We start from the raw sequence: 57671 nt of genomic DNA, 5'->3' as shown, positions 1-57671 counted from the left end.
AGTGGCGCAACAAAAATCAGAAGAAAAAAGGTATTGGTAACCCCGACGAGGTGAACTCGGATGTGCAGCGCACCTCGGAAGAAACCCGCACCCTGGCCGCCGTGAGCGGTGGGGTAAGCTTCCAGGAAATGCACACCATTGAAGCCAGCGGTTTTTATATTACCGATATTGAAGATCGCGCCGCTATCTCGCGCGGCTTTGATGCCAACAACCGTGAGTCCGATGGCTCGCAAGTGTTGGATTATCAAACACGCTATGAAGAGCGTCGCCTGACTATTGGTCAGATTACCGGTGATCACAGCTTTGAATTTGATCTTACCGACGCCATCGACGAGTTAGGCGTGGATTGGTATTACTCCGATTCGCGCGCCGAGACCGCAATTCCGAATGAAGTTAACATCAAGGCCTCGAACTTGATTGATACTGACACGGGCGAGGTGACCAACACTCGTTTGCAGTCGACCACTAACATGGCAAGCTTTGGTTTTTTGCAGCTGGAAGATAACGTCACCAGTTACGGCTACGATGTAGAACTGCCCATTAACTTTGGCGATACATTGCTGACCTTGACTGGTGGTTACGACTACAGCGATAAAACCCGCGCCTACTATGGTTATACCGCCGCCATTAATGCGCCGGGCGTCAGCAACGATGCTTTGGAGGGCACTCCCGGTCATGTACTGGGCGATGAAAACCTGAGTAATCTCGACTACAACTTCGATCTGACCATGGATCCGGGGTTGGGTAAAGAAAGCTACATCGCCGCCCAGAAAACTGACGCCGCCTATGGTATGTTCGATTTAAACATCGACTACACCTGGCGCTTAACCGGTGGTGTACGCTACGAAGATTTTCGTCAGGCGGTATTGCCAGTGGACTTGCTGGATTACACCGGTCAATCCATTGTCGAGCTGAACGATGATTTGACCGAAAACCCGGAAAACTACGTGGTGAAGGATGACGGCTGGTACCCCTCGCTGGCACTGACTTTTATGAATCAGGGCTTTATGGGTGCCGACGACTTCCAGGTGCGCGCCTCGCTGGCGCAAACCGTGGTACGCCCGGATTTGCGTGAAGTGTCCGATGTTCAGTATCTGGACCCGGAATTGGATGTGCGGGTGGTAGGTAACCCCAATCTAAACTTCTCGGAGCTGGATCACTTTGATCTGCGCACCGAATGGTTCTACCCCGGGGGCGACAACTTTACCGTGTCTTTCTTTTACAAAGACATTGTTAATCCCATCGAGCAGGCGCGTCAGCCGGGCTCGGATGACGATATTTTGCTGACTTACTACAACGCCGAATCCGGTGAGATTTACGGCTTGGAGTTTGAAGGTTTAAAAGATATCGGCGCGGGCTTTTTCGTGTCGGGTAACTTGACCTTGAGTGATTCGGAAATCGTATCGCCCGAAGGTCAGGGTTTTACCAATACCGTGCGTCGTATGACCGGTCAGTCTGAGTATGTCATGAACGCTCAGCTGGGCTTTGACTCGGACGATGGTATGCACACCGCTTCGCTGTTGTATAACGTCTTCGGCGACCGGGTGTATTACGCGGCGGTGCTGGATGGCCACGACGACGCCTTTGAGCAGCCCTACCACTCGGTAGACTTTGTTTACACTTTCTATCCCACCGAGACCCTGAGCATGAAGTTTAAGCTCAGCAACCTTTTGGATCAGGATCGCGAGTTTGAACAGGTCAATTCCGACGGCGAGGCCGTGACAATTTTAACTCAGGAGCAGGGCACGGGCATCGGGCTGGACTTTAAATACTCCTTCTAAGACCCGAGAAGTGCCGGAAGGCAAGACAATAACGCGATGGATTGTGACAAAGCCGCTGCCAGACAGCGGCTTTTTTATGTCTGAGTGCTTGGAAAGCTACCCCTGTTTTTAGATTATTTGGTTATAGAATATGCTTTATTGGCTGTAAAGTGACCGTTTCGAGTGGTGTTTTAACGCTGATTCGTGAAAAAAATCCATTTTTCCGTAAAAAATTTAGAAAAAAGACAATTCTGTAATAATAAATTAACAATTGTATGGTTAGGCCGGTGATATTCTAATATCAACAGCGCACATTGAGCTCCCTACTCGGATGATCAGGCGCGCTACTTGATACCGGGGCAAAGCCCCACCCTGAAAAGAGGATTAGAGCATGAAATCACTTCTAACCAATAAAGTGCTCGGTTCACTGGCGATTTTGGCAGTTGTACTGCCTTTTTCTAGCAGTGCCAGCTCCATGTATCAGCCCGCCAAATTTGGTGATGTTGTCGATCAGGTAACACAAAAAGTGGTTATTCCTGAGTCTATGTCTACTGATAATAGAACCATTGCGGTCTATTGTCAGGCGGATATTGCCACTACCGGTGTGGCCAATAATGTCAGCTGCTTCGATAAAGCCGCCTACGATGACCTGCAAGGGCAAACCCAGCGCGCGCTTGAAGGCCTGAGCTTTACCCCCGCGATGGTTGATGGCGAAGCGGTGCCTGTGCGTATGGCCTTCCGTGTGGTCTATTCGCGCAACGATGCCCAGCCCAATATTGTTATGTTGCCAAACCTGGGTACCTTGCAGCGCGAATACGGTGTGGACTATGTCGCCCCGCAAGAGCGCCTGGACCAGGGTGACTGGTACTCGGCTTATAACGCTGATGGCAAAGCACAGGGCAAGCCGTTTTTTGACGATGCCCGCCTGGCCCGTGTGGTGGCGGATGTTAACGCCGACGGCGATGTGCAATCGGTACGTACGGTTGAAGCCTCGGGCCGCGCCCGTCGCGATGCTAAAGTCATCGAAACCGCGCTGAAACAGTCGCACTTTATCCCCGGGTTTGTGGGCGATAAAGCCGTAGACATGCACAGCATTGCGGTCATCAACTACCCCGAGAGCAAATAACCCCTGTCAGAGTTTGGCTCCGGATCAAGGCCGCCCCATTGGGGCGGCCTTTTTTGTATCAGAGAAGTGCCGAGCGGGCGTTAGCGCCCGGGGTTGGTTGTCGGTGGCCCATTTATACGACTGAGTTATAAACCTAGCAGAAATTACTATTTTTCCCCGCTCCTTCCTTCGGGTATGCTCGCGACCTTTATTATCAATAATTGGGTCTGAATTAGATGGAATGGCAGGGGTTACTCTCACTGGGGCTGGCGATTGGCGCTTTGTTAGTGCTGATTTTTACCCGTATTGCTGCTCACCTGGTGATGATGGGAGTGCTGGTAATTCTCAGTGTCACCGGGGTGATCACCAGTGGTGAAGCCTTTGCCGGATTCAGTAACCCCGGAGTACTCACTGTGGCCGCCATGTTCGTGGTGGCGGCGGGTATTCACGCCTCGGGTGGGGTGGATTTGCTCGTGAACCATGTGCTGGGTACGCCTAAATCGGTGCGTTCGGCGCAAATGCGTATCGGCTTTCCGGTCGCTTTGTTAAGTGCTTTTTTAAACAACACCCCGGTGGTGGCTACCATGATTCCGGCGGTGCGCACCTGGGCCAAGCGTATTGATGTGCCCGCCTCGAAGCTGATGATCCCGCTCAGTTACTCCGCTATTTTAGGGGGTACCCTCACGCTTATCGGTACCAGTACCAACCTGGTGGTGAATGGTCAGTATCAGGAGTTGACCGGCCATGCGGGCTTTTCGCTGTTCTCGATTACCCTGGTGGCGCTGCCGGTGGTGGTGGTGGGCATGTTGTTTATGTACTTCGTGTTCCCCAAAAGTCTGCCCGATCGGCGCGAGAAGGGTCTGTTTGGCAATGTGCGCGAGTTTACCCTGGAGGTTGCTGTCGCCTCGGATGGTCCGCTGGTAGGGCGTACGGTAGAAGAGGCGGGGCTGCGTAATTTAAAGCGCATTTATCTGGTAGAGATTGAACGCCAGGGGGCGATTGTTCCCGCCGTAAGCTCCGAGGAGGCCCTGCAGGCCGGCGACCGCCTGGTGTTTGCGGGCAATACTGAGGCCATCTCTGATTTGCTGCGCATTAAGGGTATTGTGCCGTCCACCGATGGCGAGCCAACCCTTGCCAGCGAGCGCCGCGAGCGCCGTTTGGTGGAGGCGGTTATCTCGCCCCACAGCCACTGCATTAATTTAACCGTGCGCGACTCCAACTTTCGCGAGCGCTACGGTGCGGCGGTACTGGCGGTGGCGCGCAATGGCGAGCGGGTGCAGGGCAACCTGAGCACCATTAAACTTAAACCCGGCGATACTCTGTTGCTGGAGGCGCGTCCGGCGTTTGTCAGCCGGCAAAAATACAACAAAGACTTTTTGTTGGTCAGTGACCTGGGGACCGAGCCGCCGCGCCACCAGCGGGCGTTACTATCCTGGGGGATTTTGCTGGCGATAGTGCTCAGCGCGGCCTTTGGGGTTTTGTCGATGCTTAACGCCGCTCTGGTGGGCGCCGCTGCGATGATGGTTACCGGCTGCTGCTCGCCTCAGCAGGCGCAAAAAAGCCTGGACCCCACGGTATTGTTAACCATTGCCGCCTCTTTTGCGCTGGGCAATGCCATGTACAAAACCGGCGTGGCTCAGTGGCTGGCCGAGGGTTTGCTCACCATTGGTATGGGCCATCCGCTGCTTATTTTATTTTTGACCTATGTGGCCGTGTGGATGCTCACCGAATCCATCACCAACAACGCGGCGGCAATCTTAATGGTACCGGTGGTACTGGAAATGACTCAAAAAGCCAGTTTAAATCCCGAACCGTTTATACTGGTGGTGATGATGGCGGCTTCGGCCAGCTTTAGCACGCCCTTGGGGTACCAGACCAACCTGATGGTATACGGCCCCGGTGGTTATCGCTTTACCGACTTTATAAAGGCCGGTTTACCTATGAGCATGTTAGTGGGGGCGACCACCGTTATTGTTCTGGCACTGGGCTGGCCGCTGACACTGTAACGCGGCGCTTGCGGCCATGCCGGGGGCGCGACTGACCCACGGTCAAGGAGCCAGACCATGCCTCAGGCAAAGCGCGATTTATTTCTCCACGGATCTATTCCCCGGGCACTGCTGACCCTGTCAGTGCCTATTATTCTCGCCAATATTCTGCAGGCGGGTTATCAGCTGACCGATACCTATTGGGTGGGGCGCCTGGGCGCCGATGCTGTGGCCGCCGTGTCGGTCAGCACCCCGGTGACCTTTCTGGTGGTGGCACTGGGGTCCGGCCTGGGGATGGCAGGCACCACGCTCACCGCTCAGTATATCGGGGCCGGGCGGGCTGATAAGGTAAATCAGGTGGCGGCGCAGACGCTGTTATTGGTAGTCGTCATCTCGGCGTTTTTGGGCGCGCTGGGTTTTATTTTCGCTCCTCAATTTCTCGCTCTGATCGGTGTCAGTGCTGAAGTTTATACCGGCGCTTTGGCCTATATGCGTACCTCCTTTGTCGGGGTGGCATTTGTCTTTGCCTTTTTTATGATGCAGTCGCTGATGCGCGGCGTGGGGCAGACCCGAATTCCCCTGATTATCATCGCGGTGACGGTGGTGCTCAATATGGGGTTAGACCCCTTGCTGATTTTTGGCGTGGGGCCTTTGCCCGGTTTGGGCGTCATGGGGGCGGCGCTGGCTACCTTGATGACGCAGGGGTTGGCGGCGGCGCTGGGGCTTTGGGTTTTCTGGCGCGGCCAGCACGGTATTCATCTGCACCGGGCGCTGTTTAAGCCCGACTTCTCTTACATAAAAAAGGCCTGCGCCTTGGGGCTGCCCGGCTCGATCGAACTTTCCACTCGCAGCTTGGGGGTAATGATTATGTCGTTCCTGGCGGCGAGCTTTGGCACCCTGGCGATCGCCTCCTATGGCATTGGCGCGAATATCCTGCAGGTGATTACCATTCCCGCCCTGGGGCTTTCCATGTCGGTATCTACCCTGGTGGGGCAAAACATGGGGGCGGGTTTTACTCAGCGAGCCGAACATATTGCCCGGTTGGGTGCGATTTATGGTTTTGTGGCGTTGACGTTAATCGGCGCCCTCACTTTTTGGCAGGCGTCCGCATTGGTCGCTTTCTTTGTGCCCGACGATGCCGCAGTGATTGCCGAGGGCGCCACGTTTATCCGCATTATGGCACTCGCCTGGGGCGGTATTGGGGTGCAGTTGTGCGTGGTAGCCGCGTTTCGCGCCTCGGGTAATATGCTAAACGCTATGGTGTTGGCGCTGGTGTCTCAGTGGCTGGTGCAGTTTCCGATCGCCTATGTGTTGTCTAAGCACACGGACTTGGGCATTGCCGGGGTGTGGTGGTCGTTTCCGGTGACCAATGTGCTGGTGGCGCTGGTAGCGTTTGCCTGGTTTAGTCACGGCGGCTGGAAACGCACGCGGATTACCGATGAGGATGTTCAGGTGCAGACCGTGGTGGACAATGCTCTTAAAGATGAAGGGGGGCTGCCCCGGTACTGAGGCGCCCTGAAGTCGTTAAAGGTCTGTTACACCGCGATGGAATCGTATACCACGACCTTCTCCCACAAATGACTGCAGTCATCGACAAACTTCTTATGAATGTCGTGCACCTGATAGGCGTCTTGGCCTTCCACATCGTCAAACATCAGCAGCTCGGATACCTGAAAGGAGTTATCGACGACCTCGCGCTTTTCGGTTGAGGCGGGCACCCCGATGCTGATGGCCTTGACGCTGGGAATATCGGCCAGGGTTTTTAGGCCCGCGATCAGGGCGTCGCGGTCCTCGCGTGAATCCGGGTTTTTAAGCCAGAAGTAAACATTGTGCTTAAGGGCGGGCATAGCGCTGGTTTCGCTGTGGGCAATGGCCGATCCGGCGGCCGCTGTGGCGCCCAGGGCGGCGGCGCCACCGAGCACTTGGCGACGAGTGATTTTAGACATGGGGCTCTCCTTGGTTTTGACTGTTGCTTCGCGAGCCCAGTTTACTATTAATTTGCGCCCGGTGTGATAGCGCAATCATCTTTTAACGCTTCTTGATAGTCGCCGTTTAAGGCGAATTTTGCTGTGCTTTAACGCGACAGGATTGTGGTATATTCAAACCAATTACCTCCTTCAAGGACGTTCGTTATGGTATTGCTGCGGGTTATTTTATTGGCGCTGTGCCTGTTGAGTGTGCACGCTTTAGCGCAAGCGGAGAAAGAGGAAACTGCCAGCTCTGATAAGAGTGTTTCAGAGGGCGGTGCGCTGGCCAATAACGAAACCGCCGTGGTCGATGTTTGGGGTAGCCACCTGCTAACGGTGCGCGGCCACTATCGTCACTTCACCCCTAAGATACGCGCTCAGAACATCCGCGACAAAGTGCTCGCCATAGATGTTAGCAAAAACTATGACATTGCCTATGCCGCTGTAACCGAAGACGATTACACCGGCGCCTGGATTTTGGTGAACGACGAACGGGTCATCGGTTTGCTTGAGGAAGACGCTCCCGCCAATTTAACTCTACAGCAATACGGGGAGACGATCATCGAGCGGCTGCGAGTGTGGTTAGAGCGCCGCGACGCGCAGCAAAAGCCCCAGGTCTTTATGTTTGGGTTGCTCTACTCGGCGATTGCCAGTGTCATTTTTGGCGGGCTGATCTGGCTGGTTTTTCGGGGCCGTGAAAAGGTTTTGCATTGGCTGGAGCATGCCAACAACCCTAAAACCGGTGTCAGCCTACTGCAGTTTGGCAGCTTGTATTTAATGCCCTATCTGATGATGCTGCTGTCGGGTCTAATCCGGCTATTTATGCTTTTGCTGATTGGCTTGCTCGGTTACCTGTGGCTCGCCTATGTGATGCGCCAGTTCCCCTACACCATTGGCTACGGCCAGCGCCTGACCGATTACATTGTCGAGCTAGTCGCTAAGATCGGCTTGGGTATTTTGCATTCCATACCCGACTTGATCATGGTGGGTATTATTTTCTGGCTGGCAAAGGTGGTCAGCGATATTGTGCGCAATATTTTTATGCGCATAGAGAAAGGGCGCATACGCTCCCATCTGTTCGATGCCGAAACCGCTAAAGCCACGCGCCGGGTTATTGTGGTGCTGGTGTGGCTGTTCTCGGTGGTTATTGCCTACCCCTATATTCCGGGTTCAGAGACTGAGGCCTTCAAGGGCGTGAGTGTATTTTTGGGTCTGATTGTCTCGCTGGGCTCGGCCGGTATTGTCAGTCAGCTGTTGGGTGGCCTGATTGTGGTTTACAGTCGCGCGTTCCAGCCGGGCGAATATGTCAGAATCGGGGAATACGAGGGTACCGTAACGGCGGTGGGGGTCCTATCCACCAAAGTCAAAACCATAAAGAAAGAGGAAATTACCATTCCCAACGCGGTGCTGTTAAACGCCACCAGTACCAACTATACCCGCTTGAGCAAACCCGAAGGGGTAATTGTTTCTACCACCGTGACCATCGGCTATGACACGCCCTGGCCCCAGGTCCATCACCTGCTGCTGGGTGCGGCGGCTGCAACCGAGGGGGTGCGCGAACAGCCCGAGCCCCAGGTGCGGCAAATTGCGTTAAGTGATTGGTATGTGGAGTACCGGTTGCTGGTGCATATCGACGAGCCCGAGTTAAAGGTCGCGGTCTTGTCAGAGCTGCACCAGCATATTCAGGATGCTTTCGCCGAGGCCGATTTACAGATTATGTCGCCGCACTTTATGGCTCAGCCCGAACAGCCGTTAGTGCCCGCCCCCTGGAGTCCTCCGGCGGCCTCCAAAAAGAGCGAGAGCTAGGGTGTAAACTTGTGATAATAGTCCTCTAATAGTTGCGGAAAAGGCCGGGTTTTCTGCTAGGCTTAGCCGTGTAATTGACTTTCCTTGAGGACTGATAATGGATAATAAATTTAAAAGAGCTGCATTATTCACGGCCCTGGCTTCTCTCAGCGGTCTCACCCATGGTGCGTCCTTCCAGTTGTTAGAGCAAAGCCCCGCCCAGCTGGGCAAAGCCTTTGCCGGGACCGGGTCGGATATTGCCGATGCCAGTACCGTATTTTTTAACCCGGCGGGTATGACCAAGCTCGACCGGCTCACTTTTACCGGTGGTTTAAATGTGGTCGCCACCAATGCTGACTTCCACGACAATGGCTCCAGCTTTTCCGGCGGCGACGGTTCAACGGAAGAAAATGGCTACATCCCCAATGTGTATCTGGTGGCGCCGCTGTCCGATAGCTTTGCGGTGGGTTTCGGTGTCAATGCGCCCTTTGGCCTGGCCAGCCGCTTTGACGATCAGTGGGCGGGACGCTACTCGGCCACCGACAGCGAGCTTGAGGTGGTAAACCTTAATGTCACCGCTGCCTGGGCGGTGAGCGATATGATCTCGCTGGGTCTGGGGGTGAACTATCAAACCATCGAAGCGACCCTGGAAAACCAGTTTGACTCGACTCTGGGCGTCGCCCCAGACCCCAGCACCGACAGCAGCGCGAAAATTAAGGGCGACGACGATGACTATATTCTCGACGCCAGTGTTTTATTTACCCCCAGTGAAAGCACCAGTATTGGTTTCGTCTGGCGCGAAGGCGGCGAGTTTACTCTGGATGGCGATGCCAGCTTCGATTTGAATGCGGCCTGTAGCCCGGGCGCCGGTTACCCCTTGCCCACGGGCATTACCACCGGTACAGGATGTTATGGTTCGCTGACAGCGCTGCAGGGCGGTATTACGGCTTCGGTTAAGCTGCCCGACACCTATACTTTAAGTTTCAGTCAGGCGTTATCCCCCAGTTGGAAAATTCACGCCGATATTGCGCAAACCGAATGGAGCAGTATTAAAAATATTGCCGTGGTGACCGATAATGGCGCGCCGGTGGATGCGTTGAATTTGCAGTATGACGACACCATGCGTTACGCCCTGGGGACAACCTTGGGCCGGGATGGGCATTTGCAGTGGCGCTTTGGGGTCGCGCTGGATGAAACACCGCAGGATAACCCCGAGTATGTCAGCCCCCGCATCCCCGATGCCGACCGCACTTGGCTAGCGGCCGGGGTTCACTGGCCGTTATCCGAGCACATCTCTTTCGATTTCAGCTACGCTCACCTGTTTGTGGACGAAGCCGAGCTGGATGAATCCGGTGCGACGCCTATTGGCACACCCACCCGTTTAGCCGGTGAGTTCGATGCTTCGGTGGATATTATTGGCGCGCAGGTGAATTGGAAGTTCTGATAAGGGCAGGTGTCTGACGTCGGATGTCTGAGGTCGGAAGCGTCAGACATCCGACCTCCGTCATCCGACGCTTCCGTTCAGTGCTTAAATCTTCTTCTCCCAAAACTCCGCCCGGCCCGCTTGCGGGTCTAGCTCGTAGCCGCTGAAGCCGAATTTTTTATAGGCTGAGGCGGCTATTTTGTTTCCGCTTAGGATTTCCAAGGTTAATTTACAGCAGTCGTTTTCGCGGGCGATTTCCTCAATTTTATTCAGCAGTAGCATGCTAATGCCGCGACCTCGGTAGTCGGGCAGTACCGTTAAATCGTGAATATTAATCAGCGGCTTGCAAGCGAAGGTGGAAAAACCAGTAAAAGCGTTAAGAAGCCCCACGGCTTTTCCTCCGTTATAGGCGATGAGGGAAATACCGTTATATTGTGCAAGTTGGCTTATTAAGTGTTCGCGGGTGTAAACGCTTAGTGGTTGGCCGCCTCCCATAGGGTCGCGGGCATAAGCATCCAAAAGCGTGAGGATATCATCACCGTGTTGTCGTTTGTTGTAGTCCGCACGAATTATCGTAATCACCGTACAAATTCCGTCGGTTTTTCAATTTCTATAATCGCGTCGGTAATAGAATCCATTTTTTCATCTAAGACCGCGGCGGCATCATAGAGGCCGCGATTGTAAAAATAGGGGCCAATTTCCTCGGCAAAAAAGTCCAACAAAAACTGCGCGTCGAAACTGCCAATACTTTGATCCAGCTCGTCGCGGAAATAGCCCTGAATTTTTGTGACGATAATTTCTTTTTCCTGTTTTGAAAATTTCATCCTTGTTCTCCTTGTGAGATGTCGGGAAGGTTCTCTGCTACGCCTTGCCAGGTTTTGTGGGTGGTCAAGCATTCGGTAATGATCGGCAGGGGCTCGGCCCATATTTCCGCAAGGTCAGCTTCGCCCGGCGTGACAATGGGAAAGGCGAGCGATTCGTGTGGCGGGCAAAACTCCGCAGTAACTCCAGCCTTGTTGCCGCGTGCGTCGATTCGGTGCCAGCCAAACTCTTTCAGGTATACGGCGTTCAATCCGTGCAGGCAAAAGGGGGGTGTATTGCCAATGGTCAGGCGCTGATAGCAAAGCCCGGCCGGTATTCCGGCCGCCCGCAAAAGCGCTGCGAGTAAATGACTTTTGGCGTAGCAGTAGCCTGTTTTGTGGTGCAATACATCGGAGGCTTTGCAGGTGACTGGGTTGCGTTGATAATCCCAGCTGTGCGCAATGTCCTCGCGAACGAACGTAAAGCAAGCGCGGGCTTTGTCGGTGTCTGTCGTTAAACCGCGAGTCAGGGCTTTACTTTGTTGTTGCACGTTTTCGCTGTGCCAATCAATATACTCGCTGGATGCCAGGTAAGGCGTCAGGCTGGCGGAGTCCATTGTTTTTATCCTTTTGTTTTTTTGCGGATTGCGCACAATTATCCGTTATCCGTTATCCGTTATCCGTTATCCGTTATCCGTATTCTTCTGCCGCGCGAAATAGTCTCTGGCGGCATCCATAATTTTAGGGGCCAATAACAGTGCCGATACCATCGTAGGTATTGCCATGGCCGCATACATGCCGATAAGGAAGTTAAAGATCATATTCACCGAGCCAATGCTGCCCAGCACAATAAGCAGGCAGTAGGCCCACACATAATGATGCTGGTGTTGGGCGCCAATTAAAAAACCCAGGCATTTGCTGCCGTAGTACCAGAAAGTAGTGATGGTGCTGAGGCTGAGAAAGATCACCATCACCGTCAGTAAAATGGGGCCCCACAGGCCGTAGGTATCGGAAAAGGCATTGGCTGTCAGGGTGACACCATCGCCGTCACCGCTTTGCCAGACGCCGGTAATTAAAATCGCCAGCGCCGTGCAGGTGCAGACAATTAAGGTATCGATAACCGGACCGGTCATGGCGACCAGGCCTTCACGTACGGGTTCGTTGGTGCGCGCCGCGCCGTGCGCCATGGACTCGGTGCCTATCCCCGCCTCGTTAGAGAAAGCGCCGCGACTCACTCCCACTTGAATCACTTTGCCCAGAGCGCCACCCGCGAGCGCCTGGCCGGTAAAGGCATCGTTAAAGATCAGGGCGAAGGCGGCGGGTATCTCGCTTGCGTGCGTCAGCAAAACCCCGGCAGTCATAAGCATGTATCCCACCACCATGGCGGGCACTAGGCGAGCCGTGACCTTGCCCACGCGGGGTAGGCTGCCGCTGATCACGGAAAACACCAGCAGCGCCGCCAGTACGCCCATGCCTGCGTCAAAGAGTAAATGGTTTTGTTCGCTGGCTAGGTTTAAAGGGAAGGCCACCGAGGTGCGCAGCATGGCCACCAGCTGGTTAATTTGAAAGACCGGTTGAGTACCGCAGAGTCCGGCAATGGCAAAAAAGCCCGCTAGCCAAAGCCACTTTTTACCCAGGCCTTCGCGAATCACATACATGGGGCCGCCCTGGAGTTGCCCCAAGGAATCTTTGCCGCGAAATTGCACTGCCGCCGTAGCGGTAAAAAACTTGGTGGCAATGCCCACGATGGCGGTTAGCCACATCCAGAAAACCGCGCCGGGACCGCCAGCGGTGATCGCCAGGGCAACACCTGCGATATTGCCCAGGCCCAGCGTGCCCGAAAGAGCGGTGGCAAGTGCCTGAAAGTGACTTAAGGTGCCTTTATCGGAATCGTTATCGTAGCGGCCGGTAAGAATCGCGAAGCCGTGGCCAAAGTGTCGGTAGGGCAGAGCGCGACTGTAGAGCAGGAAAAATAAACCGCCCCCTACCAGCAGAATGATCAGCGGCAGGCCCCACATAAAGGCGACGAATTGTTCCAGTAGTTTTTCCACGGAAGTCCCCGGTCGGTTTTTGATTTTGGGGTTAGGGTAACATTTTGAACGCTGAACGGGCGTGTCGGATGACTGAGGTCTGACGTCTGACGCACAAACCTTCGGTGTGATCCAGGCTGTGAGGATTGGGCCTGATAGGTGTTATATGCGTCCGACGTCAGGCATCCGACGTCGGACGGCTCAAGGCTCTATCCCGCCTCTTCTTCTCCGGCCATATCCAGCTCTTTCAATTTGCGGGTCAGGGTATTGCGGCCCCAGCCCAGCAGGTTAGCGGCGTCGCGTTTGCGACCGGCGGTGTATTTAAGCGCGGTTTCAATCAAGGCGCGCTCGAAGGTGGGCACCGCTTCGCTGAGCAGCTGGTGATGGCCGCGTGCCAGCGCCTGGTCGGCCCAGTGGCGTAGAGCTTTTTCCCAATCGTCGGCGGGGGCGTTGCCCTCTTTGTTGTCCATCAGCTCGGGGGGTAGGTCTTCGGTGTGCACTTCGCGCCCCGAGGCCATCACCGTAATCCAGCGGCAGGTATTTTCCAGCTGACGCACATTGCCAGGCCAGGGCAGGCTGCAGAGAAAGTCTTCGGTTTCCGGCAGCAGGATTTTGGTGTCCACGTCCAGCTCGCCGGCGGCTTTTTGCAAAAAGAATTGCGACAGCTTGGGGATATCCTCGCGGCGGTTGGCCAGCTTGGGGATGTGAATGCGAATAACGTTTAAGCGGTGGAACAAGTCCTCGCGGAAACGGTTGTCGGTCACCAGGTTTTCCAGGTCTTGGTGAGTGGCGGCGATAATGCGTACATCCACCTTGACCGGGGTGTGGCCACCCACGCGGTAGAACTCGCCATCGGCCAGTACCCGCAGCAGCCGGGTTTGGGTTTCGGCGGGCATATCGCCAATTTCGTCCAAAAACAGGGTGCCGCCATTAGCCTGTTCAAAACGGCCCTGGCGCTGGGTCGCGGCGCCGGTAAAAGCGCCTTTTTCGTGCCCGAACAGCTCTGATTCCATTAGATCCTTGGGAATGGCGGCCATATTAAGAGCGATAAATGGTTCGTTGCGACGCGGGCTGTGGCGGTGTAGTGCGCGTGCCACTAACTCTTTACCGGTGCCGGACTCGCCGTTAATTAACACCGTAATGTTCGATTGCGACAGCCGCCCGATGGCGCGAAACACTTCCTGCATGGCGGGCGCCTCACCGATAATCTCGGTGTCGATTTCCACTGTATCGGTATGAGTGCGCTCGGACTTTTGCTCTTCGGCGTGGGCCAGGGCGCGCTGCACCACCGCCACCGCCTCGTCCACATCAAAAGGTTTGGGCAGGTATTCGAAGGCGCCGCCCTGGTAGGCGGCCACGGCGCTGTCCAGGTCGGAGTGAGCGGTCATGATGATAACCGGCACCTCGGGATGATTGTTGTGCAGGTTAGACAGCAGGCCCAGACCGTCCATGCCGGGCATGCGAATATCACTGACAATGGCGTCGGGTACTTCGCGGCCCAGCTGCTGCAGAGCACTGTCGGCGGTGTCGAAGGTGCGGGTTTGAATACCGGCGCTGAGCAGCGCTTTTTCTAAAACCCAGCGAATTGAGCGGTCGTCATCAATAATCCATACGTGATTAGACTTCTGCATGGCGAATTCTCACAGATTAAGTGGTAGTTGAAGGAGGATCCATGGGTAAGTACAGGCTAAAGCGTGTCTCCCCGGGTTCGCTGTGGCACTCGATCAGGCCGTTGTGCTGGTGAATCAAGTGCTGTGATATGGTCAGCCCCAGGCCCGTGCCCTCGGCGCGACCGGAAATCATGGGGTAGAAAATCTGTTTGACCATGGCCTCGGGAATGCCGGGGCCGTTGTCGATAACCTCCATATGCACCACCAGTGGATGATGGCGGCGGCCGATGGTGTACTGGCGCCGCACCCGGGTGCGGAAGGTTAGCGTCGGGTTAGGTGTCTGGTGCTCGTCCATCGCCTGCATCGCGTTGCGGGCAATATTGAGCAGTGCCTGAATCAGCTGTTCTTTATCGCCGCGTATATCGGGAATGCTGGGGTCATAGTCCCGCGCGATTCTTACCCTGCCATCGCTCTCGGCGCGAATCATGGTGGCGACGCGCTCCAGGACCTCGTGAACGTTCAGGTTGGCCACTTCCGGCAGCTGGTTGGGGCCCAGCATGCGATCCACCAAATTCCGCAGGCGGTCCGCTTCGTCAATAATAATGCTGGTGTATTCCGCCAGATCCTGATCCGGTAGCTCGCGCGCCAGCAGTTGCGCCGCCCCGCGAATGCCGCCCAGAGGGTTTTTGATTTCGTGGGCCATGCCACGAATTAGTACCCGGGTGGTTTCCTGGGAAGAGGTCAGCATTTCTTCGCGCGATATGCGCAGCAGTCGGTCGATGGGGAGGATCTCAATAACCAGCCCCTCGTTATCGGCGAAGGGGGTAACGGTATAGTCTACCGTGATCTGCTCGCCATTGAGCAGCTGCCATTCGGCGTGGCGCTTGGTGTAGTGATGCACTTGACGGGCGGCGTGCAGCAGCTCGCCAGGGGTGTCCGAGGACTCGTGGAAAAAGTGGGTAATAGCCTCGCCGCGGCAGCGATCACAGCTGATAGACAGCAGTGCCTCGGCCGCCGGGTTCATGTGGCACAGCTGCAAATGGCTGTCCAGTAGAATAATGGCGGTGCTCAGGCTGTCGAGCAGTGGCTTGTGAATATCTTGAGATGTCACACGATTACCTAAGGGTTGTACCGCGATGCGGTGTTATATAAAGGTGCACCATGCAATTAACAAACCAATTTAAAATGGTGCGTTATTAGGGCGTTTAAGGCTCTAAAAGCAGTGTAAGGGGTGAGGGTGTGCACAACAATGGTGCTGAAGGGATATTTTGGGGCGTAACCGCAGCCCTAGGCGCTGCAATTACGCGGATTGTCGGAGAGCAGGGTGCAGGAATGATCCCCTATAGCAAGGGCGTTAAAAACTAAATAGTCGGACAGGACGCTAGGGCCTGTTCACACTAATTAAATGCGCCTAGCTGGAAGCCAGTTTTGTTTCCAGCTAGGCGCCGTGAGCGAAGTTTGGTTGTTCCAAATAAGCGATCGGCAACAACGCTGGGGACAAAACTGGCTCCAGCCCTCGGCAATTGCTCCTGCATTGCTCTAATACCTTACGTCCATGTAAGTATTCGGGTTGCGGCTAAAAATCCGCCACTCTTCGTCGCCTGCATGGACGCAGGTGAGGCGCGAGAGCAGGATGCGGTAAGCTTTGCTCATCGTTCATTTGGAGTGACCAAACCACTCTCCTCGCGCCTTAATTGGCGAATTTTTAGTCGCAACAGGCTGCATCTAATTAGTGTGAACAGGCCCTAGGGTGACAGGCGAGAGGCGCGATGCACGTAAACCGTGACCGACTCGCTGCTGGAGAGGGTTTCGCCCTGGGCGTTGTGAACCTCTACCCGGATTTGGTGTTCGCCGCGAAAAATCTCGCGAATAGAGTAGTTGTTATCGGTCGTGGTGCCCAGTAGTTCACCGTCCATAAAGTAGGCGAATTTGGCGCCGCCACCCAGAGGCTGTTCGGTGGCCACCGCGATAATTAAGTCCCGCTGCCCGGGCGTGACTGTGTGTTCATTGGTGGGGCTGACAATGCGCACATTGTATTGGGGGCCCTCGTCTTCTGATTGCGAGCGCTCTTCGCGCGGGGCCTGAAGCTTTATAGGGTCGCCGGCGGGCAGCACATTGGTGGGGCGCACCTCTACTTTTTCGGCCTTGTCACCGTATTTTTCTACGCTGCTGGGGTCGTCGGTATAGGTGACATTGCCGTATTTATCGACAGACTTGTACACCTCCGCCTGGGCGGTTAGGGCCAGGGTCATAATGCTTAGGGCAGTGAGAAAGCGCATAGTCGTGGGTTCCCGTTGATATTGTTGTTAACCATAGCGCTTTGTGAGGTAAAGAAAAAGGCCCGCCTGTTGCCAGGTGGGCCTTTTTGCGACTTGGTACGCTAGGTACCGAGTGCGACTTACACGCTGTAGTAGAGTTCGAATTCTACTGGGTGTGGAGTCATTTGCAGACGCTGGATGTCGGCTTTTTTCAGCTCGATGTACGAGTCGATAAAGTCTTTGGTGAACACGCCACCGGCTTGCAGGTACTCGTTGTCCTCTTCCAGAGCGTTCAGAGCTTGCTCCAGGCTAGAGCACACGGTTGGGATCTGTGCTTCTTCTTCCGGAGGCAGATCGTACAAGTCTTTAGACGCCGCTTCACCTGGGTGAATCTTGTTCTGTACACCGTCGATACCGGCCATCAGCAGTGCCGCGAAGCACAGGTATGGGTTGGCAGTTGGGTCAGGGAAGCGAGTTTCAACACGCTTGGCTTTCGGGCTGGTCACAAACGGAATGCGGATAGACGCAGAGCGGTTGCGCGCCGAGTAAGCCAGCATAACAGGCGCTTCAAAGCCTGGAACCAGACGCTTGTACGAGTTGGTAGAAGCGTTACAGAAAGCGTTCAGAGAGCGGGCGTGCTTGATGATACCGCCGATGTAGTACAGGGCAGTTTCAGACAGGCCAGCGTAGTCGTCACCGGCAAACTGGTTTACGCCGTCTTTAGAGAAAGACTGGTGTACGTGCATGCCAGAGCCGTTATCGCCGATCAGCGGCTTAGGCATAAAGGTAGCGGTTTTGCCGTAGGCGTGAGCTACATTGTGTACGCAGTACTTCAAAATCTGTACTTCGTCGGCTTTTTTCACCAGGGTGTTGGCGCCCACACCGATTTCGCACTGACCGGCAGTGGCCACTTCGTGGTGGTGTACTTCAATTTCCAGACCCATGGCTTCCATGGCGTTACACATGGCGCCGCGCAGATCGTTCAGCGAGTCAACGGGAGGAACGGGGAAGTAGCCGCCTTTAACGGTTGGGCGGTGGCCCGCGTTACCGTCTTCGAACTCGTCGCCAGAAGACCAAGCGCCTTCTTCGGATTTGATTTTGTAGAAGGCGCCGCCCATTTCGGCAGCCCAGTGGACACTGTCAAACACGAAGAATTCGGGCTCGGGGCCGAACAGTGCGGTGTCGCCCAGGCCGGTAGACTTCAGGTATTCTTCGGCGCGCAGGCCAATAGAGCGTGGGTCGCGGTCGTAGCCTTGCATAGTGGTAGGCTCAACGATGTTACAGCGAATGATGATGGTGGAGTCTTCCGAGAAGGGATCCAGGATAGAGGTTTCATCATCGGGCATCAGAATCATGTCTGACTCGTTAATGCCTTTCCAGCCGTTGATGGAAGAGCCATCAAACATTTTACCTTCTTCAAAGAAGTCTTCTTCGATAGAAGCGGCGGGAATGGTAACGTGCTGCTCTTTACCGCGAGTGTCGGTAAAGCGCATGTCTACCCAGCGAGCTTCGTGTTCTTTGATCAGTTCCAGTGTCTTCTTGGACATCGAGTGCCTCCAATTAATAAGCCTACCGGCTACGTACGTTAAGAATTTTTTGTCTGGATGGTTGTGCCGCCCAGACAGTGCGCCCACACGCGCATCGAAGGATGCGACGGGGCGACTGAATCATCGTCCCGTGATTAGGGCAAGAACTATGCCATCAGATTCCAGGGCGGCCAAAGGCGCAACTCTGGGGCCTTGAGAATCGATAGCGCAGCACTTGTGAATTCGCCGTGACCCATATTGGTGCGCATGCACGGTGATGCGCACCAATATGGGTCGTTGCATTTTGGCCGCTTTTGTCTCAAATCCGGCCATGCATTATAATGTAGCGCTTTTACCGCGCGCTTACAGTAGGCTTTCATGCATTTCATCGTCAAGGTTTTCCCCGAAATAATTATTAAATCGCCGCCGGTGCGCAAGCGCTTTATCAAGCAGTTGCGCGATAATCTGCGTGCGCTGGTGTCGCAGGTGGGGCCCGGTATTCGGGTTGACCGCGACTGGGAAAAAATTGAGATAACCGCCGCCGATGATCAGCTGTCGGCCGAAGACTTGGCCGTTCGCGAAGCGCGGGTAGCGGAAATTCTCGCTCATACCCCGGGTATCGGCAGTTATTTAAAGGTATTGGAGTTCCCGCTGGGGGATTTACACAATATTTTCGAGACGACTTTCGCCTGTTGGCGCGACCGCCTGGCCGGTAAGACGTTCTGCGTGCGTGCCAAGCGCAGCGGCACCCACGAGTTTACCTCGCACGAGGTGGAGCGCTATGTGGGCGGAGGTTTGGCGCAGCACACCGAAAATGCCGGGGTCGAGTTGCGTAAGCCCGAAGTTACCGTACGCCTGGAGATTAAAAACGATCGCCTGTTCGTGGTCTCCAGCCAAAACCCGGGGCTGGGCGGCTATCCGCTGGGGTCGCAGGAGTCGGTATTGTCGTTGATCTCGGGTGGGTTTGATTCCACGGTCTCCACCTACCTGACCATGAAGCGCGGTATTCGAACCCATTTTTGCTTTTTTAACCTGGGTGGGCGCCAGCACGAGCTGGGGGTGAAAGAGGTCTCTTATTACCTGTGGCACAAATACGGTGCCTCGCACCCGGTCAAGTTTGTCACCGTACCCTTTGAGGGGGTGGTCAGCGAAATCCTGCGTCATGTGGATAATGCCTATATGGGCGTGGTATTAAAGCGCATGATGATGCGCGCCGCCAGCCAGGTGGCCGAAGAGTTCAAATGGCCCGCCCTGGTCACCGGCGAGAGTGTCGCGCAGGTATCCAGCCAGACCCTGCCCAATTTAAGCGTGATTGACCGGGTGACCGATGCGCTGGTGTTGCGTCCGTTGATTACCATGGACAAGGGCGAGATTATCGATGTCTCCCGCAAAATCGGCACCGAGACCTTCGCCGCCAGCATGCCCGAGTACTGCGGCGTTATTTCCGTTAAGCCCACCACCCGGGCGCGGATGGATAAAGTCGTGGCCGCCGAAGAAAAGTTCGACTTTAGCGTGCTGGAGCAGGCGGTGGCCGAGCGAGCGGTGGTGGATGTGCGCGATCTGGATGCGACCCCGGACGATGTGCCCGCCGTAGAGGTGGTCTCAGAGCTGCCCGAAGGGGCAGCCGTGATCGATATTCGCCACCCCGACGAGGAGGCCCTAAAGCCTTTGCAGCTGGCGGCCGATGTCTTAAAAATACCTTTTTACACGCTCAATAATGCCCTGGCGCAGCTGGAGCCGGAAAAGCGCTACTACTTGTATTGCGAGAAAGGCATTATGAGCCAGTTGCACGCATCGCATTTGGCCGATGATGGGCTCACCCACATAGGCGTTTACCGCCCCGAGTAAGGCTGTTATGCCCCGAAAAACACCGGTTAACCAAATTATCGCCTTTATTGCGATTGCAGGTGGCATTATCGCGCTGTCGGTGCTGGCGACCCTGCATGTGCTGGATGTGCCGGTGGGAGAGTTTGGTGTGCGGGTCGGCGAGCGCCTGGGTAAAACCTACCATCACGCCACCATGACCGACGCTCAGCTCGGCTGCGAACAGCAGACGCGTGAGGCGTTTAAGTCTCGTATTAAAACCCTTCACATGGATTCCTTTAGCAGCCGCTATGACCAGGCCCAAGGGCAGTACAAGGTTTTTCTGGAGGCCATGATTTACCCGGATTCAGATCGCGCAGGCCCGCTTCGCGAGCTGTTTATTACCTGTAATGTTCACGCCCAGAGCGGCCAGATAGAGAGTTTTCAGTTCGCCGGTGACAGTGAGGGTGAGGTCGGCCCCGACGGCGAAGAGCCCACCAATTATTTTGGTTTGTAAGCCCTGGTAGGCCTCATTGGGGGAGGTGTTGGTGGCATAATTTCGGCGATTTGACGACTTTTTAAGCGGGTTGTGGCCGATATAAGTAGTTTTGCAGGGCGCTAGGCGGCTATAATGCGCGCCTTTTCAGCGCCTGCACGTCAGAGCGCTGCCATTTCATTACCTCTGAGAGCATCACAGTGACCAGCCAATCCGACATCGCCAAGTTGCGCAATATCGCCATTATCGCCCACGTTGACCACGGCAAAACTACCCTGGTAGATAAGCTGCTGTCCCAGTCCGGCACTCTGGATCGACGCGACGAAGGTGCCGAGCGCATCATGGACTCCAACGATCAGGAAAAAGAGCGCGGCATTACCATTTTGGCGAAAAACACCGCCATTCGCTGGAACGATTACCGCATCAATATCGTGGATACCCCCGGGCACGCCGATTTCGGCGGTGAGGTAGAGCGTGTGCTGTCGATGGTTGATTCGGTTCTGCTGTTGGTAGACGCCGTAGACGGCCCCATGCCGCAAACTCGTTTCGTTACTGCCAAGGCTTTTGAAAAAGGCCTGAATCCCATTGTGGTTATCAACAAGGTCGACCGCCCCGGCGCTCGCCCCGATTGGGTGATGGATCAGGTGTTCGATTTGTTTGACCGTTTGGGCGCTACCGATGAGCAGCTGGATTTCCCGATTATCTACGCCTCAGCCTTGAATGGCGTGGCCGGCCCCGAGGCCGACGAGCTGGCCGACGACATGACTCCGCTGTTTCAAATGATTACCGAGCATGTGCAGCCCCCCGAGGTGGACATGGACGGCCCCTTCCAGATGCAGATTTCAGCGCTGGATTACAACAGCTATGTGGGCGTTATTGGTATTGGTCGCATTAAGCGCGGTCGTCTGTCGCCCAATCAGCAGGTGGTGGTGGCCAAGCGCGAAGGCGACACCAAGAAGGCTAAGGTGTTGCAAGTGATGGGTTATCACGGCCTGGAGCGGGTGGATACGGATCTGGCTACCGCCGGTGATATCGTGTGTATTACCGGTATCGATGGTCTGGATATCTCCGACACCCTGTGTGCACCCGACACCATTGAAGCGCTGCCGTTGCTGACGGTAGACGAGCCCACCGTGAGCATGACCTTCCAGGTCAACGACTCGCCTTTTGCCGGTAAAGAGGGTAAGTATGTCACCAGCCGCAATATTCGCGAGCGTCTGGATCAGGAGCTGATTCACAATGTGGCGCTGCGCGTACAGCAGGGTGACAGCCCCGACAAGTTTGTGGTCTCCGGGCGCGGTGAGCTGCACTTGTCGGTTTTGATTGAAAATATGCGTCGCGAGGGCTTCGAGCTGGGCGTATCCCGCCCCGAGGTTATTCAGCGTGAAGTAGACGGCGAGATCCACGAGCCCTATGAGCAGGTGGTTATCGATGTGGAAGACCAGCACCAGGGCAGCGTGATGGAAGAGCTGGGCCTGCGTCGCGGCGAAATGACCAATATGGAGCCCGACGGCAAAGGTCGCGTGAAATTGGAGTTTTTGATTCCCTCGCGCGGCTTGATCGGCTTCCGTGGTCAGTTCCTGACCATGACCTCCGGTTCGGGCATTATGACCAGTATCTTTGATCACTATGGCCCGGTTAAGGCCGGCGAGGTAATCAGCCGCCACAATGGTGTGCTGGTGTCTATGGTGAAGGGCAAAACCCTGGCCTACGCCCTGTTTAATCTGCAGGATCGCGGTCGTCTGTTTTTGGGCCATGGCGAAGATATCTACGAAGGTCAAATTATCGGCATCCATTCGCGCGATAACGACCTGGCGGTTAATCCCACCAAAGCCAAACAGTTGACCAACGTGCGCGCCGCCGGTACCGATGAGGCCCTTACTCTGACACCGCCCATTCAGCACACCCTGGAGCAGGCGCTGGAATTTATCGAAGACGACGAGCTGGTGGAGGTGACTCCGGAATCTATTCGTCTGCGTAAAAAACTGCTGACCGAAAACGAGCGTAAACGCGCTAAGAAGTAAGGCCGGTTAACGGCAACCGGAAAACGGTTGACGGAATCCCGAAGCCCCGCTGGCACCGCCTGTGGGGCTTTTTTGTGCCTGGTGGCAAAGGCTGGCGCTACCCGGCACCATGATCAGGTCTCACTTTTCAACGGGAGTCCCACTTTCGCTATTTGTCGGATGTGGGCTGATTTTGGGTGCGGAACTTGGTTTCATTGCCCAAAATAAAGAGGTAATCCCTATGAAGTTAAAGCCTGCCGCCTTGGCACTTTTGTGCGCCGTGTCTTCCTCAAGCTTTGCCGCCGCTAACGGCCCTAAAGATGTCGATATTGTAAAAACCGATGGTGTCTACCAGCTGCTAGTCGATGGTGAGCACTACAGCGTTAAGGGAGTAGGGTTTGGAGGGGCGAATTTGGATCTCCTGCCATTACTGACGCAGATTGGCGGCAACAGTATTCGCACCTGGAGCACCAACAATGCCGATAAGATTCTCGCCCGCGCCGCCGAGTTGGATATTATGGTGGCCCTGGGTTTCGATACCCAAAAAGAACTCCATGGCTTTGATTACAACGACGAGGAGGCGGTAGCCGCTCAGTTCGAGCGTTTTAAAGCGGTGGTGCAGCGCTACAAAGATCACCCCAATCTACTTGCCTGGGTGGTCGCCAATGAGCCCAACTTGCTGTTCGATGAAGATGGCTCCACCAAGGCGGTAAACCCTAAGGTGTATCAGGCTATTAACGAGATGATTGAGTATGTCCATCGGGAAGATCCCAACCACCCGGTAACTTACAGTTTTGCCGGTGCTTCCAAGGCGCAGATTGATACCGCCCTGCAATACACCCCCGAAGTCGACTTTATTTCGGTACAGCTTTACGCCGATGTAGCGAACCTGCCCCATATTATCCAGCAGCTGGAGGTGGATAAACCATTTATGGTGACCGAGTACGGCGCTATCGGACACTGGGAGCGACCCACGACCGAATGGGGCCGCGAGATAGAGGAGCCCAGCGGGGTTAAAGCGCAAAGTTTTGCCCGGCGAATGCAAAGCGCGTTTGATGGCAACCCCACCGGCAAAGTCATCGGCGGCTACGCCTTTTTGTGGGGGCAGAAACAAGAGCGAACCCCCACCTGGTATGGCATGTTTAACCCCGATGGCAGCGCCAACGCCCGTGTGGATGAGCTGGCGCACTATTGGACCGGGACCTACCCCGATAATCGCGCGCCCCTGGTTAAGTCGCTTTACCTCAACAATCAGCGTCCAGCCCAAAGTGTGATCGTAGAGCCGGGGCAAACGATGACTTTTACCCTGGATGTAAGCGACCCGGATGGCGACCCGCTGGAGTACCAATGGGAAATGCTGCAGGAAGTTGCACAGCGCAGCCAGGGCGGCGCCCATGAAATACGCCCGGACGCCATTGCCATGGATGTTCTTAAAAAGCCTGAAGGGCAATTGATTATTCGCGCGCCGAACGCCGAAGGTGAATACCGAATGTTTGCCTATGTATACGACGGCAAGGGCAAAGTGGGTAACGCCAACTTTCCTTTTTATGTTCGGCTAAAGAAATAGAGGCTCCTTAGCAAACTGTTGGTAAAGAAAAATTTTCTGTGGCTCTTTTCAGGAATAATAGTCCTGATTTAAATTGCTTTAAATTCCGCTTGTTTTTATGGCGAAGCAAGCGGAATTCGTAACCTTATTCCCTTCTTAAAAATGTCCTCTTGGTTGAATTATCGGTTCCATAGAGCTGCTTGTTTTATAAGTTGCTTTTTGTTATTTCCCGATGAAGCTCGCTGAGTGAATCTTCACTCTGTCTGTTATCGATACCATTTTTGTAGAGTGAAATTCCTGAATAACTTTGCAGTTTTTGTTAACGATAAAGCTGAAAGATATTCGCTATAAATTATTTTTCTTATCGAAAAAGTTGTTATCGATAACGTCTGACGCAAAAAATTACTATGTGGATTTATGAGAAAAATGCGGTCATTTTCTGTGATTGTTATCTCATAGTGAGGCGCGTGAAATTGTTTTTATACTTAATCACTTGGCTATACTGCCTGCTCGCATTGAATTGATTTTATTTTAATTCATTAAAGCGAACATAAATTTAATAAACTTCTCGTGCGATCACGGTAAATATTTTTGTTTAATCTCATTTGATTTTTGAGCTTTCTCGTTTTGCTGTGATGCCATGCTATGGAGAGTAACGATATGTACAAAGCAAGAAGACGTATTAGCTCTGCTGCCATTCTGGGGCTGGCCATTGCGGCAGTGGCCCAAGGCGCTACGGCGCAAAGTGCCAGCTGTAGTTACACAGTGAACAGTGATTGGGGCTCGGGTTTTACCGGGACCATTAACATTACCAACAACGGAAGTGAGCCCATTCAGGGTTGGAATGTTAACTGGCAATATGAAAATAACACGCTAGTTAATACCTGGAACGCTAATGTGAGTGGCACTGGATCATACAGTGCCTCTAATTTAAGTTGGAACGAAACCATCAACCCAGGGCAATCGGTTAGCTTTGGTTTTCAAGGGAATACCAACGGTTCATCGGCTGAGGTCCCCACGGTTAGCGGTGATGTGTGCGGCGATGGAACTTCGTCGTCCAGTTCTTCCAGCTCCTCAAGCACCTCGTCATCCAGCAGTTCTTCCTCAAGCAGCTCATCCTCCTCCAGTAGCTCGTCGTCCAGCTCATCCAGCGACACGCCCACTGATGGAACCTTCCGTGTAGACGATACCGGTAACATTACTAAGAATGGTGAACTGTTTCCGGTTAAGTGTTCTTCCTGGTTTGGTTTAGAAGGTCAGCACGAGCCACCAGATGCAGAAAACAATGCCGATGGTGCACCGATGGAATTGTATGTCGGTAACATGTGGTGGGTTGAGAGTGGACGAGATATTCAGCAAACCATGGATGAGATTACGGCGCAGGGTATTAACACCATCCGCCTGCCTATTGCACCGCAAACACTGGACCCCAACGATCCGCAGGGTCGCGGTGATATTCGCCAGGGCGGTGTTCTGAAAAACGCGCCTTCTGTGCGCCAGGATAATGCTCGCCAGGCTTTAGAAGACTTTATTGTTCAAGCCGATCAAAACGACATTCAAGTAATTATTGATATCCACTCCTGCTCTAACTATGTGGGCTGGCGCGCCGGTCGTCTGGATGCCACGCCACCCTACGCCGATAGAGATCGTGAGCACTACGAGTTTACCCGTGAAGGTTATTCGTGTGGCGTAGTGGACGATGACGGGGTCGTGGTTCACGAGTACAACGAGCAGCTTTGGTTAGAGGATCTGCAGGAAATTGCCGGCTTCTCCGAGCAGCTGGGCGTAGATAACATCATGGCTATCGATATCTTTAACGAACCCTGGGATTACACCTGGAGTGAGTGGAGCACCCTGGCGGAAAACGCGTATCAGGCGATTAACGAGGTTAACCAGGATGTTCTGGTGATGGTCGAAGGTATTGCCGCGGGCACCAGCGACGGTACCGATGTGCCCCACGGTAGCGAAGATACCAACCCCAACTGGGGGGAAAACTTTTATCCCTTGGCCGATGATCCGCTCAATATCCCCAAAGAGCGTTTGATTCTGTCGCCCCATACCTATGGTCCTTCGGTTTATGTTCAGCCGCAGTTTATGGATCCGGCCGAGCCCGAGTGTGATGGTCTGGAAGGGGATGAAGCCGGCGATGCCGATTGTAATATTGTGATTGATCCCAACCGCATTACTCCCGGGTGGGATGAACACTTTGGCTATCTGCGCGAGCAGGGCTATGCCATGGTAATCGGCGAGTTCGGTGGCTTCTTGGATTGGCCCACAGGGGCGCCGGTGCGCGATCGCGAGCGCTGGGACCACATTCAGACCAATGTCGACGAGCAGTGGCAAAACACTCTGGTTGATTATATGATCGAAAAGGATATTCAGGCCTGCTACTGGTCGACTAACCCGGAATCTGGAGATACAGGTGGCTTGTACAACCATGCCTATGATCCGGTATCCAATGAATCTGGTTGGGGAACCTGGGAAGGCTTTAACCAGCGCAAGTGGAATCTGCTGAATCGTCTTTGGCAGGACTAAAGTAAGTCTGATGACGATTAAGCCGGGCCCAGTGCCCGGCTTTTTTGTGGGCGAATGGTTGTTTGTTTTAATGCAGCGGTGTAATGGCGTGTAATTGCCGATTGTCCTCCGTCTGGCCTATTCTCAGCTCTGCCAATAGGTGGCAGGTACAGTCAAAGCGAGGTGGGGATGAACATTGCTCAGAAGAGTCCAATTCAGTTGGCGGTCGATTTTGAAAAGCATTTTGCTGGAATGTTAGAAGAAACCGCCATGAACCGGACCTTGCAGACGTTAGAAAACACCACCGAATCGCGTATGAAAGCCGCGGTCCCCTATGATGCCGAAGGTTCGCTTTCCAGTTTGATTTATTATGTGAAGGCCAAATGCCGCATTGAGGGCGGAAGAGTCTTTACCGGCTCTGTGTGGGGGCAAAGTTTTCCCGGCGGTGGCGCCCTTTATGGTGATGTGTATTTGGCCGATGGCAGTTCTATCGATGATCTGTATTGCCGCACTTGTGAATTCACTTATACGGCTACTCCCGATTACACCGCTTACTACTTCTTTGATTATAACAAAATGTTGTTGGGGCACTTTCAGGCGGGATCTGTCGGCAGTGTTTTTGGCGTGGGTAAAGGTGAAGGAATCTGGCGCTAAAATTGGATTGAATTAACCTGGACGCCTAAGGCGTCCAATTCTTTTCCCGCAGAATAACGCCGTCAAATAAGTAGGCTTTGCCTTTGCGGCATTGAAACGTGGTCATTTTTCCCGCAATACACACACTTATATTTTTCCCCCGCGCCCTCAGTAAGGCTACCTGATACGGCTTGATTATCGTATCTTGGTACGAGGCCCATTGCAGGCGATCGCTGTCATCGTAGGTTTTAACTTCGATGATGTCGGGCGTCTTATTAAAAAAAGTAACCGCACTGGGCTCGATTGAGTGCAGCAGTTCTAATCCTTTGATCTCGGTTTGTTCGTCCCTGCTCAAGGTTTGGTTGGCAAAACTAATGAGCATTTTGTGAAAGTCTCTTGGTATTGACGAGACAATCAGTATATTCAGGCCGTTAAAATATGCGATTACACGCCATTACAGTCTGCTAGTCGCTGTAGCTTTGCTTTATGGCGAGCACTTTTTCCTTCAGCTTTAAAAACAGCTCTACCAGGTGGGGATCAAAGTGTTTTCCCGCTTGCTCTTGCAGCAGCGCGAAGGCTTTGTCGGTGGGCCAGGCGTCTTTATAAGGGCGTTTGGAGGTCAGGGCATCGAAGACATCGGCTATCGCGACAATGCGGGCCTCAAGGGTGATGGCTTCGGCTTTTAAGCCCTGTGGGTAGCCTGAACCGTCCCACTTTTCGTGATGCTGCAGCGCCAGGGTGTGAGCCAGCTGAATCAGTGGCGAGGGCGAATTGCGCAGAATATTGGCGCCAATCTGGGCGTGCTCTTGCATTTGCGCAAACTCATCCTCGGTAAGCCGTCCGGGTTTGAGTAGGATTGCATCGGGAATACCGATCTTGCCCACGTCGTGCATGGGAGCCGCTTGGCGAATAAGTTCGGCATGGGACTCGCTCACGCCCGCAGCCAGAGCCAATAATTTACTGTAGTGGCTCATCCGCAGGATATGCTCGCCGGTGTCTTCGTCTTTGTATTCGGCGGCGCTTCCCAGGCGCTGAACCAAATCGATATGCGCCTGCTGCAACTGCTCGGCTTGCACCAGCGATAGTTGATTTTTTACTCGGGCGCGCACCAGCGAGGGTGTAATGGGTTTGGTAATATAATCAACCCCGCCCACTTCAAAGCCATTGTATTCATCATCCTGGTCGCTCATGGCGGTGACGAAAATGACCGGAATTTGGCGAGTGTCCGGGTTGGCCTTGAGTGTTTGGCAGACTTCAATACCGCTCATTCCGGGCATCATCACATCCAGCAGTATCAGCTGGGGTGGCTCTTGTTGCACCAGCGACAGGGCCGCTGGCCCCGACTTGGCAAAGGCAAGCTGGTAGTGCGGGGCGAGGACGGTCTGCATTACCTTAAGGTTTACCGGTTCATCGTCCACAATCAAAATGCGGGGGCTCTCGGAGCTTGGGGTCATGGCGGTGCTCCCTTGGGTGTGTCTGTGGTCAGCGTGTTTATCAGGCTTTCAACGCGCTCGATGGCAAGCTCGAAATCAAAATTCTCCAGCGCCTCACTAATAAGCTTACTCTGGTGTTGATGTTTTGTCCCTTCCAGGATGTTTAGTTGTTCCGCGAGCGTTTGGTCTATTTCTCCGCGACCAGCACAGCGTTTTAGCGCCTCTAGCAGGTCTATTATTGGCTCGCTCTGTAGCAAAGCGTCTCGCTCCTCTCGTGGGAGGTCCGCCGCTATGGGATTAAGCCTTTTTTGTATTAAGGTTAGTTCTTGGCTAATGCTTGCAAGCAGAGTTTCGTGTTCGTGAGCCTCGGCCTTTTCCAGGCAGGATAGCAAGTGCGCCAGTTGCATCAGTCCCAGGTTGCCAGCCAGCCCCTTAAAGGTGTGTAGTGTCTTTGCAAAATCTGGCCCACTGCGATGCGAACTGGTTTTATAGGCTTCCAATTCCGGCGCTCGGTCGCGCAAAAAAGCGTTAATTTCTTTACTTTGTCGTTCGCGGCTGCCCCACAAAAGTTCGCCGTGTTCGAAGTCTATGTGCGCCGCTGAGTGTACCGAGGGGGCAGGATCAAGCTCCTCGCTGGATAAGCTCAAAGCGCGCGCCATTTCGCCGTACAGTTGCTCGGGTTTGAGCGGCTTGTTGGCAAAGCCGTTCATTCCCGCCTTCTGCGCCGTTTCTTTGTCTTGGCTTAGAACACTGGCGGTAAGGGCAATAATGGGGGTCGGGCGGCGTCCTTGTTCTTGCTCGCGGGCGCGAATGGTTTGGGTGGCGACAATGCCGTCGCACTGAGGCATATGAATATCCATTAAAATAATATCGACATTATTTTTTTCATAGGCGCGCACAGCTTCAAATCCATCGTTCGCGCTCATGACTTTGTGTCCGCTGCGCGACAGCATAAGCGTTAGCAATTCCAGGTTTTGCTCAATATCGTCGACAATTAAGATATTTAACGGCGGCAGGGGCATGCTGGTGTGAGGGCGGTTGCGCGCCTGAGCCTCGGTGGGTTCGAGTGGTAAATCAAAGTAAAAGCAGCTGCCCTGATCGGGTTGGCTGCGGGCGTTAATCTTGCCGCCCATCAGCTCCACCAGTTGTTTGCTAATGGTGGTTCCCAGTCCGGTGCCACCAAAGCGGCGCGTGGTGGTATCGTCGGCTTGCTCGAAAGGGTTAAAAATTTCTTCCAGCCGTTCAGCGGCAATACCCACGCCTGTGTCCGAGATCGAGAAAACTATCCGGCCCTCGTGGTCGGGGCGAACGCTGACTGTCACCGCACCATCGTCGGTAAATTTAATGGCATTGCCAATTAGATTGTTGAGCACCTGGCGGATTCTGTGCGCGTCGCCCAGATATTGAGCGTGCAAACCGGCATCAAGTTCTAGGTTAAGAGCAATGGACTTTTGCTTTGCCAGCAACCAAAAAGTGGAAATGACTTCGTCCAATAACGAGTGCAGAGAAAAGGGCTCGCGGCTAATGCTGAGCTTGCCTTTTTCCAGTTTGGCCGAGTCCAGAATATCGTTAAGAAGATGCATTAACGATCGGGCGGAGCTGTTGATCGTGCTTAAATGTTTGCGCTGTTCTTGCTCAAGCGGAGCATCAAGCATGATGTCGCTAAAGCCCAGAATGGCGTTCATGGGGGTGCGGATTTCGTGGCTCATATTGGCCAGAAACGCCTGCTTGGCCTGGGCTGCTTGCTCGGCTTGTCGCTTGGCTTCTCGAAGTTTCTCTTCATGTCTATGGCGCTCGGTAATGTCCGTGAGCACTCCGTCTATCCATTTGGCTTCGCCAGAGTCGTCATAGCTAAAGCTGCCCTGATCGAGCACCCAGACAATGTCGCCACTTTTGTGCCAAATGCGGTATTCGCTCGAGTAGTTACTGCGTTTTTGCAGTGATGATTGCAAGCTGGCTTCAATGTGGGCGAGATCGTCACGGTGGATTAAATCGCCCATGTCCACCTTACGCTCGAGAAAGTCTGTTTGCTCATAGCCGGTCAATTCTTTAATGCTCGGGCTTGCGAAAAGCATTGGCCACTGAGAGCTGATTTCGCAGCGAAAGGCTACGCCAGGTAGGTTGTTCACCAGTGATCGGTATTGCTGTTCTTTTTCCAGCAGGGAGTCCTGGAGTGCTTTTTGTTCGCTTAGGTCGGTGATAAACGCTACATAGAGAGGCTTTAATCCCTTTTGTTTTACCTCACCTAGCCCCAGGCGAATAGGGATGGTTTGGCCCGCTTTATGACGCGCCAGGGTTTCTACATTGCGCCCCACATAGTGGGTAAAGTTGATGTTTGGGTCGGCGATCAGACAGAGGCTATCCTCGCTTTGATCGCCGTGGGTTAACAGGGTCAGGCTTTGCCCCATTAGTTCGGCCTCGCTAAAGCCCAAAATGGTTTCCGCCGCGCGGTTGGCGCTCAGCATTTGGCCGCGTTCGTTTAAGGTAATAATGCCGTCTACGGCGGTGGACAAGATCGCTTTAAGGCGCGACTCGCTGGCCGACTTCTCGCTAAGCATCATACGGTAACGCGCCAGGCCGCTAACGATCGCTACCAGTAGGGTCAACAATACGGTGCTGCCGGCAACGCTAAGCGCGATAAAGGATAAATCTGAATCCACCATCGCGCCGCGCGCTGACTGGGCGCTGGTATCAATAAATCGGGTGGCTACCATGCCCATGTAGTGCATCCCCGAGACCGCAAACCCCAGCACCACCGCACAAATAATACGGCTGTGAGAGGGGCTCAGGCTGGGGATATAGCGAGTCAAATAAAAGCGACAGAACAGCGCGCAAAACGATAGCAGTACCGCTACCACCACAGAAAGGCCAAATAATAACGGGTCGTAGCGCAGTAAAGGCGCTAACTCCATGGCGGCCATACCGCTGTAGTGCATGGTGCCGATACCGGCGCCCAGTAGCAGTGAACCGACGGCCACGGTAGTGCGGGTAATCTTGCGCGACAGTAAGACAATCGCGTACTGGCAAGAAATGTAGGCGGGCAAAAACGACAGAAAGGTAATGGTCGGGTCATATTCAATCTGGGTGCACAGTGAGAAAGCCAGCATGCCGATAAAGTGCATGCTCCAGATGCCCCCCGACATAATCAGAGCCGACGAAATTTTGACCGCTTGTCGGTAGGCCTTGATGGGCGTCTGTTTGGCTAGATCGAGCAGATATACGGTAAAGTATCCGGCAAAGATGGCAATGCCGATGGACAGTGCCACCAATCGGTAGTCGTAAACACCGCTTAAAACCAGACTGGGGTCTTGTTGGGTATAAAAAAAGCTGCTCAACATTGAGGTCGATCCGAGCCGTGGTGGCGTATTAGTGGGTGATCCGCGCGAGCGAGCCTCGCAGCTGCAGATAAAACGGGTTAGCGTTTTATCGCCGGTGTGCCAATTATAGTAAAAAATGTGCCATTCGAGGCGGTTTATCACTGCGTTTACTAAAAATGAGCGGTTTCTTACGGCAACATTTAATTGTTTAGGATTTTGACTGCATTGATACGGTGGCGGCGGCCAGATGGCTCATTGATAGCTCAGTGTTTGAACACGCAAAAACCAAGAGCCGCGGAGGGGAATAGACAGGTGGGGCTTGGGTTTTGGGAAGTGTGCTATCTAAGCTTGCGGTATCATTGTCATCGGGAACAAAACACAAGCAAAAATACAGAGATCTACAACCGTTGATAGATGGGAGATAAACATGAAGTATTGGCTTTCGGCAATGGCAGTGGTGGTAGCACTGGGGGGCTGCTCCAAGCACGACCCGCTGCACGATTCGATGGAGGACATGGGCGGCTCATTTAAAGCCATGCGCGACGCCCAGAGCGATGAGGCGCTGCAGTCTCAGTGGGCGAGCTTTAAAGAGGCGCTGGCGGTAGCCGAGGCGCAAAAAGTGGCGCCGGAAGATCAGGCCAAGTTCGACGAGGGTATGCAGAAGTTACAGGAAACGGTGGCTCAAATTGACGCCGCGCTTGCCGCAGGTGATATGGCCGCCGCCAAGCAGCAGTTTAAGGCGCTGGGCGAAACCCGCAAAGAGTATCACGATGCCTTGGGTGTTGATTAGGCCGCGCTGATCGCGTGCGCTTTAAACTGAGCGAATACGCGATCGCCTAAGGTTAGCGTAAGACGCTGCTGCGCGCTGGGAGTAATCAGGGCGTAGAGTGTCTGTTCCCGCCACTGTATTTCCACCAAAACACTGTTCGCGGCAATGGTCGACAGGGACTTTACGGTCCCCTCCAGGGTATTGGCAATACTGGATGGACCGGGCGCTTGACGCGCGACCGAGACCTCGTGCGCGGGTATTACCACTCGGTGGCAGTGAGGGGGCAGGGCGCCGGCCTCGAGGGCGACTCCCTGAACCAGAACTTCCCCGTCTGCAGCTGATACCGGTAAATCCAGTGGCCAGAGCGCCGCGGCCTGCTGCGGTTGTTGTATGGTGAAACGCCGGTGCGCCGATTCTATGCTGACCTGCTCGCCGCACTCCCATAAATAAACACTGTCGCACACGCTGTCGAAGTCCCGCTGACGGTGGCTGACCAGCAGCGCCGGAATGTGATGGTGGCGACAATACGTTCTGGCCGCTTGCAGTACCTGGGCGGTGGCGCCATCATCCAGCGCCGATACCGGCTCATCCAATACCAGCAGACGCCGGGCGCAGATCAGGGCGCATAGCAAGGCCACCCGCTGGCGCTCACCCCCCGACAGCACCTGGGTGTCGCGCCCCAGCAAGGGAGTAACGCCCAGCTCATTCGCCAGGCTCTGCCAGTCTTGTTTTTGATGTATTTGAGCCAGCTGATTAACCTGTTGGGCGACACTTTGCGCGGGCCATACTAAACCACCTTGCGCCGCCCAACCGATACCCCGCTGGCGCGGATGCAGGGCGTGTAGATTCTCCCCCTCACACCCTAAGCGGGCGTTATGCCCCGTTACCAAGTGGGTTAGCAGCTGAGTTTTGCCGCAGCCGGATGGGCCGCTGATGCCCACCCATTCGGTGGTTTGCCAATCCAGGCGGTGACGATCGAATTCAAGTTGCCACATGGCGACTCCGGCGCTGCCAGCCGTATAGCAGCAACAACAAAATAAACGAGGCGACCAACAGGCTGCCGGCAATCCTATGGGCGCGGGCGAAGTTGAGGGTTTCCACCTCATCGAACAGTAAAATCGATAAGACCTGGGTTTCGCCCGGAATGTTGCCGCCGATCATTAGCACCACGCCGAACTCCCCTATGGTGTGGGCAAAACCCAGAACGCCTGCGGTGATAAAGGCGTGTTTGCTGGCGGGAAAAATGAGCTGACGTAGCATTTGCAGCCGCCCCAGCCCCTGGCTGCTGCCGAGCTGCAGCAAACGCGAATCGATTTGCGCGAAGCTGGCACTGAGTGGCTGTACCACAAACGGCAGTGAGTAAATCACCGAGCCGATCACCAGGCCGCTAAAACGAAACGCCAGTCCGCCCTCGGTAAACTGGCCGATAAACCCTGTGGGCGAGAGCAAAATTAACAGATAAAAGCCCAGAACCGTGGGCGGCAGAATGAGCGGCAGCGCCACTACGGCCTCGCCCACTGTGCGCAGATGGCGAGCGCGCCCCCGCGCCAGCCACCAGGCCAGCGGTGTGCTGAGTAGCAGCAAAATGACGGTGCTTACGGCCGCGAGCTTAAAGGTGACCCAGAGCGCCTCAAGCATGAGTTACTCCACCGCCAAATAGCCGTGCCGGACAATCACTGCCCGCGCCTTGGGGGTGGCTAAAAATTCCAACAAGGCCGCTGCGGCAGGTTTATCGCTAAGCTGCATTCCGGCTTGGTTGAGGGTGACCGGTTCGGGCAAGGTGTACCAGTGTAATTCGGGGGCAAGCTGGGAAAAGCTTGCCGCCACCAGGGCGCAGTCCGCATTGCCTGTTACGGCATATTGCAGTGCGCCCGCGACCGACCCCGCCTGTACCTGGCGGGCCCGGGGGGCGGGTGCGGCGGATTCCAGCCACTGGGCGGCGGCAATGCCGTAAGGCGCGGTGCGGGTATTGGCCAGTGCCAGGGTGTGGGCCTTTAGCAAAGCCTCGTTCACCCCCTGGGCTGCGAAGCGGCAAGCGAGAATAAGCTGCCCGCGAACATAAAGCGTGGGTGGGTGGCCAATGCTGGCTTGATATATTTGCGCGGGAAATTTCTCGTCGGCGGAGAGAAAAACATCAAAGGGAGCGCCGTGCAGAATTTGCTGGGTGAGCGCGCCCGACGGTCCGCTGGAAAGGATCCAGGGGGTGTCGTATTGCTCATGCCACAGGGGCTCGAGCGCTTGCAGGGTGGGTTTAAAATTACTGGCAACGGCGAGCTTAAGTGACTCGCCGCCAAAGCACAGGGTGCTGGCAAACAGTAACAGGGCACACAGATAACGCATGGCTAGTATCTTTTTACAGGACAAAAGCGCCCGTAGGCGCCTCGGTATTTGTCCATTGTGCCATATTTGCTTGTCAGGCAACGTGGTGGGTTTTACTTTTCTCGCTGGACTTGGCGCTGCGTTTGGCCGATATGGGTTCCACCTTGCGCTGTTTTTCATACAAAAAGCGCAATACCGCACTGCGATAGTGGTTATAGTCGGCGTTGTCCGCCAGTGCCAGGCGATCGCGCGGGCGGGGTAAATCGACATCCAGAATTTCCCCGATGCTCGCGGCCGGGCCGTTGGTCATCATCACAATTCTATCCGACAGCAATACCGCTTCGTCCACATCGTGAGTAATCATAATCACGGTGTTGCCCAGCTCGGCCTGAATGTCCATCAGCGAATCTTGCAGGTGGGCGCGGGTAAGGGCGTCCAGTGCGCCGAAAGGCTCGTCCATTAGCAGTACCTGGGGCTCCATCGCCAGAGCCCGGGCAATGCCCACACGCTGTTTCATGCCACCGGAAATTTCGTCCGGTTTTTTGTGCAGGGCGTGGCCCATTTGTACCAGCTCCAGGTTGTGCTCAATCCATTCGCGCATCTCGGCGCGCGACTTGCTGCGACCGAACACGCGCTTTACTGCCAGCTCGACATTTTGGTAAGCGCTTAGCCAGGGCAATAGCGAGTGGTTTTGAAATACCACCGCCCGCTCGGGCCCGGGTTCGTTGACTTCACGGCCGTTAAGAACCACGCCACCGGTGGTGGCTTGGTATAGACCGGCGACAATGTTCAATACGGTCGACTTGCCGCAGCCCGAATGCCCAATGAGTGAGACAAACTCACCCTGTTTGATTTTTAAATTCACGTCCTGCAGGGCGCAGAAAGGCCCTTTGGGGGTGGGAAAGCTGATGCCTACCTGGGTCAATTCTAAATGCGTTTTGCTCATGGTGTGCTCCTAAAATGTGGTTAGCGAACGACAGCGCTCTTATCCCAGTTCACCCAGCTTTGCAGTAACAGCAGAGCGCGGTCGAGCAAAAAGCCGATAAAGCCAATCATTAAAACGGCGACGCAAATACGACCTAACGAGTTGGAAGAACCGTTTTGAAATTCGTCCCAAACAAATTTACCCAAGCCGGGGTTTTGCGCCAGCATTTCCGCGGCAATAAGTACCATCCAGGCTATGCCCAGAGACAGGCGAAGGCCGGTAAACATCATCGGAATGGCCGAGGGTAAAACGATGGTTTTCACATGGGTAAACCATCCCAGACGCAAAACCCGGCTGACGTTCTGTAAATCCTGGTTGATGCTGGCAACCCCGACAGCAGTGTTGATCATGGTTGGCCACAAACAGCACAGGGTGACGGTGACCACCGAGGTGATAAAACTTTTGGCCAGCATGGGGTCGTCGCTGACGTACACGGCACTGACCACCATGGTCACCAGTGGCAGCCAAGCCAGCGGTGACACGGGTTTAAAAATTTGAATAATCGGGTTGAGTGCGCGATAGGCGGTATTACTTAAGCCGATGCAAATGCCCAGCGGGATCGCAATGGCGGTGGCGAGAAAAAAGCCGGTCATTACGGTAATTAAACTGGTAATAATTTGATCGAAAAACGTGGGGCGACGATTGTGTTCGCGCCAGCGGACTTCGGCGTTGGGATCTTTCGCCAGTTTTTTCTCATTGCGTGCGTCCTGGCGCTCGTAAAAGGCCGCCTCGCGCTCGTTCTCGGCGCGATGTTCTGCAAGCAGGTTGTTCCACTGTTCTTTGACTTCGACCGGCCCCGGGAACTGTCCCAGGGAGGTGTCGACTTGTTGGGCTCCCAGGTGCCAGACGCCCAGAAACAGCAAAAGTCCTACCGCAGGAATTAACAGTGCTTTGAACAGAGCCTGAGCTTCTGCTTTGCCAAATCGCGCTGTGTCCCACTTTTGTTTGATGGCGATGGCTGGGTTCATAGCCTTATCCTCGCTAATAAAAAAGGGAAGCCACCACTAGGGTGGCCTCCGGGGTTAAAGGTTACAGAGAGTCGTCAGCTTTTAAGCCGATGGTTAAAGATTCCAGGTAGGCGTTGGGCTTACTGCCGTCGTATACAATGCCGTCAATAAAATCCGGTTGCTCACCTTTAAAACCTGTTTCCGATGCGAATGTCGGAAACTCGCTGGCTTGCGCTTCGCCATCTTCAATCAAAGCCTCGGCCGCACTTTGGTAAATGTCCGGGCGGTAGACTTTCTTCGCCGTTTCGAAATACCACTCATCGCTCTTGTGCTCAGAAATTTGACCCCAGCGACGCATTTGCGTCAGGTACCAGATGGCATCTGAGTAGTAGGGGTAGGTGGCGTTATAGCGAAAGAACACGTTAAAGTCGGGTATTTCGCGCTTGTCGCCTTTTTCGTATTCGAAGGTGCCGGTCATAGAGTTGGCAATCACCTCGGCGTCGGCGCCAACATAGTAGGGCTTAGAAAGAATCTCTACGGCTTCGGGTCGATTGGCGTTGTCGTTAGCATCCAACCATTTGGCGGCGCGAATCAAGGCTTTGGTTAAACGCACGGTGGTGTTGGGGTATTTTTCGGCAAACTCTTGAGTAATCCCAAAGACTTTTTCCGGATTATTTTTCCAGATTTCGTAATCGGTAATAACCGGCACACCGATACCTTTAAACACCGCTTGCTGGTTCCAGGGTTCGCCCACACAGTAGCCATAAATAGTACCGGCTTCCATGGTGGAGGGCATTTGCGGCGGAGGGGTGACACTTAAAAGCGCATCGGCTTGTAGTTGGCCCGAGGTGTCGCCTTTGTGGGGCGCGTAAAAGCCGGGGTGAATGCCGCCCGCGGCGAGCCAGTAGCGCAGCTCGTAGTTATGGGTTGATACCGGAAATACCATGCCCATGTTAAAGGGCTTACCCTGCTTTTTATACTCTTCCACGACTGGCTTTAAAGCGTCGGCTTTAATCGGGTGGACTGGCTTGCCATCATCGCGCTTGGCAATGTGGGGTTTCATTTGCTCCCAGATGTCGTTGGAAACCGTAATGCCGTTGCCGTTAAGATCCATAGAAAACGGCGTAATGATATGCGCTTCGGTGCCGTAACCAATGGTGGCGGCCAGAGGTTGGCCCGCCAGCATGTGGGCGCCGTCCAGCTCGCCGGTAATGACTCTGTCTAATAAAACTTTCCAGTTTGCCTGAGCTTCCAGTTCCACAAAAAGCCCTTCGTCTTCGAAGTAGCCTTTTTCTAAGGCAATGGCGAGTGGCGCCATATCGGTGAGTTTAATAAAACCGAATTTTAAATCTTCTATTTCCGGATCGCCCAGCGCGAAACTTTGCACGCTGATGCAAAGTGCGGCGGCGGTGGCTGCTAGTTTTTTGACTGGTTTTAACCAGCTTTTTAATCCCGTTTGTTTGAGGTCTTTCGTCATTTGAGTTACTCCCGTTCCCCAAGTTATTGATTCATTGTGATGCGAAGGTGCATTCATCTCGAAGGGAGTATTTCAAAGCCTGTGCCAGAAAACGGGGTTGCCAAAACTGTGCGTTTTTAATCGGAAAAATAAGTGTTGTTTTCAACGCTTAACAAAGCTTTGCACAGCGCTGGCGCTGTAAAAATATTTTGATGCACGTTTTGGCGCTATCGTTGTGCGTTATCGGTAGCCGGCTCGTGTCGTCAAACAGTGCGGTTTTGGGGGTGGGTGGCGCGCATCGGTGCAGTCATTGCCCGCAGTGCTATACTCGAAAGATGGGTGAATCACTCGGATACAAGGGTAAACTAACAGGTTTACTGATGCCGCTAATGGTGCTCGCTTTGTTCGGCTGCGCCAGCAACCGCTTACTGACGTTGATTGATGAACCCGCCCCTGACTTAATTGCGCGGGCGCTCACCCAAGCGGCGCCTGCACAGCCGAACAAAGCGAGCACCGTGGCGGACCAAAAACCGCTCCCCAAAATCGTAAGCGTCGCTTCGATTATGACGCTTACTCCGGCTATGGCGAGTTTTGCCGAGCAGGCGGTGGCGGGCGCGCATGGCGATGCAATGCGGGTTCGTGCGCTGCACCAGGCGTTAATTTTGCCCGCCTCTGCCGGGGGCTTGGGGATAGGCTACCAGCCGCTGGCGACCCTCACTCCCGCGCAAGTGTTTCGCACGCGCGAAGCCAATTGTTTAAGTTTTTCCCTGTTGTTTGTCGCTATGGCGCGTCACCTGGGGTTGGATGCCAGCTTAAACGATGTAGCGGTGCCGCCTAGCTGGACGATGAATAATGACCGGGTGCAGTTTATGCGCCATGTGAACGCCAAGGTCGATCTGCGGTTCAGCTCCGATGACATGGTGATAGATTTGGATATGTCCAATTACCGGCCCTACTATCAGCAGCAGTTAATCGACGATAAAACGGCCATTGCCCAGTACTACAATAACTTGGCAATGAGCCTGGACAATAGCGCGAGTAATGGCGATATTAAGCTGGCTTATATGCGCGCGGCTTTAGGGTTAGATTCCGCCCAAAGCTATTTGTGGAATAACCTGGCGGCGATTTATATGGGGTGGGATCAATCGGCGGTGGCCGAGGCTTTGTACCTAAAGGCGGTTCAGGTAAACCCCGACGATGTGACCGCTATCTGGAACCTGAGCGAGTTCTATCGCTTGCGGGGTAACACTGAGCTCGCCAATGCCCTGCAACAGCGGGTCACCGAATACCGCGACAGTAACCCTTATTATCAGTATCGTCTGGCCAGCGTGTATTTTGCCGACGATCAATACGAGTTGGCGGCCCAGCGTATTCAATCGGCCATTGCTAAGCAGCCCGAAGAAGAGCGTTTTTATCGTTTAGCCGAGGATATTTACCAATCCATGGAGCACCAAGGGAAGGGGCTATAAGGGGGGAGGCTTAGGGAACCAACCTCCGTGTTCAAGCTCTAAATGTTACGGGGTTTGGGCTCCGTTAATCACGTCGGGTTAAGGTAACCCTTACGCGGAACTCTCTATGATTCGATTTTTATTCAGGCCTGCCGATGTCAGGCGTGCTCTGGCCTCCGTGGTTTTGAGTGTGTGCGCCCTGGGAGTCGGTGCGGTTGAGCTGTCCGACGAGCAGGCGGGCCTGACCGACTATGCGACCACTCCTGAGGCCTGCCACCAAGCGCTGGGCTCTAGCCGCTCCCAGCACTATGGCGATAGTTACCAAATACCTTCTACGGTCAGCCTGCTGAGTTGGAATATTTATAAGGCACAGCGGGATCACCTGATGCGGGATTTGCAGGCCTTAAGCACCGAGGCGGACATTTTGCTCTTGCAAGAGGCACTGCTGGATAAGCGCCTGGAAGATTTAAAGCCCTATTGGCGCTTCGCCCCCGGATACAGCACAGACGACCTGCAAACCGGGGTGATGACGCTAAGCGCCTGGCCCGCCAGTGTCCATTGCCGCTTTGAGCATACCGAGCCCTGGTTGCGCACGCCCAAGGCCACCAGCGTGGTGGAATATATTCTGGATAGCGGCCAGCGCTTATTGGCGGTGAATATGCACTCCATTAACTTCGAGTTGGGGGTGACCGAGTATCGTCGCCAGCTACAGGATGTGGTGAGCATAGTCGCAGAGCATAACGGCCCGGCGGTACTTGCCGGCGATCTCAACAGCTGGAGTGACGATCGGCGCGAGCTTTTGCAGCGCCTACTGGCGCCTTTAGGGCTGACGCCAGCGGTATTCGCTGAGGATAATCGCACCCAGGCCTTCGGTTTGGCGCTGGATCATGTGTGGACCCGAGGTGTGTCGATCAGCGCCGCCGAGGTGCCGATATATCAAAGCTCGGACCACAACCCTTTGTTAGTGAGTATGCAATTTGATGAGGTGAATGACCGTGTTGCCCAAGATTAGTGTGTTAGTGATGGCGTTGGTGATCAGTGTCTCAGCACTGGCGGCCGAGCGCGATGAAAAAGAAATCCAGTATTTAATCGATTATGTGGCGGACAGCGGTATTACCTTTGTTCGCAATGGCAGCGAGCACAGTGCCATTGCGGCCGCCGATCATTTGCAGATGAAGTACGAACGCGCTGGGCGCTATGCCAAAACCGCGGAGGACTTTATCGATAATCTGGCCAGTAAAAGCTCCATTACCCGGCGGCCCTACAAGGTGATTTTATCCGATGGCACCCGCCTGAATGCCGAGGACTGGTTGTATCGCGCCCTAGAGCGTTATCGCGAGGAGCTGGCGCCGGAATCATGATTAAAGCCGCCGACGAGGCGTTGTACAAGGCCATTGAGGCCGGTATCAGCGCCTATTTTGACGGCTGCCGCGGGCGGGTGCCCGGGTTTGTTCGCAAGCACTTTGCCCTGCCCGGTGCCTGGCATACCAATCGCCGGGCACTGGGGTGGGACTTGGTGCGCGCACCGTTAAACCTGCTGTGGGCGCCTGTTTATATTCTCAGTCAGATTTTGGCCTGGCTGTGTGGGCGCCTAAAGCTGGGGCCGCTGGCGCGTCTGTTGCGGCGCTTTCCCAGTGGTATGCAAACCCAGGTGCAAACTTACTTAATGGCGCGCACCCAATCCCAGCTGCTCGAGGTGTCCGACGGCCGTCAGCCGCTGCGGGCGGCCATTGCCCAGAGTATTCTGTCCCGCGAGTCGCTGGATGATCTTTCCTTGGAGCAGGAGCGGCAACTGCAAGCGGCGTTGATGGATGCATTGCCCCAATACGCCCTGACTCGCACCGCCAGTGCCGATATCAGCAATACGCTGCTGGCTACCTTGGCGGGCGCTTTTACCTTGCAAAAATTTACCCCGGGCGCTCTCGCCATTGGGGCGGCCCTGGCGGGCATACTCGCGCAGCAAATGGCGGTGGCAGAGTTTATTTTGGGGCCCTGGCTGGGGCACTGGTACTACACCTTATTTCCGGTACAACCGGCCACCGAGCTGGTGCTGTTATCGACTGCGAGCACCATGGTCTTGCTGGCGGTATTCGCCTGTTTTTCGGGGCTGATTTCCGACCCATTTCAGGCCTATACCGGGATTCACCAAAGGCGCTTGGTGCGAATGCTGAACGGTCTAGAGCGCGACCTGAAAAACCGCGACACAGGTAACTTTCGCCCCAAAGATGCCTATTTGGCGCGGGTAATGGATCTGTTGGATGCCGCCCGTATCAGTCTGATGTGAGCTTAGCGTTCATCCTCATCCGTCTGCGCCGGTTCGGGCAAGGCGTCGGGGGCATCGTCGACATTAATCTCGCGCATAAAAATACCCCAAAAGGCGATAAACAGCGCGGCAATTAAGGGGCCAATAACAAAGCCGTTAATGCCAAACAGCGCCATACCCCCCAGGGTGGATAAGAGCACCAGATAATCCGGCAGTTTGGTGTCGCGGCCCACCAGCACCGGGCGCAGTAAATTATCCACCAAGCCAATCACGCCGCCGCCAAAGGCCACCAGTACAATCCCCTGAATAATCGAGCCGGTAGCCAGTAAATACAGAGCAACCGGCCCCCAGATAATAGCCGCCCCGACCGCCGGCAATAGCGACGCAAACGCCATGACCACGGCCCACAACAGTGCTGCGGGAATACCCAAAATCCAAAAGATTAAGCCGCCCAGGGCGCCCTGTACCATGGCCACCACCAGGTTGCCTTTTACCGTCGCGCGGGTGACTTCGGCAAACTTGGAAAACAGTAAGCGCTCGCGGGTATCGCCCATGGGCAGGGCCCGAATCATCAGCTCCAGCAGCGAGCCGCCGTCACGCAGAAAAAAGAAGGTGAGGTACAGCATCAAGCAAAAATCCAGCAAAAACTTAAAGGCGTTAGAGCCGATATTAAAGGTGTACTGGGCAATAAATTTGCCGCTGTTCATGGCCAGGTTGACGGTCTGCTTTTTCAAATCGTCAAAGTTCACCCCAAAGCGCTCCAGCCACTGTTGCACGACGGGAAAGCTGGTTTGAAACTGCTCAATATACTGCCCCAGATTGAGCTCGCCGGATTCCACTTTTTGGTACAGGTCGGCGGCCTGGGCCACGACCGAGCTGACCAAAAAAATCACCGGAATAATCACAATGATTAAACACATCATCAGGGTAATCAGCGCCTGGATGTTGGGGCGATGCTCCAGGGACGACAACAGCCGCGCCTGGGCGGGGTAGAAAATAATGGCCAGCGCGCAGGCCCAGAATACCGGGCCGAAAAAAGGTTTCAAAATCCATAAAAACGCGGCCGAAACCACCAGCAATAGCGCGAGAAAGGAGCGAGTTTCGAGATTTTTTTGAAATTCGGACATGGCGTTATGGACTTTGTGGGGCGGTTTGCTCACCGCTGGGGCAATGGCGGGCCGCTCACAGATGGCAAGGCCGCGCGCCGGAAATTAATCTTGGGTCAGTGAAATGGCGGGTGTCAGAATAAACACCCGCTCTGTCAGTTTAACGACGGTCTTGCGCTTAGGCTTCGGCGGCCGCTGGCGCTGATTGGGTGGGCATGGCCAAGAGCACAATCAGGGCAATCCAGCCGATCACCGGAATCAGGCAGAGCAACATCCACCAGCCGGAACGACCCGAGTCGTGCAGACGACGAACGCCCGCGGAGATGCCGGGAATTAACAAGACCAAGCTGTAAATGCTGCTCAGAAACTCCATGCCAATCAGATTGGCGACCACGGCGACGGCGAGGGCGATTAAAAAGTTGATTAGTACAAACATCCAGTACTGGGTGCGGGTCCAACGGCCTTCAAAGTCTGCGAATTGTCTAAAAGCCTGAATGTAATATTCCATACTGCCTCCTGCATAGTGGGGGAGTCCCCCGGATCATTATTAGAGTGGTCATTCTTACCTATGTTGAGCCTCTTGTCGATACGCTAACACCCGCAGGTCTCGCAATTGTCGTTTTTTGGTGCGCCTGCCAGACAGCAAGCTGATTGATGGTGCGCAAAATACGTTCAGTGCCTGCCTCGCCCCGATTCTGCCTCACCATAGAAATGGCACATAAAATGTAAGTCGCAAAGCACTTTAACTTATATAAAAGGTTTTGCGTTATGCGTGGCTTGCTTAAAAATCTCGGGGGTATCGGGCTACTGTTTTTCAGTGCGGGGGCATTGGCGTCAGATTCTGCCTCCAAGGTGTCGGTGGATACCCTGTGGGTGGTGATTGCCGCTGCGCTGGTGTTTTTTATGCAAGCGGGCTTTGCGCTGCTGGAAAGCGGCATGTCGCGGGCCAAGAACACCGTTAATGTGATTATGAAAAACTACGCCGACCTGTGTCTGGGCAGCTTGGTGTTCTGCCTATTGGGCTTTGGTTTAATGTTTGGCGCTAACCCCAGCGGTTTTTGGGGCACCGATCATTTTGGCTTGAACCCAAACCAACAGTGGGACTGGGCGCTGGTATTGTTCCAAACCATGTTTGCCGCCACCGCCGCCACCATTGCCAGCGGCGCTCTGGCCGAACGCACCCGTTTCGGGGCCTACTTGCTGTGCGCCTGTGTGGTGATGGGGGTGCTCTACCCATTGTTTGGCAGCTGGGTGTGGGGCAGTGCTTTTGCCGGCACTGGCTGGTTGGCCGAGCTGGGCTTTGTGGATTTTGCCGGTTCCACGGTCGTGCATTCTCTGGGCGCCTGGGTGGCGTTGGCAGGGGTGCTGGTGGTGGGCCCTCGCATTGGTCGCTTTGATGCCCAGGGCAAACCGCGCCTGATACCCGGTCATAACGCCAGCTATGTCGCCCTGGGTGGGCTGGTATTGTGGCTCGGTTGGTTTGGTTTTAACGGGGGCAGTACCCTCAGCGCCGATGTGTCCATCGGTTTAATTAATCTCAACACCCACCTTGCCGCCTGCGCCGGTTGCGCCGGAGCTCTGTTGGCCTGCCTGTTAAGTCGGCAGGCGCTGTCGGTCTCTCAGTTGGTCAATGGCAGCATTGGCGGCTTGGTAGCGATTACTGCCGGTTGCGCCACCATGGAGCCGCTGTGGACGATTGTGACTGGCGCGGTGGCCGGTCTAATGGTGGTGTTCGGCGCGCGCGTGCTGTTGCGTCTGCGCGTTGACGATGTGGTGGGGGCTATTCCGGTACACGGTTTTGCCGGCGCTTGGGGCACACTGGCGGCGGGATTATTTTTGCAGGGCAATATGTTTGATGCCGCCGTGATTGCGGTACAGCTAATTGGCATTTTGACCTGCTTTTTGTGGGCATTTTTAGGCGCACTGCTGGTGTTCGCGCTGGTGAATTTGGTGCTGCCGCTGCGGGCCGATCCGCAGCATGAGCAGCGCGGCCTGGATATCACCGAGCACGGCGAGATTGGCTACCCCGAGTTTGCCAAGGGCACGGCCTACACCAGTAAAACTCTGGAGGGCTTGGATCCATGAGCACCGCCGCCGAGCAGATACAAAAGCGTCGAATCGTCTATACCGCATTGGCGGAGTTTCTCAAAGGCGATGATCTGGCGGCGGCGTTTCGCCTGTGGGAGCAATCCTACGCCGCCCAGCCGGTATACGCGTTAAACGAGTTTGTGGGGCGTTTAAATCACTTGCCCGGTCTAAACGGTCGCCGTAAAGATGTGATTCGCAGTTTGCTGCGCTTGCACCAGCAGCCCCAGGGGTTGTTACCCGACCCGGTTAAGGTCAATGTTTCGCCCGCCCCCGCCAGTCCCGAGCGCCTGGACCGGGTGTTCGAGCACTTTTTAGTGGCCTTGGAAATGGTTTTGCCGCGCGAAAGCTTTGTTCAGCTGCGGCTCAATTTTTTACTGCGACTGGATGGGATTAAACTTAACCCGGCCATTAAAAGCCGTTTGCGTCAGTGGTTTGATGGCGACGATGTTAAGCGCGTATTTTCAGTGGTATGTACCGCGCCGGAAATGCGTCGGGTGGTAAACCAGCTGTATGTGGTGATGTGTGAGCTTTTCGGGCCGGTGCGGGCGGACGATATTCTGGAGGCTTGCGTCGAGTGGCTCGAGCTCCATCATCCGGCCAGTGTGCGCGATATTCGCCGGTTTTTGTAGGCGACGCACGAATGCGCCGCCAGTGTTAAGCCGGTCGTGAGCTTGGGAGGCTTACCAGCCCAGGTCGGGCTCGGGGTAGTACTGAATACCCATAGCGTCCAACTGTCCGCGCAATTGTCCCAAGCGCTTAGTAAAGGCGCTGTAATCGCGGCTGTCGACTTGGCTCCAACCCAGCTCGGCGGTCGCCGCCAGGCGTGGCCAAAGGCGATTATCCGCTGCTGCATTGGTGTGAACCAGCTCGGACCAGAGCGCCGATTCTACCCCTACTGCCGCGCCGAAGGCCGAGGTGTCCAGGCTGTAAGCGCGCTCTAAAGGAACACCTTCTTTGCGGCACCAGTCGTAGGTGTTGGGTTGCTCGGCGTAGTTGCCGTGGTCAAAGTAGGCGTAGGTGCAGGGCGACAAAATCAGCTGATGGCCGCGCTCCAACGCCGGCTGAATATCGTATTCATCGTTCCACAATTGCAGTAATACATCGGGGTCATTATCGGCGACCGACCCTTCCTCCCAGGCAATGGCGGTGCGCCCCAGCTTATCGACAATTTTGGTGGCGCGGCCGATAAACTCGGCGTACAGCGGGTCTTTAATCTCGTCGCCGCCAATATGAATGTACTCGGATGGGAACAGCTCAATAATCTCCGCCAGCACGTTCTCCACCCAAGGGTAAATGACTTCGGGCTTGGTCAGGCAGAGCTTGCTAAAGCCCACTTCCAGCCCCGAATAGGGACCAAGATTGGTGACATCGTCGCAGGCCAGCTCGTTGTAGGAGGCCAGGGCGGCCTGAGTGTGGCCGGGCAAATCGATTTCGGGCACCAAGGTAATGTGATGGGCCCGGGCATAGGCCACCAGCTCGCGAATCTCCGCCTGGGTGTAAAAGCCACTGCGCCCGCCTTCCACGGCGCTGGCACCGCCAATTTCGGTAAGCTTGGGGTACTGTTTGATTTCTACCCGCCAACCCTGATCGTCGCTTAAGTGTAGGTGCAGTCGATTGAGCTTAAAGCGCGCCATACGCTCGATATGACTTTTAAGGTACTCGGTGGGGTAAAAGCTGCGCGCTACATCCAGCATATTGCCGCGCCAGGCAAAAGCCGGGGTGTCGGTAATGGCGACCAGCGGTAGCTGGTAATCCTTGCTCGCCTGGGCGGGCAGCAATTGACGCAGGGTCTGAACGCCGTAAAAAAGACCGGTATCGGTGTTGGCGCTGATACTGACGTGAGAGTCGATAATCAGGCGGTAGCCCTCATCGCCCAGAGCGGGTTCTTGCACCCGGATCAGCTCAATTTGGCTGGGCGCGGTATCACTTAGCTCAATGTCCAATTGCTCAAGCAGCGTATTCAGTGCCGGTTGTGCGGTTTCGCTGCCGTCGGCGGCTTCCACATGGACGGTGTTGTGTAGGGTTAAAGTTCCGGGGATAACCTCTACCGAGTTGGGGTAGGGCACCAGCGAAAGCGGTTGAGTTTGTGCCGCCTGGGGGGCTTGTTCGGTTTCGACGTTTTTTTCCGGTGAGGTACTGCCGCAACCTGCCAGAGTGCAGGCCAGGGCGAAGGCCAGAATTGTTCTCATTGTTTGCTCCATAGTTAAAGTGCGCTGATGGGCATTATGGGTGAAGGCCTGATGCTCTGCGGCTTTTTTTATGGCTCATCCCCTCTGGCTCTGGGCGAAATTAGACCAAGTGTGCCTCGGTGCGCAACCATCTTTGTATCTTAATGCGGTATGCTTACGCTTCTTAACTTTATTGATAAAGCTAGGCCCATGACAACACAAATAAAAAAACTGGTCATTCTCGGGGGTGGTACGGCCGGCTGGATTGCCGCCACCACCTTGGGGCGTATTTTCCAAAATAGCGACGTCAGTATTGAGCTGGTGGAATCTGAACAGGTAGGCGTTATTGGCGTCGGGGAGGCCACCGTGCCTCTGTTCGTGGATTTCTTGCGCCGCTCGGGCATCGACGAGGCCGACTTTATTCGCCGTACTCAGGCCACGTTTAAATGGGGCATTGAGTTTGTCGACTGGCGGCAACCGGGCGAAAGCTATTTACATACCTTCGGACCTATCGGCCGCCAGATTGATGGCCACGATTTTTACCAACTTTGGCTTAAGGCCCAGGCCGAAGGAGATGTAACGCCCCTCATGGCTCACTCGCCCGAGGCAGTTTTGAGTAGGGCCAATAAGTTTTATTTACCCTTTAAGGCGGCGGGTACGCCCTTCGCCAATGCCCGCTACGCACTTCACTTAGATGCCACCCTGGTCAGCGCTTATCTCAGCGAATACGCGCAAGGCTTAGGAGTAAAGCGCACCCTGGGGCATGTCGGTGAGATTGAACAGGATGATGGCGGCGATATCCGGGCGCTGCAGTTGACCGACGGCGGGCGGGTTGCGGGGGATTTCTTTTTTGATTGCAGCGGTTTTCAGGGACTGTTAATTAAACAGTGTCCGGGCGCTGGATATGAAGATTGGTCCGAGTTTTTACCCTGTGACCGCGCGGTAACTGTGCCCTCGGCACGCGCGCCGGTGACTAAGTCCCATACGGTAGCGACCGCTCGTTCTGCCGGGTGGAGCTGGCGCATTCCCCTGCAGCAGCGCAACGGCAACGGCTATGTCTACGCCAGTGATTTTATCAGCGATGATGAGGCCCGCGCTGAACTGCTGGCTTCGCTGGATACCGAGCCCTTGGCCGAGCCTCGAGTCATTCCCTTTACTACGGGGGTAAGGTCTGACGCCTGGCGCAATAACTGTCTGGCGCTGGGCTTGGCCCAGGGCTTTTTGGAGCCTTTGGAATCCACCGCGATTCACCTGGTATCTAAGTCGCTGGCGCATTTTGTACGTTTCTTTCCGGGAGCGGATACCCGCGAGCCTCTGCGCCGGGAGTTTAATCGCCGCTTGTACCATGACTACTGCGAAATTCGCGATTTTCTGGTGTTGCACTATTGCACCACTGGCCGCAGCGATACGCCTTTTTGGCGCGCCTGTCAGGCCATGACGCCCCCGGACACCTTGCGCGAAAAACTGAGCTTGTTTCGCGCTCAGGGAAATTTGATTCCGGGGGTGGAGGATTTCTTTCAGCCCAGTAGCTGGCAGATGGTGCTGACCGGCATGGGGGTAACGCCTTTAGGCTACAACCCCACGGTGGATGCTTTGGACTATGCCGCGGTGGCGCGCTCGCTGGCTGCGGGAAAAGACGCGATTGCGCGCGCCGCCGCCACACAACCCAGCCACGATGAGTTTATCGACACCTACTGCAAGGCGCCGCCTCTGTAGTTTCAGGGGGAGGTTTTAAGGCGCGAGCTTGCCGTTTTCCAGGCTCGCCAGCTGGGTTAGGCGCTGGTCGATGGCGCGCTCGATGCCCTGGGCATCTAACCCCTGGCTGGCCATTTGGTCGGCCTGGCTGGCGTGGCTGACAAACTCGTCGGCAAGGCCCAATTGCAGCAGCGGGGTGACAATGCCCGCCGCGCTCAGGTATTCGGCCACCGCCGATCCCGCGCCGCCGGCAATGGCGTTTTCTTCCAGAGTGACCAACAACTTGTGGCGCTTTTGCATAGCGTCGATTAGCTGGGTATCCAGAGGCTTAACAAAGCGCATGTCGCACAGGGTTAAACCCAGTTTGTCGGCCACCCGTCGGGCCACCTTACCGAGTGTGCCAAAACACAAAATAGCCGCGCCTGTGCCCTCGCGCTTAATCGCGCCCTTGCCAATGGGCAAAGCGTGCATAGACGTTTCAACCTCGGCACCCGGGCCGCGCCCGCGCGGGTAGCGCACCGCGCTGGGCCCTTGGTGTTGGTAGCAGGTGTAGAGCAGCTGGCGGCATTCGTTTTCGTCGCTGGGGGCGGCGATCACCATATTGGGAATACAGCGCAAATAGGTGATATCAAAACTGCCCGCGTGGGTGGCGCCGTCTTCGCCCACCAATCCCGCGCGGTCAATGGCAAAGGTCACATCCAGGTTTTGCAGAGCGACATCGTGGATTAGCTGATCGTAGGCGCGTTGCAAAAAGGTGGAGTAAATCGCCACCACCGGCTTCTGTCCTTCGCAGGCCAGGCCCGCCGCCAGAGTCACCGCGTGCTGCTCGGCGATGGCGACGTCGTAAAAGCGCTCGGGGTAGTCTCGGGCGAATTCCACCATGCCCGAGCCCTCGCACATGGCGGGGGTTATGCCGAACAGGCGCGGCTCTACGGCGGCCATATCGCACAGCCAGCGGCCGAAAATATCCTGGTATTTGGGGCGGTTGGATACGGGCTTTTTGGGGGCTGGCTCCAGTTTGTTGAGGGCGTGGTAGCCCACCGGGTCCTGCTCGGCTGGCTCAAAGCCTTTGCCCTTTTGGGTGATAATGTGCAACAGCTTGGGCCCTTTAACCCCGCGCAAATTGCGCAGGTAGCGCACCAGCGACGACATATCGTGGCCGTCGATGGGGCCTACGTAGTTAAAGCCCATCTCTTCAAATAAAGTGCCCGGCGAGACGAAGCCTTTAAAATGCTCTTCCGTGCGCTTGGCAAATTCCCAAGCCGAGGGAATTTTGGTCAGCACTTGTTTGCTGCCCTCGCGCAGGGAGTTATAGAACTTGCTGCCCCAGATTTTTGACAGGTAAGTGGCCAGTCCGCCCACATTGGGCGAGATGGACATATTGTTATCGTTGAGAATGACCAGCATATCGGCGTCGGTATGGGCGGCGTGATTAAGCGCCTCAAAGGCCATACCGGCGGTCATGGCGCCGTCGCCAATAATGGCGGCGCATTTGCGATCTCCACCGCCCAGTGCCATACCCAGCGCAGCGCTGATAGAAGTACTGGAGTGACCCACACCAAAGGTGTCGTACTCGCTTTCGTCGCGTTTGGGAAAGCCCGACAGGCCTCCGGCCTGGCGCATGGTTAACAGCTGCTCGCGACGCCCGGTGAGAATTTTGTGGGGGTAGGTTTGGTGGCCCACGTCCCACACCAGCCGGTCCTCGGGGGTGTTGTAAATATAGTGCAGGGCAATGGTCAGCTCGACGACGCCCAAGCCGGCACCAAAGTGCCCTCCGGTTTGTCCCACGCTGTACAGCAAGAAGGCCCGCAGCTCATCGGCCAGCTGGGGCAGTTCTTTTTCATCGAGCAGGCGCAAATCGGCGGGGGCGTTAATACGCTCCAGCAAGGGGGTCTGCGGCCGTGTTGTGGGTATTTCATTCAGCATGGGGCAACGTCTGTCTTTAGCAAGGGGCCATTGTAGGCACCACTAGCGCTCTCGCTCAACCACATATTGGGCGATTAGGCGCAGCGGCTGGGTGTCGCCGGGAAGCTTGGCAAGGGCATCCAACGCCTGGGCGAGCAGAGTATGGGCATGCTCGCGCGCGGCCTCTAAGCCCAGTAGGGACACATAGGTGGGTTTGTTACGCGCGGCATCGGCGCCCTGGGTTTTGCCCAGGGTGGCGGTGTCGGCGGTCACATCCAGAATGTCATCTTGTACTTGAAAGGCCAGGCCAATAGCGCGGCTGTAGTTTTCCAGCGCGCGACGCGACGGAGCGTCGGCGTCGGCGGCGATCGCGCCCATGGCCACGCTGGCATCAATTAAGGCGCCGGTTTTACAGCGGTGCATGCGCTCAAGCTGCGTGAGTGTCAGGGTGCCGTCCACGGCGGCCAAGTCAATGGCCTGGCCCAGGACCATGCCTTGGGCGCCCGCGGCTTGGGCCAGGGTTTGAATCAGCGCCAGCTTCGCTTCGGCCGTTAGAGAATCGGCTTGGCTAAGGGTTTCAAAGGCCAGTGTCTGTAGGGCATCGCCCGCGAGAATGGCCAGCGCCTCGTCGAAGGCAATATGGCAGGTGGGTTGGCCGCGGCGCAGTTCGTCGTCGTCCATGGCCGGCAGGTCATCGTGCACCAGGCTGTAGGCGTGGATGGCTTCCACCGCACAGACAATATTGTCCAGCGCCGGGTGGTCGTGGTTGCCGGTTAGTGCGCGGTAACTGGCCAGAACCAACAGGGGGCGAATACGCTTCCCGCCGCCGGACAGGGCATAACCCATGGCCTCGGCCAGGCGACTGTCGACGGTGGTTGGGACCGCGTTTGCCAGCGCTTGCTCAATACGCGGGCGCAGCGTTTGGGCGTAATCTGAAAACCCTGTCATTGCGCTTCGTCGGGTGCCTCAAAGTCGGTAAAGCTGGGTTCACCGTTTTGCTCTATCAGGGTCTGCACATGCTGCTCGGCCTGGGTCAGCTTTTGCTGGCACTCGCGGGTCAGCTTAATGCCCTGTTCAAACGCTTGCAGAGATTCTTCCAGCGTCAGTTCGCCGCTCTCCATACGGGTTACCAGGGTTTCCAGCTCTGTCAGAGCGGATTCCAGATCCGGACTTTTCTTTTTCGCGGGCATGAGGGCCATCACTTAGTTTGGTTGCTTGAGTTTTTCTTCCGGCCGCCGATAAGCTGAAACGAATGCCGGATTTAACGGCGCCATTATACGGTTTGCGGCTGGCATATTTACAGTCCCCGTCAGAATACGACTAGAATAGGGCAAACTTACCGGGCACCACAGGCGCCCCAGCGAAGGAGTAACGGGTGGATTTAGCAACGCTGATAGGCTTACTGGGGGCTTTGGCCCTGATTGTGGCCTCGATGTTTATGTCCGGCGAAATTGGCATGTTCGTCAATGCGCCCTCGCTGGTCATTGTGGTGGGGGGCAGCGTTTTTGCGGTCATGGCCAAATTTGGTCTGGGACAGTTCCTGAGTGCGTTTAAAGTGGCCGGGAAAAGTTTTGTGAATAAGCTCGATGACCCGCTGGATATGATCGATGAAATTGTCGACTTGGCCGATGCCGCACGCAAAGGTGGATTGTTATCTCTGGAGGGTAAGGACGTCAGCAATGGCTTTTTGCAAAAGGGCATTCAGTTGCTGGTAGACGGCCACGACCCGGATGTGGTGCGCACCATGCTCTCTAAAGATCGCTCGCTGGCCGAGCGCCGCCACCGCGGTGGCTCTTCTATTTTTGCCTCGCTGGGGGATGTCGCCCCGGCCATGGGGATGATCGGTACCCTAATCGGCCTGGTCGCCATGCTCGCCAATATGGACGATCCCAAGGCGATTGGCCCGGCCATGGCAGTAGCCCTTTTGACCACCCTGTACGGCGCTATGTTGGCTAATGCGGTGTTTTTGCCGATTGCCGATAAACTGAGATTGCGCGCGGCCGAGGAATATATGATCAAAAGCATGATCATCGATGGCTTGCTGGCGATTCAAAACGGCCAGAACCCCCGGGTGATTGACACGATTTTACGCACCTACCTGCCCGAAGGTAAACGCGATGCCGCCGATGCCGCGAGCTAATTCAAGGGCGATTGCATGAGTGCCGATGAAGAAGAAAATGAATGCGAATGCCCGCCGGGTTTACCCGCGTGGATGGCGACCTTTGCGGATTTGATGGCGCTGCTGATGTGTTTCTTTGTGCTGTTGCTGTCCTTTTCGGAAATGGACGCGATGAAGTTCCGCCGCCTGGCGGGGTCGCTGGCCCAGGCGTTTGGGGTGCAGGCCAAAGTCAATGTTAACGAAATCCCCAAAGGCACCAGCATCATTGCGCAGGAGTTCAGCCCCGGCAAACCCGAGCCCACCCCGATTAACGAGATCTTTCAGCGCACTCAGGACATTACTCAAATGAGCCTGGAGGTGCGCGATTCGCAGGAGTATGACATTGAGCGCGGCGAGCCGGATATGGAGGAAAGCGCGAAGCAACGTCTGCAGAGTATTCTCGAGGAGCTGGTCGAGCAGACCCGCGAAGACGCCCGCGAGCTGGCGGGCAAGCTGGAGGATCGGATAGCCAACGGTGAAATCGAAATTGAAACCGAGGGTCGGCAGATTATTATCCGCATCCGCGAGAGGGGCTCGTTTGAATCCGGTTCGGCCACGTTGGCGGCGGATTATTACGATGTTATCGACGAAATACGAGCCGTACTTATGCTCAAGCCGGGTTTGATTGAGGTGCAGGGGCACACGGATAACATCCCTATCCGCTCCGAACGGTTCCGTTCCAACTGGGATTTGTCGGCCATGCGCGCCTCCTCGGTGGCCACCCAGCTAATGCGCGGTGGTTATTTGGCGCCCGAGCGCTTTGAAGTCTCGGGTTTTGCCGCCACCCGCCCTCTGGCGTCGAATGATTCGGCGGCCAACCGGGCCCGCAACCGGCGGGTCGAAATTGTGATTAGGCAGGGGCTCGGCAACGACCTGCAGGCCGAGGATATTGAGCTGCTGAAAAACGAGGGTGAAGATATTATCCGCCAAATGGATATTGAGCCCGAGTATTTGTTCGATCTGGAGCCCGAAGAGGTGTTCTGACGATATTCGGGCTTGTAAGAGATGTCTCACAAGTAAAGGTGATATTAGCCGTTGTTTTTCTCGAAAGACTCGGCTCATAATATACGTTAAGGAATGTAAGCAGAGGGAATTGAGGCACGGAACAGAGGGACCTCGCCGCTTTGAGTCACGGTTCGACTCCATCCTGTACAACCCCGCAGCAGGCCCCCTTGCCGCGGGGTTTCTATTTTTACACCCCTCGCGCTGCAAGATTCGGGTGCGATCGCCGTGAGTGACTCGCCACACAGCGCTGCGCCACAGTCTCTTGTGTGGTTTAATAGTGCCAGATTCATAATAAAAACCGGGGCCAGCGCTTGCTGGCCCCGGTTTTTTTTGCCTGGACATATTTGATGACGGTACGTGTCGATAAGATTTCCCCTGACGCCTGGTTGCTGTTGTGCGTGGTCTGCCTGGGAGCGTTTATTGCGCCTCTGGGAATGGCCTCGGTCAATGTGGCCATCCCGGCGCTCGCGCACGAGCTGCACGCCAACGCGGTGTTAGTCAGCTGGATTCCCACCACGGTTTTGGTGGCGAACATTATGTTTATGCTGCCCGCGGGTAAATTGGCCGACCTGATGGGGCGCAAACGGGTTTTCCAGCTGGGAATCGGGTTAAATGCCCTGGCCTGTATCGGCGCATTCTTTGCCACCTCGGTGCACTGGGTGCTGGCGATGCGCTTTGTTCAGGGGGTGGGCTCGGCAATGATGTTTGCTACCAGTATGGCTCTGCTGATTTCGGTGTTCCCCGCCCACAAGCGGGGTTTGCCGTTGGGGTTGAACGCCGCCAGTGTGTATTTGGGTTTAACCCTGGCGCCGGCGCTGGGTGGTTGGGCCACCGAGACTTTTGGCTGGCGCGCGGTATTTCTCTTGCCCCTGCCGCTGGTGATGGTGGTGTCGGTGTTGTTGCAGTGGGGCATTAAGGGCGAGTGGCGCCAGAGCGAGCCGTCGCGCTTTGACTGGCGCGGGGCACTGTTGTTCGCGTTGTGGGCGGCGTTTTTGGTGTTGGGGCTTACCGGTTTGCCCGAACCCCTGTCTGTCGTTGCACTGGTGCTGTCGTTGGTATTGCTGGGCTTGTTTATTCGCCTGCAGGCAGGTGCCCGCTCGCCTTTGATTCGCGTGCAGATGTTTCGCGAGTCGCGAGTATTTTCCATGTCTTTGTTGGCTGCCGCATTAATGTATGGCGCCAACTACCCGCTGGGCTTTATGCTGAGTTTGTATTTACAGTATGTACGCGGCTTTAGCGCGTTAGAGGCGGGGCAGGTATTACTCAGCCAGGCCCTGGCCATGGCCTGTGTGGCGCCACTGTCGGGTAAGCTGTCGGATATCTTTTCGGCGCGTTGGCTGGCCAGTGTCGGGTGTATTTGCACCCTGTTGGGGTTTTACTGGCTCAATCAGCTCGATGCCCAGACCCCGGAAGGCGATATCCGCATGGCGCTGGTGCTTATCGGAATAGGCTTTGGCTTTTTCTCCAGCCCTAACAACCATGTGGTGATGCATTCGGCGCGTGCCAGTGAGGTGGGGGTGGCGTCGGCAACCCTGAACCTTGCGCGGGTTACGGGCAACCTGGTGGGGATGAGCTTAGTCAATTTGTTGGTTTATTGGCATTTAGGGGACAGCGCTATGAGCGCCGCCGTCGCCCAGCCCCTGCTGGCTACCTTCCACAATGCGCTGCAGTTGGCCCTGGGGCTGTTGACGGTGGCGACGCTGGTGTCGCTGTTGCGCGGCCGCGCAACAGCGACCGCGTCCGGCTAGGACGAGGCCTGCCCGATAAGGACGTCATAGAGGACTCGCGTCGCTTCGTCGGCAACGGTTTGCGAAACCCCCACATGGAAGCAAATTTGCGACGGGCTCTGGTCGATTAAATCGATGGGGATATGAGCATCGCCCAGCGCACTTAAGGCTTCGATAATCGGGTAGTTGTTGCGGTTTAAGCCCTGGCCCACCGGGGTGATGATCGATAAATTGTATTCTACGCGCATATTGTCGGGCTTTAAGCGTTTTTCAATCACCCGGCGCAGGTCATTAATACTGCCCAGTAAATCTTCTTTGCTCACCAGCACCGCAATATCGTCTTTGTCGGTGGGGTAATGGTAGGTATTAATACCGAAGTCGTGGAATATCTGTAGCAGTGAGGCGGTAAAGCCGACCTCTTCACCCAGCATGTCTTTTTCAATGTGGATGTAAGACATATTGTCCAGCCGCGCTATGCCCACCACGCCCTCTTCGGGAACCCGCTCGTTAAGAATCAACGTGCCCGGCTCGTGAGGCGAGTTGGTGTTGCGAATATTAATGGGAATTTTGCGGTCGCGGCACTTGAGCATGGCGTCCAAGTGAAAGACGTTAAAGCCTTTGCTGGAAAGCAAACGGATTTCTTTAAAAGTAAGCCGTGGAATGGCCCGGGCTTCTTTAATAATACGCGGGTCGGCCTCGTACACGCCGTTGACGTCGGTCCAATTTTCGTAAGTATCGGCGTCCAGCGCGTAGGCGATTTCGCCGCCGGTTAAATCCGAACCGCCGCGGGAGAAAACCGCAATGTGGCCGTCTTCGGTCACCCCGTAAAAGCCCGGCATAACCGAGATGCCGTCAAACGCTTCCATAAACTGGACGTTTTCGTAGGCCTGATCCAGAGTGCGCGCGGCTAGGTAGTTGTCGCTGACCAAAAAGCCGATTTCTTCGGGGAGCTGGGCCTTGGCTTTTAAACCGCATTTTTCCAAATAGGCGGCAATAATTCGGGCGTTGTAGTGCTCGCCCCGCGAGGCCAAAAACGCCACGCGCTTGTCGCCACCCAAGTCGGTATTTAAATCCTGCTTAAGTGCTTTAAGAATGTCCGGGGCGTCGATTTTTAAGTCCCGCATAATGGCGGTGAACTTGTCGATAACCGCCTGGCGACTGTCGTCGGCGGTGATGTTTTGGCGCTGGTTATAAAAGTGGATGCCCTTGGTGGCGATGTTGATCAGGTGATCGGTCACCTTCTCTTCGTTTTTGTGGCTGCGGCCCGGGCCTGAAACCACAATCACGCGACGCTTTTTATCGCTTTTTACAATGTCGGTGACTTTGACAATTTGCTTGGCATCGGCCACTGAGCTTCCGCCGAACTTACTGATAATAATATCTGACATGGCTGCTGGCTGTCCGTATGAGTGAAAAAAAGGGAGTGAAAAACGCAAGCCGCGTGGGGCGGCTTGCGTGGGGGCCTTATTAACGGCCGGTCATCATGTCGTCGCGTTTTTGCGCCAGAGCTTGCAGCGAGTCGCGAATAATCCCCAGCCCCTCGGTGAGAAGCTCTTCTTCAATCAACAGTGACGGCAGGAATTTAAGCACCTGATCGTCGGCGCCCGAGGTTTCGATAATCAACCCGCGCTCAAAGGC

The 57671-nt window shown here is 55.2% G+C and carries 49 protein-coding genes (2 of these 49 cut by a window edge); 23 read left to right on the top strand and 26 right to left on the bottom strand.

From position 1 onward, the window contains the following. From M6D89_RS11110 to M6D89_RS11095, 4 genes are all read left to right on the top strand, one after another. On the top strand, window positions 1–1781 hold the 3' portion of the coding sequence (locus M6D89_RS11110) for a TonB-dependent receptor domain-containing protein (protein WP_253968144.1). It extends 919 nt beyond the left edge of the window; 1781 of the gene's 2700 nt are visible here — the last part of the coding sequence; the start codon falls outside the window, past its left edge; its stop codon occupies window positions 1779–1781. Window positions 1782–2151: 370 nt separating this feature from the next. Next, window positions 2152–2886 carry an energy transducer TonB gene (locus M6D89_RS11105; RefSeq protein WP_253968143.1) on the top strand — a complete coding sequence of 245 codons (735 nt, stop codon included), beginning with the start codon at window positions 2152–2154 and terminating at the stop codon, window positions 2884–2886. Between the two features lie 215 nt (window positions 2887–3101). Continuing rightward, the gene (locus tag M6D89_RS11100) at window positions 3102–4871 is read left to right on the top strand and encodes an SLC13 family permease (RefSeq protein ID WP_253968142.1); all 1770 of its coding nucleotides are present in this window, start codon (window positions 3102–3104) and stop codon (window positions 4869–4871) included. Between the two features lie 57 nt (window positions 4872–4928). After that, complete coding sequence (locus M6D89_RS11095) at window positions 4929–6359, top strand: MATE family efflux transporter (protein WP_253968141.1); 1431 nt, start codon at window positions 4929–4931, stop codon at window positions 6357–6359. 26 nt (window positions 6360–6385) lie between these two features. On the opposite strand, the gene M6D89_RS11090 is transcribed toward M6D89_RS11095, so the two are convergent. After that, window positions 6386–6796: a Dabb family protein gene (locus M6D89_RS11090; protein ID WP_253968140.1), complete on the bottom strand. Its 411-nt coding sequence runs from the start codon at window positions 6794–6796 to the stop codon at window positions 6386–6388. Between the two features lie 186 nt (window positions 6797–6982). On the opposite strand from M6D89_RS11090, the gene M6D89_RS11085 reads away from it, so the two are divergent. Both M6D89_RS11085 and M6D89_RS11080 read left to right on the top strand, forming a co-directional pair. Continuing rightward, a complete protein-coding gene (locus M6D89_RS11085) occupies window positions 6983–8623 on the top strand; it encodes a mechanosensitive ion channel family protein (protein WP_253968139.1) in 1641 nt (546 codons plus the stop codon). A gap of 97 nt (window positions 8624–8720) precedes the next feature. Continuing rightward, window positions 8721–10046, top strand: a complete 1326-nt coding sequence (locus tag M6D89_RS11080; protein WP_253968138.1) for an OmpP1/FadL family transporter — start codon at window positions 8721–8723, stop codon at window positions 10044–10046. Between the two features lie 84 nt (window positions 10047–10130). Here the strand turns inward: M6D89_RS11080 and M6D89_RS11075 are convergent, their stop codons facing one another. The 8 genes from M6D89_RS11075 to glnA all read right to left on the bottom strand — a co-directional run bounded on the left by M6D89_RS11075 (window position 10131) and on the right by glnA (window position 18270). Continuing rightward, the gene (locus M6D89_RS11075) at window positions 10131–10607 is read right to left on the bottom strand and encodes a GNAT family N-acetyltransferase (RefSeq protein WP_253968137.1); all 477 of its coding nucleotides are present in this window, start codon (window positions 10605–10607) and stop codon (window positions 10131–10133) included. Further along, the gene (locus M6D89_RS11070) at window positions 10604–10849 is read right to left on the bottom strand and encodes a DUF2164 domain-containing protein (RefSeq protein ID WP_253968136.1); all 246 of its coding nucleotides are present in this window, start codon (window positions 10847–10849) and stop codon (window positions 10604–10606) included. Before M6D89_RS11070 ends, M6D89_RS11075 begins: the two co-directional genes overlap by 4 nt. After that, complete coding sequence (locus M6D89_RS11065; protein WP_253968135.1) at window positions 10846–11442, bottom strand: transglutaminase-like domain-containing protein; 597 nt, start codon at window positions 11440–11442, stop codon at window positions 10846–10848. The genes M6D89_RS11070 and M6D89_RS11065 overlap by 4 nt, the downstream gene beginning before the upstream one ends. Window positions 11443–11508: 66 nt before the next feature. Next, on the bottom strand, window positions 11509–12843 hold the full coding sequence (locus tag M6D89_RS11060) for an alanine/glycine:cation symporter family protein (protein WP_253968335.1): 1335 nt from the start codon (window positions 12841–12843) through the stop codon (window positions 11509–11511). Window positions 12844–13064: 221 nt separating this feature from the next. After that, the gene (gene glnG / locus M6D89_RS11055; protein ID WP_253968134.1) at window positions 13065–14486 is read right to left on the bottom strand and encodes a nitrogen regulation protein NR(I); all 1422 of its coding nucleotides are present in this window, start codon (window positions 14484–14486) and stop codon (window positions 13065–13067) included. Window positions 14487–14502: 16 nt separating this feature from the next. Next, window positions 14503–15576, bottom strand: a complete 1074-nt coding sequence (gene glnL / locus M6D89_RS11050) for a nitrogen regulation protein NR(II) (RefSeq protein WP_253968133.1) — start codon at window positions 15574–15576, stop codon at window positions 14503–14505. Window positions 15577–16210: 634 nt separating this feature from the next. Then, window positions 16211–16744, bottom strand: a complete 534-nt coding sequence (locus M6D89_RS11045; RefSeq protein WP_253968132.1) for a DUF4124 domain-containing protein — start codon at window positions 16742–16744, stop codon at window positions 16211–16213. A 119-nt stretch (window positions 16745–16863) separates the two neighbouring features. Further along, window positions 16864–18270, bottom strand: a complete 1407-nt coding sequence (glnA, locus tag M6D89_RS11040; RefSeq protein WP_253968131.1) for a glutamate--ammonia ligase — start codon at window positions 18268–18270, stop codon at window positions 16864–16866. Window positions 18271–18627: 357 nt separating this feature from the next. Between glnA and thiI the strand changes: the two genes are divergently transcribed. The 6 genes from thiI (at window position 18628) to M6D89_RS11010 (ending at window position 27265) form a co-directional block, all read left to right on the top strand. After that, on the top strand, window positions 18628–20097 hold the full coding sequence (gene thiI / locus M6D89_RS11035) for a tRNA uracil 4-sulfurtransferase ThiI (RefSeq protein WP_253968130.1): 1470 nt from the start codon (window positions 18628–18630) through the stop codon (window positions 20095–20097). A gap of 7 nt (window positions 20098–20104) precedes the next feature. Beyond that, window positions 20105–20569, top strand: a complete 465-nt coding sequence (locus M6D89_RS11030) for a hypothetical protein (RefSeq protein ID WP_253968129.1) — start codon at window positions 20105–20107, stop codon at window positions 20567–20569. 179 nt (window positions 20570–20748) lie between these two features. Beyond that, window positions 20749–22572 carry a translational GTPase TypA gene (gene typA / locus M6D89_RS11025; RefSeq protein ID WP_253968128.1) on the top strand — a complete coding sequence of 608 codons (1824 nt, stop codon included), beginning with the start codon at window positions 20749–20751 and terminating at the stop codon, window positions 22570–22572. Between the two features lie 220 nt (window positions 22573–22792). Further along, a complete protein-coding gene (locus M6D89_RS11020; RefSeq protein ID WP_253968127.1) occupies window positions 22793–24118 on the top strand; it encodes a glycoside hydrolase family 2 TIM barrel-domain containing protein in 1326 nt (441 codons plus the stop codon). A 639-nt stretch (window positions 24119–24757) separates the two neighbouring features. Beyond that, complete coding sequence (locus tag M6D89_RS11015) at window positions 24758–26632, top strand: cellulase family glycosylhydrolase (RefSeq protein WP_253968126.1); 1875 nt, start codon at window positions 24758–24760, stop codon at window positions 26630–26632. A gap of 168 nt (window positions 26633–26800) precedes the next feature. Continuing rightward, entirely contained in the window at window positions 26801–27265 is a 465-nt protein-coding gene (locus tag M6D89_RS11010; protein ID WP_253968125.1) for a VapA/VapB family virulence-associated protein, read from the top strand. A 25-nt stretch (window positions 27266–27290) separates the two neighbouring features. Here M6D89_RS11010 and M6D89_RS11005 read toward each other — a convergent pair whose 3' ends face one another. The 3 genes from M6D89_RS11005 to M6D89_RS10995 form a co-directional block, all read right to left on the bottom strand. Then, window positions 27291–27626 (bottom strand): calponin homology domain-containing protein, encoded by a 336-nt coding sequence (locus M6D89_RS11005; protein ID WP_253968124.1) that lies wholly within the window; start codon window positions 27624–27626, stop codon window positions 27291–27293. An 82-nt stretch (window positions 27627–27708) separates the two neighbouring features. Continuing rightward, entirely contained in the window at window positions 27709–28698 is a 990-nt protein-coding gene (locus tag M6D89_RS11000) for an HD domain-containing phosphohydrolase (RefSeq protein ID WP_253968123.1), read from the bottom strand. Beyond that, entirely contained in the window at window positions 28695–32015 is a 3321-nt protein-coding gene (locus M6D89_RS10995) for an MHYT domain-containing protein (RefSeq protein ID WP_253968122.1), read from the bottom strand. Before M6D89_RS10995 ends, M6D89_RS11000 begins: the two co-directional genes overlap by 4 nt. A gap of 406 nt (window positions 32016–32421) precedes the next feature. On the opposite strand from M6D89_RS10995, the gene M6D89_RS10990 reads away from it, so the two are divergent. Beyond that, on the top strand, window positions 32422–32784 hold the full coding sequence (locus M6D89_RS10990; protein ID WP_253968121.1) for a cytochrome b562: 363 nt from the start codon (window positions 32422–32424) through the stop codon (window positions 32782–32784). On the opposite strand, the gene M6D89_RS10985 is transcribed toward M6D89_RS10990, so the two are convergent. The 6 genes from M6D89_RS10985 to M6D89_RS10960 form a co-directional block, all read right to left on the bottom strand. After that, a complete protein-coding gene (locus tag M6D89_RS10985; protein WP_253968120.1) occupies window positions 32781–33758 on the bottom strand; it encodes an ATP-binding cassette domain-containing protein in 978 nt (325 codons plus the stop codon). The genes M6D89_RS10990 and M6D89_RS10985 overlap by 4 nt on opposite strands. Then, complete coding sequence (gene modB, locus M6D89_RS10980) at window positions 33745–34401, bottom strand: molybdate ABC transporter permease subunit (protein ID WP_253968119.1); 657 nt, start codon at window positions 34399–34401, stop codon at window positions 33745–33747. The genes M6D89_RS10985 and modB overlap by 14 nt, the downstream gene beginning before the upstream one ends. Window positions 34402–34404: 3 nt before the next feature. Beyond that, window positions 34405–35103 carry a molybdate ABC transporter substrate-binding protein gene (gene modA / locus M6D89_RS10975; RefSeq protein ID WP_253968118.1) on the bottom strand — a complete coding sequence of 233 codons (699 nt, stop codon included), beginning with the start codon at window positions 35101–35103 and terminating at the stop codon, window positions 34405–34407. Window positions 35104–35176: 73 nt separating this feature from the next. Then, window positions 35177–36028 (bottom strand): ABC transporter ATP-binding protein, encoded by an 852-nt coding sequence (locus tag M6D89_RS10970; protein WP_253968117.1) that lies wholly within the window; start codon window positions 36026–36028, stop codon window positions 35177–35179. Between the two features lie 20 nt (window positions 36029–36048). Beyond that, window positions 36049–37035: an ABC transporter permease gene (locus M6D89_RS10965; RefSeq protein ID WP_253968116.1), complete on the bottom strand. Its 987-nt coding sequence runs from the start codon at window positions 37033–37035 to the stop codon at window positions 36049–36051. A gap of 61 nt (window positions 37036–37096) precedes the next feature. Further along, window positions 37097–38491: a CmpA/NrtA family ABC transporter substrate-binding protein gene (locus tag M6D89_RS10960; RefSeq protein ID WP_253968115.1), complete on the bottom strand. Its 1395-nt coding sequence runs from the start codon at window positions 38489–38491 to the stop codon at window positions 37097–37099. A gap of 359 nt (window positions 38492–38850) precedes the next feature. On the opposite strand from M6D89_RS10960, the gene M6D89_RS10955 reads away from it, so the two are divergent. The 4 genes from M6D89_RS10955 to M6D89_RS10940 all read left to right on the top strand — a co-directional run bounded on the left by M6D89_RS10955 (window position 38851) and on the right by M6D89_RS10940 (window position 42202). Then, a complete protein-coding gene (locus tag M6D89_RS10955) occupies window positions 38851–39939 on the top strand; it encodes a transglutaminase domain-containing protein (RefSeq protein WP_253968114.1) in 1089 nt (362 codons plus the stop codon). 106 nt (window positions 39940–40045) lie between these two features. Continuing rightward, window positions 40046–40930 (top strand): endonuclease/exonuclease/phosphatase family protein, encoded by an 885-nt coding sequence (locus tag M6D89_RS10950; RefSeq protein WP_253968113.1) that lies wholly within the window; start codon window positions 40046–40048, stop codon window positions 40928–40930. Next, a complete protein-coding gene (locus M6D89_RS10945) occupies window positions 40914–41279 on the top strand; it encodes a DUF5329 family protein (protein WP_253968112.1) in 366 nt (121 codons plus the stop codon). Before M6D89_RS10950 ends, M6D89_RS10945 begins: the two co-directional genes overlap by 17 nt. Next, entirely contained in the window at window positions 41276–42202 is a 927-nt protein-coding gene (locus M6D89_RS10940) for a DUF6635 family protein (RefSeq protein WP_253968111.1), read from the top strand. Before M6D89_RS10945 ends, M6D89_RS10940 begins: the two co-directional genes overlap by 4 nt. 2 nt (window positions 42203–42204) lie before the next feature. Here the strand turns inward: M6D89_RS10940 and M6D89_RS10935 are convergent, their stop codons facing one another. Together M6D89_RS10935 and M6D89_RS10930 are read right to left on the bottom strand one after the other, a co-directional pair. Beyond that, entirely contained in the window at window positions 42205–43308 is a 1104-nt protein-coding gene (locus M6D89_RS10935; protein ID WP_253968110.1) for an AI-2E family transporter, read from the bottom strand. A gap of 157 nt (window positions 43309–43465) precedes the next feature. Then, window positions 43466–43795 carry a DUF805 domain-containing protein gene (locus M6D89_RS10930; RefSeq protein ID WP_253968109.1) on the bottom strand — a complete coding sequence of 110 codons (330 nt, stop codon included), beginning with the start codon at window positions 43793–43795 and terminating at the stop codon, window positions 43466–43468. A gap of 260 nt (window positions 43796–44055) precedes the next feature. Between M6D89_RS10930 and M6D89_RS10925 the strand changes: the two genes are divergently transcribed. Together M6D89_RS10925 and M6D89_RS10920 are read left to right on the top strand one after the other, a co-directional pair. Beyond that, window positions 44056–45372: an ammonium transporter gene (locus M6D89_RS10925; RefSeq protein ID WP_253968108.1), complete on the top strand. Its 1317-nt coding sequence runs from the start codon at window positions 44056–44058 to the stop codon at window positions 45370–45372. Then, on the top strand, window positions 45369–46004 hold the full coding sequence (locus M6D89_RS10920) for a hypothetical protein (protein ID WP_253968107.1): 636 nt from the start codon (window positions 45369–45371) through the stop codon (window positions 46002–46004). The genes M6D89_RS10925 and M6D89_RS10920 overlap by 4 nt, the downstream gene beginning before the upstream one ends. A gap of 51 nt (window positions 46005–46055) precedes the next feature. On the opposite strand, the gene M6D89_RS10915 is transcribed toward M6D89_RS10920, so the two are convergent. Further along, window positions 46056–47564: a beta-N-acetylhexosaminidase gene (locus tag M6D89_RS10915; RefSeq protein WP_253968106.1), complete on the bottom strand. Its 1509-nt coding sequence runs from the start codon at window positions 47562–47564 to the stop codon at window positions 46056–46058. Window positions 47565–47753: 189 nt separating this feature from the next. On the opposite strand from M6D89_RS10915, the gene M6D89_RS10910 reads away from it, so the two are divergent. Next, entirely contained in the window at window positions 47754–49259 is a 1506-nt protein-coding gene (locus M6D89_RS10910; RefSeq protein ID WP_253968105.1) for a tryptophan halogenase family protein, read from the top strand. Window positions 49260–49274: 15 nt separating this feature from the next. Here the strand turns inward: M6D89_RS10910 and dxs are convergent, their stop codons facing one another. The 3 genes from dxs to M6D89_RS10895 are packed head-to-tail and all read right to left on the bottom strand — an operon-like array spanning window position 49275 to window position 52333. Continuing rightward, on the bottom strand, window positions 49275–51164 hold the full coding sequence (gene dxs, locus M6D89_RS10905; RefSeq protein WP_253968104.1) for a 1-deoxy-D-xylulose-5-phosphate synthase: 1890 nt from the start codon (window positions 51162–51164) through the stop codon (window positions 49275–49277). 42 nt (window positions 51165–51206) lie between these two features. Further along, window positions 51207–52091: a polyprenyl synthetase family protein gene (locus M6D89_RS10900; RefSeq protein ID WP_253968103.1), complete on the bottom strand. Its 885-nt coding sequence runs from the start codon at window positions 52089–52091 to the stop codon at window positions 51207–51209. After that, on the bottom strand, window positions 52088–52333 hold the full coding sequence (locus M6D89_RS10895; RefSeq protein WP_253968102.1) for an exodeoxyribonuclease VII small subunit: 246 nt from the start codon (window positions 52331–52333) through the stop codon (window positions 52088–52090). The genes M6D89_RS10900 and M6D89_RS10895 overlap by 4 nt, the downstream gene beginning before the upstream one ends. Before the next feature lie 185 nt (window positions 52334–52518). Here M6D89_RS10895 and pomA point away from each other — a divergent pair, with 185 nt between their 5' ends. From pomA to M6D89_RS10880, 3 genes are all read left to right on the top strand, one after another. Next, window positions 52519–53283: a flagellar motor protein PomA gene (gene pomA / locus M6D89_RS10890; RefSeq protein WP_253968101.1), complete on the top strand. Its 765-nt coding sequence runs from the start codon at window positions 52519–52521 to the stop codon at window positions 53281–53283. A 15-nt stretch (window positions 53284–53298) separates the two neighbouring features. Next, window positions 53299–54285 carry a flagellar motor protein MotB gene (locus M6D89_RS10885; RefSeq protein ID WP_253968100.1) on the top strand — a complete coding sequence of 329 codons (987 nt, stop codon included), beginning with the start codon at window positions 53299–53301 and terminating at the stop codon, window positions 54283–54285. Between the two features lie 368 nt (window positions 54286–54653). Next, window positions 54654–56054, top strand: coding sequence for an MFS transporter (locus tag M6D89_RS10880; protein WP_253968099.1), 1401 nt, complete (start codon window positions 54654–54656; stop codon window positions 56052–56054). Here M6D89_RS10880 and M6D89_RS10875 read toward each other — a convergent pair. Together M6D89_RS10875 and ectB are read right to left on the bottom strand one after the other, a co-directional pair. Beyond that, on the bottom strand, window positions 56051–57421 hold the full coding sequence (locus tag M6D89_RS10875; protein WP_253968098.1) for an aspartate kinase: 1371 nt from the start codon (window positions 57419–57421) through the stop codon (window positions 56051–56053). The two genes, M6D89_RS10880 and M6D89_RS10875, sit on opposite strands and share 4 nt — an antisense overlap. A 79-nt stretch (window positions 57422–57500) precedes the next feature. Beyond that, window positions 57501–57671, bottom strand: the 3' portion of a protein-coding gene (gene ectB, locus M6D89_RS10870; protein ID WP_253968097.1) for a diaminobutyrate--2-oxoglutarate transaminase. It continues 1098 nt past the right edge of the window; 171 of the gene's 1269 nt are visible here — the last part of the coding sequence; the start codon falls outside the window, past its right edge; it ends in the stop codon at window positions 57501–57503.

It is taken from the genome of Gilvimarinus xylanilyticus (assembly GCF_024195295.1).
Classification (GTDB): domain Bacteria; phylum Pseudomonadota; class Gammaproteobacteria; order Pseudomonadales; family Cellvibrionaceae; genus Gilvimarinus; species Gilvimarinus xylanilyticus.
The sequence above is the reverse complement of the archived record's forward strand: the minus strand, read 5'-3'. Positions and strand labels throughout refer to the sequence as shown.

Excerpts from the sequence above, each read along its gene's own strand:
- thiI (WP_253968130.1), top strand. The coding sequence starts at position 18,628 with ATGCATTTCATCGTCAAGGTTTTCCCCGAAATAATTATTAAATCGCCG.
- M6D89_RS11095 (WP_253968141.1), top strand. The coding sequence starts at position 4,929 with ATGCCTCAGGCAAAGCGCGATTTATTTCTCCACGGATCTATTCCCCGG.
- M6D89_RS11030 (WP_253968129.1), top strand. The coding sequence starts at position 20,105 with ATGCCCCGAAAAACACCGGTTAACCAAATTATCGCCTTTATTGCGATT.
- M6D89_RS10960 (WP_253968115.1), bottom strand. The coding sequence starts at position 38,491 with ATGACGAAAGACCTCAAACAAACGGGATTAAAAAGCTGGTTAAAACCA.
- M6D89_RS10930 (WP_253968109.1), bottom strand. The coding sequence starts at position 43,795 with ATGGAATATTACATTCAGGCTTTTAGACAATTCGCAGACTTTGAAGGC.
- M6D89_RS10985 (WP_253968120.1), bottom strand. The coding sequence starts at position 33,758 with ATGTGGCAACTTGAATTCGATCGTCACCGCCTGGATTGGCAAACCACC.
- M6D89_RS11000 (WP_253968123.1), bottom strand. The coding sequence starts at position 28,698 with ATGACCCCAAGCTCCGAGAGCCCCCGCATTTTGATTGTGGACGATGAA.
- M6D89_RS11100 (WP_253968142.1), top strand. The coding sequence starts at position 3,102 with ATGGAATGGCAGGGGTTACTCTCACTGGGGCTGGCGATTGGCGCTTTG.
- dxs (WP_253968104.1), bottom strand. The coding sequence starts at position 51,164 with ATGCTGAATGAAATACCCACAACACGGCCGCAGACCCCCTTGCTGGAG.
- M6D89_RS10965 (WP_253968116.1), bottom strand. The coding sequence starts at position 37,035 with ATGAACCCAGCCATCGCCATCAAACAAAAGTGGGACACAGCGCGATTT.
- M6D89_RS10900 (WP_253968103.1), bottom strand. The coding sequence starts at position 52,091 with ATGACAGGGTTTTCAGATTACGCCCAAACGCTGCGCCCGCGTATTGAG.
- M6D89_RS10995 (WP_253968122.1), bottom strand. The coding sequence starts at position 32,015 with ATGTTGAGCAGCTTTTTTTATACCCAACAAGACCCCAGTCTGGTTTTA.
- M6D89_RS10920 (WP_253968107.1), top strand. The coding sequence starts at position 45,369 with ATGAGCACCGCCGCCGAGCAGATACAAAAGCGTCGAATCGTCTATACC.
- M6D89_RS11045 (WP_253968132.1), bottom strand. The coding sequence starts at position 16,744 with ATGCGCTTTCTCACTGCCCTAAGCATTATGACCCTGGCCCTAACCGCC.
- M6D89_RS11080 (WP_253968138.1), top strand. The coding sequence starts at position 8,721 with ATGGATAATAAATTTAAAAGAGCTGCATTATTCACGGCCCTGGCTTCT.
- M6D89_RS11015 (WP_253968126.1), top strand. The coding sequence starts at position 24,758 with ATGTACAAAGCAAGAAGACGTATTAGCTCTGCTGCCATTCTGGGGCTG.
- M6D89_RS11070 (WP_253968136.1), bottom strand. The coding sequence starts at position 10,849 with ATGAAATTTTCAAAACAGGAAAAAGAAATTATCGTCACAAAAATTCAG.
- M6D89_RS11085 (WP_253968139.1), top strand. The coding sequence starts at position 6,983 with ATGGTATTGCTGCGGGTTATTTTATTGGCGCTGTGCCTGTTGAGTGTG.
- glnG (WP_253968134.1), bottom strand. The coding sequence starts at position 14,486 with ATGCAGAAGTCTAATCACGTATGGATTATTGATGACGACCGCTCAATT.
- modA (WP_253968118.1), bottom strand. The coding sequence starts at position 35,103 with ATGCGTTATCTGTGTGCCCTGTTACTGTTTGCCAGCACCCTGTGCTTT.
- M6D89_RS10955 (WP_253968114.1), top strand. The coding sequence starts at position 38,851 with ATGCCGCTAATGGTGCTCGCTTTGTTCGGCTGCGCCAGCAACCGCTTA.
- M6D89_RS10925 (WP_253968108.1), top strand. The coding sequence starts at position 44,056 with ATGCGTGGCTTGCTTAAAAATCTCGGGGGTATCGGGCTACTGTTTTTC.
- M6D89_RS11060 (WP_253968335.1), bottom strand. The coding sequence starts at position 12,843 with ATGTGGGGCCTGCCGCTGATCATTCTGCTGGTAGGGGGCGGTTTATTT.
- M6D89_RS10915 (WP_253968106.1), bottom strand. The coding sequence starts at position 47,564 with ATGAGAACAATTCTGGCCTTCGCCCTGGCCTGCACTCTGGCAGGTTGC.
- M6D89_RS10910 (WP_253968105.1), top strand. The coding sequence starts at position 47,754 with ATGACAACACAAATAAAAAAACTGGTCATTCTCGGGGGTGGTACGGCC.
- modB (WP_253968119.1), bottom strand. The coding sequence starts at position 34,401 with ATGCTTGAGGCGCTCTGGGTCACCTTTAAGCTCGCGGCCGTAAGCACC.
- M6D89_RS10885 (WP_253968100.1), top strand. The coding sequence starts at position 53,299 with ATGAGTGCCGATGAAGAAGAAAATGAATGCGAATGCCCGCCGGGTTTA.
- M6D89_RS11065 (WP_253968135.1), bottom strand. The coding sequence starts at position 11,442 with ATGGACTCCGCCAGCCTGACGCCTTACCTGGCATCCAGCGAGTATATT.
- M6D89_RS10895 (WP_253968102.1), bottom strand. The coding sequence starts at position 52,333 with ATGCCCGCGAAAAAGAAAAGTCCGGATCTGGAATCCGCTCTGACAGAG.
- M6D89_RS10940 (WP_253968111.1), top strand. The coding sequence starts at position 41,276 with ATGATTAAAGCCGCCGACGAGGCGTTGTACAAGGCCATTGAGGCCGGT.
- M6D89_RS11105 (WP_253968143.1), top strand. The coding sequence starts at position 2,152 with ATGAAATCACTTCTAACCAATAAAGTGCTCGGTTCACTGGCGATTTTG.
- M6D89_RS10935 (WP_253968110.1), bottom strand. The coding sequence starts at position 43,308 with ATGTCCGAATTTCAAAAAAATCTCGAAACTCGCTCCTTTCTCGCGCTA.
- M6D89_RS10875 (WP_253968098.1), bottom strand. The coding sequence starts at position 57,421 with ATGTCAGATATTATTATCAGTAAGTTCGGCGGAAGCTCAGTGGCCGAT.
- M6D89_RS10970 (WP_253968117.1), bottom strand. The coding sequence starts at position 36,028 with ATGAGCAAAACGCATTTAGAATTGACCCAGGTAGGCATCAGCTTTCCC.
- M6D89_RS10950 (WP_253968113.1), top strand. The coding sequence starts at position 40,046 with ATGATTCGATTTTTATTCAGGCCTGCCGATGTCAGGCGTGCTCTGGCC.
- glnA (WP_253968131.1), bottom strand. The coding sequence starts at position 18,270 with ATGTCCAAGAAGACACTGGAACTGATCAAAGAACACGAAGCTCGCTGG.
- M6D89_RS11005 (WP_253968124.1), bottom strand. The coding sequence starts at position 27,626 with ATGCTCATTAGTTTTGCCAACCAAACCTTGAGCAGGGACGAACAAACC.
- M6D89_RS10990 (WP_253968121.1), top strand. The coding sequence starts at position 32,422 with ATGAAGTATTGGCTTTCGGCAATGGCAGTGGTGGTAGCACTGGGGGGC.
- M6D89_RS11090 (WP_253968140.1), bottom strand. The coding sequence starts at position 6,796 with ATGTCTAAAATCACTCGTCGCCAAGTGCTCGGTGGCGCCGCCGCCCTG.
- M6D89_RS11010 (WP_253968125.1), top strand. The coding sequence starts at position 26,801 with ATGAACATTGCTCAGAAGAGTCCAATTCAGTTGGCGGTCGATTTTGAA.
- M6D89_RS10880 (WP_253968099.1), top strand. The coding sequence starts at position 54,654 with ATGACGGTACGTGTCGATAAGATTTCCCCTGACGCCTGGTTGCTGTTG.
- M6D89_RS11020 (WP_253968127.1), top strand. The coding sequence starts at position 22,793 with ATGAAGTTAAAGCCTGCCGCCTTGGCACTTTTGTGCGCCGTGTCTTCC.